Raw genomic sequence first — 57,671 nt, forward strand, 5'->3', positions numbered from 1 at the left:
CCTCCGGATTCCCACCGGAGGGCCGCAGGGCCCCTCTGCGTTGTGGGCGTCCGCCGGGTCTCGGCCGGACAGTGCCGAGCCCAGTGCGAGCTAGCCCAGTTCGAGGTTGCGCAGCACCAGCCCGGTGGCCGGCTTGGGGCCGAAGGAGGTGGACTTGCGCGGCATGGTGACGCCCTGTTCGGCGAGCCGCCGCACCACGCTCTCGCGGACCGGGTGCAGCAGGACGGCGGTGCCGCCGCTGCGGGCCGCCTCGCGCTCGGCCGCGACGGCGGTGTGCAGGTAGCCGATGTCGTCGGGGCCGTCGGGGACGTGCCAGGTGTGGTCGAGCAGGGTGGAGTGCAGGACGGTGGCGTCCAGTCGGCGCCACTCCTCGGGCCTCCCGGCCGGGACGGTGGCGTCGAGCAGCTCCTCGTCGGGCTCGCCGATCAGCCAGTAGACGCCGTCGCCGCCGGTGAGGACGAAGCCGTTGCCGGTGTGGCGCTTCTGCTCGGCGAGGGCTTGCAGGGCGGCGTCCAGCGGTCCGGGGACCTCCTTGACCTGCCATCGGTCGCCCAGCCGGTCCAGCGCCTCGGCGACCGGCAGGCGGTACAGGACGCGGTGGATGGCGCGGACCCGCAGCGGGTAGCGGGCGGTGTCGACGAGCAGGACCAGCCCGCGGTCCCAGGGGCTGCGCGGCAGGTGCCGGTGCTCGCGCTGCAGCCGTAGGTACATCTCCCAGCGGTGGTGGCCGTCGGCGATCAGTGCCCGGCAGGTGGCGAGGTCGCGGCCGACCTCGGCGATCTCGGCGGGGTCCGTGACGGCCCAGAGCCGGTGGTGTGTGCCGTCGGTGGTGGTCGTGGTGAGCAGCGGCTCGCGTTCCACGGCCCGCTCGACGACGCCGGCCGCGCCGCCGTTGCCGCGGTAGGTGAGGAGCAGCGGTTCGAGGTTGGCCCGGGTGGTGCGCATCAGGCCGACCCGGTCGGCGACCGGGCGGGGCATGACGTCCTCGTGGGGGAGCACCACTCCGGCCTCGGGGCCGCTGACGGCGAGGGCGCCGATCAGGCCGCGCTGGAGGACCTCGCCGGTGCCGTCCGCGGCGGCCGGGACGCGCTGCTCGTAGACGTAGAGCGCGGGGACCGGGTCGATCGCGAGGACGCCCTCCTGCTGCCAGTCGCGCAGCAGGCGGGCGGCGTGCCGGTAGCGGGTGTCGCGGTCGGGCCGGTCGCCGGCGTCCTCGGGTTCGGGGCGCGGCAGGATCAGCCGGACCACGTTGTGCGGGTCGGCGGTCTCCAGGTCGAGCCGGCGGCCGGGGTCGACCACGTCGTACGGCGGCGAGGTGACCGCGGCCAGGGTGCCGACCCGGTCGGGGACGTAGCGCAGGCCTCGGAAGGGGGACAGGGACAGGCCTGCGGTGGCGACGTGCCCGGGATCGCCGGGGCCGCCCTGCGGAGTCTCCGCTCCGCTTTCTGCACTGGGTGTGCTCATTCTGGGCATCGTAACCGGGTACGCGTTGTTGAGAGATCGGAACGCCCGACCGGACGGTGGGGCGGTTTTCGGGACCGAGGGCGAGGTACGGCGTGAGCGAGCGTACGGACGGCGGGCAGGAGCGGGTGGGCGGCGGCGCGGGCGCGGAGGTCCCCGGCGGTGCCGGCTCCGGCGGCGGTGTGCCGGAGCAGGGACGCGCCGGTGAGCCGGCGGGGGACGTCTACGACTGGTTCCGCCGGGGCGGGAGACTCCTTGCGCAGGGCCATCCGGCGGCGGCGGTGCAGTTGCTGGCGCGGGCCGCGGAGGCCGAACCGCATTCGCGCAGCATCCGGGAGACGCTGGCCCGGGCGCAGTTCGCGGTCGGCTCGTACGCGGCGGCGCTGGAGAACTTCCGGGCCGTGGCGCTGGCCGATCCGTCGGACGACTACGCTCAGTTCGGGTGGGGCGTGGCGGCGGCCCGGCTGGGCGACTTCGAGACCTCGGCCGAGCACCTGGCGCTGGCCGTGGCGATGCGGCCGGAGAACGACCACTACCGGGCGGCGCTGCGGCAGACCCGGGCGACCCTGGCGGCCCGCGCGGGGGCGTTCGGGCCGCTGCTGCCCGGGGCGCCGGGCTACCTGGAGCCCCCGCGGCCGTCCGGCGAGGTGCCGGGCGGTACGGACGACGAGGAAGATCAGCCATGACCGAGACCGCTGCCACGACCGCGAACGCCGCCCGACGCACCGCGCCGGGCGGCAGCGCGCTGCCGCTGACCGGGGCGTACGACACGGCGCTGCTGGACCTCGACGGCGTGGTCTACGCGGGCCCGGACGCGATCGCGCACGCGGTGGAGTCGCTGGCGGCGGCGGGCGGGGCCGGGATGCGGCTGGCGTACGTGACCAACAACGCCTCCCGTCCGCCGCGGGTGGTGGCGGAGCACCTGACCGAGCTGGGGGTGCCGGCCGAGGCCGGTGACGTGATCAACTCGGCGCAGGCGGCGGCCCGGCTGGTCGCCGAGAAGGTCCCGGCCGGGGCGAAGGTGCTGGTGGTCGGCGGTGCGGGCCTGGAGGAGGCGCTCGCCGAGCGCGGCCTGGTGGCCGTCCGCACGCTGGCCGAGGAGCCGCAGGCGGTGGTGCAGGGCTACGACCCGACGGTGGGCTGGCAGCACCTGGCGGAGGCCTCGTACGCGGTGCAGCGCGGGCTGCCGTGGGTGGCGTCCAACACGGACCTGACGGTGCCGACGGCGCGCGGCATCGCGCCGGGCAACGGCACGCTGGTCGCGGCGGTGCGGGCGGCGACCGGGGTGGAGCCGGAGGTCGCGGGCAAGCCGCTGCCGCCGATGCACCGGGAGACGGTGCTGCGGACGGGCGCGCGGCGTCCGCTGGTGGTCGGCGACCGGCTGGACACCGACATCGAGGGCGCCTTCAACGGCGGGGTGGACAGCCTGCTGGTGTTCACCGGGGTGACGACGCCGGCGCAGCTGCTGGCGGCGCCGACGGAGCACCGGCCCACCTATCTGGCGGAGGACCTGCGGGGTCTTCTGGTCGCGCACCCGGAGGTGGTGCGGCTGCCCGGCGGCGGGTTCGGCTGCGGTGGTTGGACCGCGGTGGCCGAGGGCGGGTCGCTGCGGCTGGACGGCACCGGTGCGGACCGCTGGGACGGGCTGCGGGCGCTGTGCGCGGCGGCCTGGTCGGCGCTCGACGCGGACGGCGTACCGGTGGACGGCGGGAAGGCGCTGGCCGGTCTGGGCTTCTGAGACCCGCCCGGCCCGCCCGGTTCGCTCGGCCTGCCCGGCCCGGCGGTCAGAACAGGCTGCGCAGCCGGAGCAGGTCGCGGAAACCGGCCTCCAGTCGAACCCGGCCGCCGGCCCAGGCGGAGGCGAAGTTGAGCCGGCCGTCCACCAGGGCGACCAGGTCGTCGCTGCTCATGGTGAGGCGGATCTCGGCCTTGGAGGCGGGCGGGCCGGGGGTCTGGACGACGTCGTGGATGGTGCCGCCGCGCAGTCGCCCGGTGAAGGTCAGGTCGAGGTCGGTGATCCGGCAGGTCAGCGAGCGGTCGAGGGCGGCGGCCTTGCGGACGTCGCCGGTGGACGCGGAGAGGTTCCGGCTGAGCTGCTCCAGTGCCGCACGGCATTCCTCGGCGTTGGCCATGGCGGGGTCCACTTCTCGTACGGCTGTCGGCTGCGGGACTGCGGGGACTGCGGGGCCACGGTACCGCAGGCGGTTTTTGGCGGTAGCGTCGTCAGTGGGACGGGCCCGCGCGGGTGCGTCCCGGCCTTGTGGAGTGATGGCAGAGCGAAGCACTGAGGGCTGAGGAGGCACCCGGATGCTGCCCAGGACGGTACGGGGCGTGGTGGCGGTCGCCGCCGAGCTCGTGGAGGAGGTCGGCAAGCGGGTCGTCGGGACGGCGGCCGGATTGCTGGAGCGCGGCGGGGTCGACCTCGCAGAGGTCGAGCGGAAGCTGGGCGGGCCGTTCCCGCCGTCCGCCAAGCAGTTGCAGACGCTCGCGGAGGAGGCGGTCACCGCCGGGCGGGCCGGGGTGGACCTGGCCGTCGGGGTGGCGCGCAGCGAGGTGGAGAAGGCGTTCGAGAAGGTCGGCGACCAGGTCACCAAGGTCGGCGTGGTGCTCTCCTTCCTGGAGAGCAAGCTGCGCGAGGTCGAGGAGGAGCCGGTGCCGGTGGCCGACGGTCCGGCGCCGCGGGCCGACGGGCTGTTCGGGCACGGCTGGGACGGCGCTCCTGCGGAGCCCGGGCCGGTGGCGGCCGAGCGGGTGGTCGTGGACGAGCCGGTCGAGCGGCCGGTGAACGGGGCCGCGGGCGGGGCTGCGCCCCGGACGGCCGAGGAGGCTCCGACGGCCGGTGAGGCGCCGGCGGCCGGGGATGCCGGTGGCGCGGCGGGCGGCGGCGGGTCGGCCCCGGCCGGTACGGCGGGGAAGGCTGCGGCTGTCGGGAAGGCCCCGGCTGCCGGGAAGGCTGCGGCGAAGAAGGCGGCCGCCAAGAAGGCCGCCGCGGAGAAGACCGTCGCCGCGGAGAAGCCTGCCGGCGGGACGACGGCCGCGAAGCCGGGTGCCAAGAAGGCGGCCGCCAAGAAGACCACGACCAAGACGGCCGTCGCGAAGAAGACGGCGGAGAAGAAGGCCGCGGCGAAGAAGACCGCCGCCGAGCCGGAGGCGCCCGCGAAGCGGACCGCCACCCGGAAGACCACCGTCCGCCGGGCCAGTACGGCGAAGAAGTCCGACGATGCCTGAGCCGGCGCCCGTCCCGGAGGACCCCGGGACCCGGTCGGCCGCGGGCGTGCCGCCCGTTCCGGCGGCCGGGCAGCCGCAGCCGCTGGGGGTGGAGCCGGCCCCGACCGGCCACCCCGGCGTCGATGCGGGCCTGGCCCGGCTGGAGGCGTTGGACGGGGTGCCGACCGAGGCGCACGCCGCGGTGTACGAAGATGTTCACCAGCGGCTCACGGACATCCTGGCCGCGCTCGACCCCGCCCAGGGCCCACCCGGCCCCGGCGGGAACCCGTAGGGCCCGTAGGACCCCGCACGACCCCGCACGCCCCGTAGGACCCCGAGCCCCCGCAGCGGCTCGCACGAACCCGTAGCAGGAGAAGCACCAGTGGCAGTGGCACGACGCCGTCTCGACGCGGAGCTGGTCCGCCGCAAGCTGGCCCGGTCGCGGGAGCACGCGTCCGAGCTGATCGCGGCCGGCCGGGTGACCGTCGGCGGCACCACCGCGACCAAGCCGGCCACCCAGGTGGAGACCGCGGCGGCGGTCGTGGTGGCCGAGGACGAGAACGACCCCGACTACGTCTCGCGCGGCGGGCACAAGCTCGCCGGGGCGTTCGCCGCCTTCGTGCCGCAGGGCCTGGTGGTGGAGGGCCGGCGGGCGCTGGACGCCGGTGCCTCCACCGGTGGCTTCACCGACGTGCTGCTGCGCGCCGGGGCCGCGCACGTGCTGGCCGTGGACGTCGGCTACGGGCAGCTCGCCTGGTCGCTGCAGAGCGACGAGCGGGTGACCGTGATGGACCGCACCAACGTGCGTGAGCTGACCACGGAGCTGATCGGCGGCACGCCGGTCGACCTGGTGGTGGGCGACCTGTCGTTCATCTCGCTGGGGCTGGTGCTGCCGGCCCTGGCCTCCTGCGCGGCCGAGGACGCCGACCTGGTGCTGATGGTCAAGCCGCAGTTCGAGATCGGCAAGGAGCGGCTGGGCAGCGGCGGGGTGGTGCGCAGCCCCGAGCTGCGCGCCGAGATGGTGCGGCAGGTGGCGGGGCAGGCGTGGCGGCTCGGGCTGGGGGTCCGGGCGGTGACCGCGAGCCCGCTGCCGGGGCCGTCGGGGAACGTCGAGTACTTCCTCTGGCTGCGCCGTGACGCCCCGGAGCTGGACCCGGCGGAGGCGGACCGGGCCGTGGCGGAGGGCCCCCGATAGGGTGCTCTGCGGACGTCCGTTCCGTCATGCTGAGTGGCGGCGACCGCACCGGGCAGGGACGCCCGGCAAGGCGTAGGGAGAGGGCAGCGGCATGAGCGAGGAACGTACGGTCTTCCTGATCGCGCACACCGGCCGGGAGGCGGCGCTGCGCAGCGTCGAGGGCCTGGTGCACGGCCTGCTGAAGGCGGGGATCCGGATCCGGCTGCTGGCTGCGGAGGCGGTCGACCTCGACCTGCCGGACGGGGTCGAGCGGGTGGCCGGGGGGCCGCGCGCGGCGGACGGCTGCGAGCTGATCCTGGTCGCGGGCGGGGACGGCACGCTGCTGCGCGGGGCGGAGCTGGCGCGTGAGCACGGGCTGCCGATGCTGGGGATCAACCTGGGCCGGGTGGGGTTCCTCGCCGAGGCGGAGCGGGACGACCTGGCGGTGGTGGTCGAGCGGGTGGTGGACGCCGACTACGAGGTCGAGGAGCGGATGACGCTCGACGTGATCGTGCGGACCAACGGCGACGTGGTGCACCACGACTGGGCGCTGAACGAGGCGTCGATCGAGAAGGCGTCCCGGGAACGGATGCTGGAGGTCGTCACCGAGGTGGACGGCCGCCCGGTGTCCAACTTCGGCTGCGACGGCGTGGTGTGCGCGACGCCGACCGGTTCGACGGCGTACGCGTTCTCGGGCGGCGGGCCGGTGGTGTGGCCGGAGGTGGAGGCGCTGCTGATGGTGCCGATCAGTGCGCACGCGCTGTTCGCCCGGCCGCTGGTGACCTCGCCGGACTCGGTGCTGGCGGTGGAGGTGCAGCCGAAGACGCCGCACGGGGTGCTCTGGTGCGACGGTCGGCGTTCGGTCGAACTCCCGGCCGGGGCGCGGGTGGAGGTGCGCCGCGGGCAGACGCCGGTCCGGCTGGCGCGGCTGCACCGGGCGCCGTTCACGGACCGGCTGGTCGCCAAGTTCGCGCTGCCGGTGACGGGTTGGCGCGGCCGGGCGGACACCCACTGAGCCTGCGCCCGGTGGAGACCCGGCACGCCGTCACCTCGCGCCCGGCACGCCCGGCCTGACGGGGTGTCGGGTCTCACACGGCCAGCGGCCTGCTGTCGTCGGCGCCCGGCCAGCTCCCGCCGGCCGCCGCGCGGGCGACCTCGGCCAGCCGCGCCACCGCGGCGGGGACGGCCGGGGCGGGCACGGTGAGCGGGATGCGGATGTGGTGTTCGAAGGCGCCGTCCGCGCCGAAGCGGTTGCCGGCCGCGATGCGCACGCCGCTGCGCTCGCCGGCCAGCGAGAGGGCGGCGCCCGAGACGTCCCCGGTGGAGACCCAGAACGTGAGGCCGCCGGCCGGGGCCGGGAAGCGCCAGGCGGGCAGCTGTTCGGCGAGGGCGGCGGCGAGGGCGGTGCCGGTGGCCCGCAGCCGCTCCAGCTGGTGGGCGCGGACCTGCGGCAGCACCTCGCCCATCAGCTCGGCGGCGATCAGCTGTTCCAGCACCGGGGTGGCGACGTCGCTGAACACCCGGTCGGTGGCCAGTCGGCGGACCAGCGCGGGCGCCGCCCGGACCCAGCCGATCCGCAGGCCGCCCCAGAGCAGCTTGCCGGCCGAGCCGACGGTGACCACCTGGGCGGACCGGTCCAGGGCGGCCGTGGGGCGGGGGAGCGGGGTGTCGCCGGGGACGGCCCAGCCGAGTTCGGCGGTGGTCTCGTCGCAGATCACCAGGGTGCCGGCGGCGCGGGCGGCGGCGAGCAGGTCGCGCCGCTGCTCCTCGTCGACCAGGGTGCCGGTCGGGTTGTGGAAGTCGGGGATGGTGTAGGCGGCCTTAGGGGCGGCGCCGCGCAGCACCCGGGCCCATTCGGCGAGGTCCCAGCGCGGGGGCTGCCAGGGGCCGCCGGGCCAGGCGTACGGGACGGGCACCAGGCGGGCGCCGCCGAGCCGCAGCGCCTGCAGGGTGTGGGCGTAGCTGGGGGCCTCGACGGCGACCCGGTCGCCGCGGTTGACGAGGGCGCGCTGCAGCAGGTGGAGGGCGCCCATCGCGCCGGTGGTGATCAGGATCTGGTCGGGGGTGGTGGGCAGGCCGCGTTCGGTGAAGCGGCGGGCCACCGCCTCGCGCAGGACGGGCAGGCCGGTGGGGTAGTGGCCGTGGCCGGCGGCGTATGCGGGCAGCTGGTCGAGGGCGCGGGCGGCGGCCTCGCCGAGGTACGGCTGCGGGGCGGGCAGGGCGGCGACGCCGAGGTCGAGGGTGCGGCCCTGTTCGTGCGGGGGGACGGGGTGCAGGGCGTCGCCGGGCGGTTCGGCGCCCTCGGGCAGGGCGGTCCAGCTGCCGGAGCCGCGGCGGCTGTGCAGGTAGCCCTCGGCCCGCAGGGTCTCGTAGGCGGTGGCCACGGTGGTGCGGCTGAGGGCGAGGGCGAGGGCCAGTTCGCGTTCGGCGGGCAGCCGGGCGCCGACCGGCAGGCGGCCCTCGGAGACCAGCAGGCGGATCTGCCCGGCCAGGGTGCGGTAGGCGGGGCGGCGGGTGCCGGGGGGCTCGGGGAGCCGGGCCGTGCCGAGCAGCCGGGCGAGGGCGACGGGAGTGACGGTGCTCTGCCATTCGGCCATGCGATCAGTCCACTTGCTCGGGATTGGCCCTGGAGCGGGTGCCTTTGGACTCCCCATGATGGCAGAGCGGCCACTCGACCGCACGCACTCGCACCGTTCAACAGGAGTACCGATGGCCACCGCGACCCCGTCCGCCCGGCCCCCGCTCGCCGTCCGCCTGGTCGGCGACACCCACGCCCTGGGCCGCCGGCTGCCGCAGCTCGCCGTCGGCCTGGTGCTGTACGGCGCGAGCATGGGGCTGATGATGCGGGCCTCGCTCGGACTGGACCCCTGGGACGTCCTCCACCAGGGCCTGCAGCGGGCCTTCGGCCTCTCGGTGGGCGCCTGGGTCACCATCGCGGGCGCGGCCGTCCTGCTGCTGTGGATCCCGCTGCGCCAGCTGCCCGGCCTCGGCACGGTCGCCAACGTCCTGGTGATCGGGGCGGCGATGGACCTCACCGCCGGCGCCGTGGCGACCCCGGACGGCCTGCCGGCCCGGCTGGTGCTGCTGGTCGGGGCGATCGTCCTCAACGGCCTCGCCACCGGCCTCTACATCGGCGCCCGGCTCGGCCCGGGCCCGCGCGACGGCCTGATGACCGGCCTGCACCGGCGCACCGGCCGCTCGCTGCGGTTGATCCGCACCGGCATCGAACTGGCCGTCCTGGGCGCCGGCGTCCTGCTCGGCGGCACCGCCGGGCTCGGCACCGTCGCGTACGCGCTGACGATCGGCCCGCTGGCGCAGCTCTTCCTGCGCTGGTGCACCGTGCCCGAAGGACCGGGGAACCCCGCCCTGTCAAGCTCCCGGAACGGATGAACCTGCGGGCGCGGGGTTGCCGCTCGTCGCGCGGCGGGGGTGGAACCTCGTAAGGTCGTCTCCGTGTTGGACGAGATGCGGATACGGGATCTTGGGGTCATCGACGACGCGGTGGTCGAGCTCGCCCCCGGCTTCACCGCCGTGACCGGTGAGACCGGCGCCGGCAAGACCATGGTGGTCACCAGCCTCGGCCTGCTGCTCGGCGGCCGGGCCGATCCGGGGCTGGTGCGCAACGGCACCGGCCGGGCGGTCGTCGAGGGCCGCCTGCAGCTGCCCGCCGGCTCGCCGGTGGCCGCCCGCGCCGTGGAGGCCGGGGCCGAGCTGGACGACGGCGCGCTGCTGATCAGCCGGACGGTCTCCGCCGAGGGGCGCTCGCGGGCGCACGTCGGCGGCCGGGCCGTCCCGGTCGGGCTGCTCACCGAACTCGGCGAGGACCTCGTCGCGGTGCACGGCCAGACCGACCAGCAGCGGCTGCTGCGCCCGGCCCGCCAGCGCGGCGCCCTCGACCGGTACGCCGGGGACGCCGTCGCCGAGCCGCTGGCCCGCTACCGCGAGGTCTACCGGCGGCTGCGCGAGGTCTCGGCGACCCTGGAGGAGCTGACCACCCGGGCCCGCGAGCGCGCCCAGGAGGCGGACCTGCTCCGGTTCGGCCTGGACGAGGTCGCCGCCGCCGAGCCGGTCGCCGGGGAGGACACCGAGCTGGCCGCCGAGGCCGAGCGGCTCGGCCACGCCGACGCGCTCTCCTCCGCCGCCACCCTCGCCCACGCCGCCCTGGCCGGCGACCCGGCCGACCCGGAGGCCCTGGACGCCGGCACCCTGCTCGCCCAGGCCCGCCGCGCCCTGGACGCGGTGCGCCACCACGACGAGCGCCTCGCCGGCCTCGCCGACCGCCTCAACGAGGTCGGCTACCTGCTCGCCGACGTGGCCGGCGACCTGGCCGGCTACGCGGACGACCTGGACGCCGATCCGGTCCGGCTGGCCGCCGTGGAGGACCGCCGTTCCGTCCTCGCCCAGCTGCTGCGCAAGTACGGCGGACCGGACAACACCCTCGCCGAGGTCCTGGCCTGGGCCGACGCCGGCTCCGCCCGGCTCGCCGAGCTCGACGGCGACGACGAGCGGATCGACGAGCTCGGCGCCCGGGAGACCGAGCTGCGCACCGAGCTGGCCGAGCTGGCCGCCGAGGTGTCCGCCGCCCGGCACGCCGCGGCCGGCCGCTTCGCCGAGGCGGTCTCCGCCGAGCTCGCCGAGCTGGCCATGCCGCACGCCCGGGTGACCTTCTCGATCAGCCGCGTCGACGACCTGTCCGGCATCGAGCTGGACGGCCGCACCGTCGCGTACGGGCCGCACGGCGTCGACGAGGTCGAGGTGCTGCTCGCCCCGCACCCCGGGGCGCAGCCGCGGCCGATCGCCAAGGGCGCCTCCGGCGGTGAGCTGTCGCGGGTGATGCTGGCGGTCGAGGTGGTCTTCGCCGGGGCCGACCCGGTGCCCACCTACCTCTTCGACGAGGTCGACGCGGGCGTCGGCGGCAAGGCGGCGGTCGAGATCGGCCGGCGCCTGGCCAAGCTCGCCGAGAGCGCGCAGGTCGTGGTCGTCACCCACCTGCCCCAGGTCGCCGCGTTCGCCGACCGGCACCTGGTGGTGGAGAAGACCCACGACGGCACCGTCACCCGCAGTGGTGTCAAGGTGCTGAACGACGAGGAGCGGGTGCGCGAACTCTCCCGGATGCTGGCCGGCCTGGAGGACTCCGAGCTGGGCCGTGCCCACGCCGAGGAGCTGCTCGCCGCGGCCAGCGCGGCCCGCCGCCGGTAGCGCCGCAGGGGCGGCGGCCCCCGCGGACGGTCGGCGACGCGCCCCAGGGGGTGCCGACTGTCCAAGAGGGCCGCCGACCTGGCAAGGTGGCGGACGGACACTGGCTTTCCAGTCCCGAGCGCCGCTCGCGGGCAATCCTCGCGGCGCGGCGTGAGTACTTGATCGAGTCGGATGCGAGACGACGTGGACCATTCCGCCGCCCGGGCCACCGCGGCCACCCCCGAACCGGGCCAGCTGCACGCGGTGCTCGTCCTGTCCGCCGGCAGCGGCGGCATCGGTGCGCACGTGCGCTCGCTGGCGCAGGGCCTGGTCGCACACGGAGTGACCGTCACGGTGTGCGCCCCCGCGGGCACCGACGCGCTGTTCGGCTTCTCCCGGACGGGCGCCCGGTTCCACCTGGTCGACATCACCCCCACGGCCGGCGCCCGCAGCGACGCCACCGCGATCGGCGAGCTGCGCCGCGCCTTCACCGGCGCCGACGTGGTGCACGCCCACGGCCTGCGCGCCGGGCTCCTCTCCGACCTGGCGCTGCGCACCGCGGGCCGCTTCCCCGGGCTGCGGCCGGAGACCCCGCTGGTGGTCACCTCGCACCACGCGCTGCTCGCCACCGGCATGGAGCGCCGGCTGCAGCGGCTGATGGAGCGCCGGGTGGCCCGCGCCGCCGACCTGGTGCTCGGCGCCTCCTCCGACCTGGTGGCCCGGGCCCGTGAGCTGGGTGCCACCGACGCCCGGCTCGGCCCGGTGGCCGCCCCGCCGATGCCCGAGGGGCGGCTGGCGCGGCCGGCGGCCCGGGCGGCGCTGCTTGGCGCGCAGGGCGGTCCTGCGGGCGGCTCCGCGGACGGCGCTGCCGGGGGCGAGGGCCGCCCGGTGGTGCTGGCGATCGGCCGGCTCGTCCCGCAGAAGGCGTTCGGGCTGCTGCTGGACGCCGCCCGGCAGTGGGCCGTCCTGGACCGGCCGCCGCTGGTGGCGATCGCCGGGGACGGCCCCGAGGGGCCCGCGCTGCGCGAGCGGGTGGCGGCCGAGAAGCTGCCGGTCGAGCTGCTCGGCCACCGCACCGACGTGCCCGACCTGCTCGCCGCCGCCGACGTGCTGGTGGTCAGCAGCCGCTGGGAGGCCCGCTCGCTGGTTGTCCAGGAGGCGATGCGGGCCGGCGTGCCGGTGGTCGCGACCGCCGTCGGCGGGATCCCCGAACTGGTCGGCGACGCGGCCCTGCTGGTGCCGCCCGGCGACGCCGCCGCCCTCGGCATCGCGGTGCGGGAGCTGCTGGACGACCCCGCGCGCCGCGTGCGGCTGGGCGCCGCCGGGCGGCAGCAGGCCGACACCTGGCCGGACGAGGCCGCGACGGTGGCCCAGGTGCTCTCGACCTACGACGAACTGGTGCAGCGCGGCTGACACCCCGACAGCGTCCCCGCGCCGCCCGGCGTCCTGCGGGCCGACGCTCCCTCAGCTTCCCTCCCGCGCGCCCGGAGCACTCCGCTCCGGGCGCGTTCGCATGCCGTCCGGATCCGCCGAACGCCGAGCCGGCGCCGCTCCTGACTGCCCGAACGGGCATCGCCCGGGCCGAGGGTTGACACATTAGTTGGTCTAGTCCAAGTTAGTGGAACGTCGCGTTCGACGAGCCGCAGACCCGGGTACGGGTCCTCGCCGGACGGTCCAACCAGCCTGCTGCCGAAGTGAGTTCAGTGTCCATTCGGTATGCGGCCCGTGAAGGGCGCCGGGCCGCGTGCCGCCCTCGAAGCCGGCCGGCCGTCGCCGCGCCGCCGAGGAGCGGTCCATCCCCCCGGCCTCCGTCCGTCCGAGCCTTGGAGTGATTGCATGCCGACGCCCGACCGCCATCTGTACCGGGCCGCCACCGACCGCCCGTACTTCAGCGCCGACGGCGAGAGCTACCTGGCGCAGACGCCCCTGAAGGACATCGAGAAGACCCGCCCGCTGCGGGTGCTCTCCGCGGAGGACTTCGCGCACTGGCGGACCTACGGCTACGTGGTCGTCCGGGAGGCGATCACCCCGCGGGCGGCCGGCCGGCTGCTGGACTTCGCCTGGGAGTTCCAGGGCCTGGACCGGGACCGCCCGGAGACCTGGTACGAGGACCGCGCGTACCGCTCCGAACTCGACCGGCACCTGCACATCTACGGCTTCGTCGAGGCGTACCAGCACCAGCTGATCTGGGACAGCCGCCAGGCCCGGCGGGTCTACGACGCCTTCGTCGACGTCTGGGACTGCGAGGAGCTGTGGGTCACCCTCGACCGGCTCAACCTCAACCCGCCCAACACCGGCAACCGCGACCGCGCGCTGATCGAACCCACCGACACCGGCTTCGACATCGAACTGCACTGGGACGTCGACTCCACGCTCGGCGTCATCCCGCAGCGCGTCCAGGGCATCATCGCGCTCAACGACACCGAGCCCGACCACGGCGGCTTCCAGTGCAACCCGGAGCTGTTCCGCCGCTTCGACCGCTGGAAGCTCGACCAGCCCGCCGACCGCGACCCGGTCCGGCCCGCCGTGGACCGCACCGAGTACCCCGTCGTCCGTCCTGAGCTCAAGGCCGGCGACCTGCTGATCTGGAACGGCATGCTGGCGCACGGCGTGGCCGCCAACACCTCGGCGCGCGGCGTGCGTTCGGTCCAGTACCTGTCGATGATGCCGGCCCTGGAGGAGCACGCGCAGATGCGCCGCTCGCGCATCGGCTCCTGGCGCGACCTCAGCACGCCGGACTGGAACGCGACCCTGCTCGGCGACGCGGTGCAGCCCGAGGCGCTGCGCTACGGCCCGGCCGAACTCACCGGCCTCGGCCGCCGACTGCTCGGGCTGGACTCCTGGCGGGGGACGGCGAGCGCCGATGCGTAGGATCTGCCTCGTCCTGCCCACCAACCGGGCCTGCACCCCCGTGATCGCCGTCGTCCACGCGGAGGCCCGCTACGCCGCCCGGCGCTTCGGCGCCGAGGTGCACTTCTTGCTCCTGGACTCCGCCGACGCCCCGGTGCGCGCCGAACACGCCGCCGCCGTAAGGGCGTTGCCCGACACGCCCGGGGTGGTGGCCCACCACCTCGACGAGGACGCGCAGCGGGCGTTCCTGCGAGCGGCGGTCGAACGCTCCGGCGCACCCGACCCGCAGCGCCTGCTCGACCTGATGCTGCCCGCCGCCCTCTCCTACGGCGCGTGCACCAACCGGGCGTTCCTGCTCGCCGCGGCGCTCGGCTGCACCTCGGTGCACCGGCGCGACTCCGACGGTGGCTACCAACTGCTGGACGGCGAACCGGTCTTCCCGATCCACCACGAACTGCTCTCGCTCGGGCGGCGCGCCGCCGACGCGGCACCCGGGGTGACCGACCGGCGGCTCGACCCGGCGCACGCCCGGAAGCCGGTGGCGCTGGTCGGCGGCTCCTTCGTGGGCGAGCCCTCCGTCGACCTCGGCGGGATCAAGGAGCTCGACCCGGCGGTCCACGAGGAGGTGGTCGGCCTCTGGGCGCCCACCGGGGCCTCCGAGGAGGAGCGCCGGGAACTGGTCGAGGAGTCGTTCACCGGGGCCGGCACCGAGCCGTTCCGCGCCGACCGGTCGGTGCTGGACATCCCCGACATCTGGCGCATCGACATGTGCAACATCGCCCTCGACCACGAGGTGTACGAGCGGGTGCCGCTGCCGCCCGCCACCGACACCATCGGCAGCGACTACTTCCTGCTGCACCTGGTGCGCGACGCCGGCCTGCCCGGGGTGGTGCACAACCGGCACATCGTGAACTCCTACACGCCCGAGCGGCGCACCGATGCCGGATTCACCGCCTACCAGCTGCGGTTCACCAAGTTCCTGCTGTCGATGCTCTACCTCTACCCGGTGTACCACGCCATGGAGGAGGCCGGCGGAGCGCTGCTGGACGGCCGGTACCGGGTGCGCCCGGAGCCGGTCGCGGAGTACGCCCGGGCCGCCGCCGGCACCGACCGCGCGGAGAACCTGCGCCGGCTGGACGTCCTGGATGTCTGCTACCGCAAACTCGGCGGCCGGTACGCGGAGTTCGCCGACCGCCTGGCGCCGCTGCGGGAGCGGCTGCTCGACGAGGCGCAGGCCGACATCGAGGACTTCGCGCTGCTGGTCGACGCCTGGGCGGCACTGGTGCGGGCGAGCCGGGCCGTCGGCGCCGAGCGGCCGGTCGGGTAGCCGGGCCGACGATGCACCAGAACCCCCTGCACGACCGCGCCCCCCTGCGCGACGGCATCGCTCTGCATGACAGCGCAGCCCTGCGGGCCGCCCTCGCGGCGGCCGACGACGACCGGATCGTCTTCGACCTCGACGGGATCGCCGGCCAGTACGCCGCGCTGCTGCGCGAACTGCCCGGCCTGGACGTCCGGTTCGCCATGAAGGCGTGCCCGGTGGACGAGGTGCTCGCCCTGCTGGCCGGGCTCGGCGCGGGCTTCGACGCGGCGAGCCCGCAGGAGATCGCCCAGGCCCTGGCCACCGGCGTGCCGGCCGGCCGGGTCCACTACGGCAACACCGTGAAGTCCGACCGGCAGATCGCCGAGGCGTACCGGCTCGGCATCCGGGACTTCGCCACCGACAGCCTGGAGGACGTCGCGGCGATCGCCGTGCACGCCTCCGGGGCCCGGGTCTTCTGCCGGCTCGCCACCAGCGGCGAGGGCGCGCTCTGGGGCCTGAGCCGGAAGTTCGGCTGCTCGGCCGAGGACGCGGTGCTGGTCATGGCGGCGGCCCGGTCGGCGGGCCTCGTCCCGGCCGGACTGTCGGTGCATGTCGGCTCGCAGCAGATGACGGCCGGGGCCTGGCAGGAGGCGTTCGACCAGCTGGCGGACGTGCTCGTCGAACTGGCCCGCCGCGGCATCCGGCCCGACCACGTGAACCTCGGCGGCGGGCTGCCCGCGCTGGGCTGCCTCGACCGGTACGGCCGGCCGCTGGACCCGCCGATGGACAAGATCTTCACGGTGCTCCGGGAGGGCGTCCACCGGCTGCGGGAGCTCTCCGCCGGGCCGCTGGACATCGTGCTGGAGCCCGGCCGGCACCTGGTCGCCGACCACGGCGCGATCCGCGCGCACGTGGCGCGGCTCTCCTCGCGCCGCCAGCTCGACGGCGGGCGGGAGAACTGGCTCTACCTGAGCTGCGGCAAGTTCAACGGGCTGTACGAGACGGACGAACTGCGCTACCGGCTGCAGTTCCCCACCCACCCGGGCGCGCCGACCCTGCCCGCCGCGGTGGCCGGCCCGACCTGCGACAGCGACGACGCCTTCCCGCAGGACGGCGCCCCGGTCCGGGTACCCGCGGCGGCGGCCTCCGGCGACCCGGTCTGGGTGCTCTCCTGCGGCGCGTACGCGGTCGGCTACACGACCCGGGGGTTCAACGGCTTCGAGCCGCTGCCGTACAGCTGCGTCGGCGGGCCCGGGGCCGCCGGGGAAGGACACGGGTAGAGCGATGGACGACGACGTCCGGATCCGGCCGCTGGCCGACGGCGACTGGGCGGAGGTGGCGGCGCTGGAGGCCGCCGCGTACACCGCGAGCGGGCTCTCCGAGGGCCGGGAGGCGCTGGAGTCCCGCGGCCGGGCCTCGCCCGGCAGCTGCTTCGCGCTGGAGCACCGCGGCCGGCTCGGCGGCTACCTGCTGGCGCTGCCGTACCCGCTCTACCGCTGCCCGGACCTCGCGCTCGCCGAGGCGGACGGCTTCCGCTCGCGCAACATGCACGCGCACGACCTGGTGATCGCGCCCCGGCTGCGCGGCCGGGGCCTGGGCCCGCGGCTGCTGGGGCACCTCGCCGGGACGGCGCGTGGTCTCGGGTACGAGCGGCTCTCCCTGGTGGCCGTCGGCGGCAGCCACGTCCTGTGGTCGCCGCTGGGCTACCGCGCGCACCCCGAGGTGGGGCTGCCGGGGAGCTACGGCACCGACGCGGTGTACATGTCCCGGCCGCTGGGCGGACCGGAAGGCGAAAGGTGATGCAGGTGTGGGGCGTACGCGACGGGTACCGGAGGGCGCAGCTGGCCATCTCGGCGCTGTTCCTCTTCCTCGGGTTCCAGTACGGCACCTGGGTGTCGCGGCTGCCGATGCTCAAGTCGGAGCTGGGCCTCGGCGAGTCGCAGCTCGGCCTGCTGCTGATGGCGTGCGGTGCGGGCGCGGCGGCGTCCTTCCCGCTGGTGGCGGTGCTGATGAAGCGGCTGGGCTCGAAGCTGCTCTCCGCGCTCTCCGCGCTGGCCCTGGCCGGGCTGCTGCTCGCGCTGGCGGTGGTGCCGAACTACCCGGTGGCGCTGGTGGTGGTCTGCCTCGACGGCCTGGCCGTCGGCTGTCTGAACGTGGCGATGAACGCCCAGGGCGCGGCGCTGGAGGAGCGCTACCGGCGGACGGCGATGGCGCGGTTCCACGCCACCTTCAGCGCGGGCACGCTGCTCGCCGCGCTGCTGGCCTCCGGGATGCACGCGCTGACGCCGGCCCTGCTCGCGCACTTCGGGGTCGCGGCCCTCGTGCTGGTGCTGATGGTCGCCCTGGCCCACGGCTCGCTCCTGGACGAGCCGGCGCCGGCCGGAGCGGAGGGGGCCGCGGCGGAGGGGGCGCCCGCGGGGGGCCGCTCCCGGCGCCGGCTGTCGCTGCCCGCCCGGGCGGTGCTCTGGATGGGCCTGGCGATGGCCTTCGGGACGGTCACCGAGGGCGCCATGAACGACTGGTCGGCGCTGTACCTGGAGGACGTGGTCGGGGCGTCCGAGGAGCTCGCGCCGCTGGGCATCGCGGTGGTGGCCGGGATGATGGTGCTGGCCCGGATCTTCGCCGACGGATGGCGCAGCCGCTGGGGCGACGCGCTGATCGTGCGGGCCGGCAGCGCGCTGGCCGGGCTCGGGTTGGCGCTGGCGCTGCTGGTCGGGGGCGTGGTGCCGACGCTGCTCGGCTTCGCCTGCGTGGGCCTGGGTGTCGCGGCGGTGACGCCGTGCGTGTACGTGGCCGCGGCGGGCCGGGGTCCGGCCGCGCTGTCGCTGGTCGCCTCGATGGGCACGGTGGGCCTGCTGGCGGGACCGGCGGTGATCGGCTTCGTCGCGGACGCCACCGGTCTGGTGTGGGGGATGGGCGCGGTGGCCGCCTCGGCGCTGCTGGTGTCGCTCTGCGCGACCCGGATCCGCTTCCCCGCCCCGGCCGGAGCGACGGCCGGCGCCGGGGCCCCGGCGGACGGGGACGCCCCGGCCGCCCCGGTGGACGCGGAGGCCGCCTGAGCCCCCGCCCGTCCGAGCCCGCGCCCGGCGCCGCTGCGCCACGGCCCCGCCCCGCCGTCCGTCCGCGGCGGGGCGGGGCCGTCGGCGTCAGACGGTGGCCTGCTCGGTGCGGTCGGCGGTGCGGGCGTCCGGCTGGGCGGACAGGTAGGCCCCGCCGCAGGCGGTGAGGCGCAGCGCGGTGTCGATCAGCGGGACGTGGCTGAACGCCTGCGGGAAGTTGCCGACCTGGCGCTTCTCGCGCGGGTCCCACTCCTCGGCGAGCAGGCCGAGGTCGTTGCGCAGCGACAGCAGCTTGTCGAACAGCTCGCGGGCCTCCTGGACCCGGCCGATCATCGCGAGGTCGTCGGCGAGCCAGAACGAGCAGGCGAGGAAGGCGCCCTCGTGGCCGGAGAGGCCGTCGACGTTCTGGCCGCTCTCGTCGTGGGTGGGGTAGCGCAGGACGAAGCCGTCCTCGGTGGCGAGTTCGCGCTGGATGGCCTCGATGGTGCCGATCACTCGCTTGTCGTCCGGCGGGAGGAAGCCGACCTGGGGGATGAGCAGCAGCGAGGCGTCGAGCTCCCGGCCGCCGTAGTACTGGGTGAAGGTGTTGCGCTCCAGGTCGTAGCCCCGCTCGCAGACGTCCCGGTGGATGGTGTCGCGCAGCTCGCGCCAGCGCTCCAGGTGGCCGTCGCCGGGCGCGTCCTCCGGGGTCTGCTCCAGCAGCTTGATGGTGCGGTCGACGGCGACCCAGGCCATCACCTTGGAGTGGACGAAGTGCCGGCGCGGGCCGCGGACCTCCCAGATGCCCTCGTCCGGCTCCTGCCAGTGGGACTCCAGGTACTCGATGAGGCGCAGCTGGAGGTGGTGGGCGTGGTCGTTGCGGACCAGGCCGGTCATGTGGGCGAGGTGCAGGGCCTCGACGACCTCGCCGTAGACGTCCAGCTGGAGCTGGCCGGCGGCGCCGTTGCCGACCCGGACGGGCTGGGAGCCCTCGTAGCCGGGCAGCCAGTCGAGGGAGGACTCGGTGAGCTCGCGCTCGCCGGCGATGCCGTACATGATCTGCAGGTTCTCGGGGTCGCCGGCGACGGCGCGCAGCAGCCACTCGCGCCAGGCGCGGGCCTCGTCGCGGTAGCCGGTGCGCAGCAGCGAGGAGAGGGTGATGGCGGCGTCGCGGAGCCAGGTGTAGCGGTAGTCCCAGTTCCGTTCGCCGCCGATGTCCTCGGGCAGCGAGGTGGTGGGGGCGGCGACGATGCCGCCGGTGGGGGCGTAGGTGAGGCCCTTGAGGGTGATCAGCGAGCGGATCACGGCCTCGCGGTAGGGGCCCTGGTAGGTGCACTGGCCGGCCCAGTCGTCCCAGAAGTCGGCGGTGGCGTCGAGCATCGCCTCGGCGTCGGGGGCATTGGGGGCGTCCAGGTGGGAGGCCTGCCAGGTGAGGGCGAAGGCGATCCGCTCGCCGGCGGCGACGGTGAAGTCGGCGTAGGTGGTGAGGTCGCGGCCGTAGGTCTCGGCCTCGCCGTCCAGCCAGACGGAGTCGGGGCCGGCCACGGCGACGGTGCGGTGGCCGCCGTCGGCCTGCTCGACGCGGTGCACCCAGGGCACGATCCGGCCGTAGCTGAAGCGCATGCGCAGGGCCGAGCGCATCCGGACGGTGCCGGAGACGCCCTCGACGATGCGGATCATCTGGGGGACGGCGTCGCGGCCGGCCAGCGGGCGGGGCGGCATGAAGTCGATCACCCGGACGGTGCCGCCCCGGGAGTCCCACTCCTGTTCGAGGATCAGCGAGTCGCCCCGGTAGCGGCGCCGGTCGGCGGGCACGGCGGGGGCGGCGGCGGTGGGCGGCGGGACCCGGAGTTCGCCCGTGTCGGTGAGGCGGACCGGCCGGGCGGGCGGGGCGGGGGCGGGCGAGGGCAGTTCGGCGGCGGCCACCTCGGCGGGGCCGATCCGCCAGAAGCCGTGCTCGTCGGTGCCCAGCAGGCCGGCGAAGACGGCCGGCGAGTCGAAGCGGGGCAGGCACAGCCAGTCGACCGCCCCGTCCCTGCTGACGAGGGCGGCGGTCTGCATGTCCCCGATGAGTGCGTAGTCCTCGATACGGCCGGCCACGTGATCTCCAAGTTGGCAAATGCGGTCACGACGCATCGGCGAGCCGTCCGAGCGAGCGGGCAGCGGGGCCGGTCCCGGGGCGCGCCGCTCCGGGACGCCCGGACCGCCGAGGGGTGGTGGCGGGCCTTGCCGGGGTGTCCGCGCGGGGCTGGGTCGAGCCCCTGGATCGGGCGGGGAGGAGCTGGATGTACGGGGAGGTCCGGTCGCGCATCGGGGACCGGGAGACGTCCTGACCTCCCTCGCCCTCCGCGTGCTCATTCGTCGGCGATGCGTCCGTGCAGCTTACGACGGACGAAAGGGGCGAAGCACGCGGACGCCGCCCGGGGCGGCCCCACAATTCGGGGGAAATGCCGTGCTTCCGGGGGGTGGCGCGCAGGATGGCTCGGAAGGATCAGCTCCGGATGGCCCGCCGGGAGGGCCTGCGGGCCTGCAGGGATGGCCCGATCGTGTACCCCGGAGTGGCCCGAGCCGGGGGGCGTACGGGAGTGGTGAGGCTCCTGTGACGAACGCGCCCGGTGGTGCGCCGGTCGTACGCCGGTCGTGTGGCGCCGGTCGGCGGGGGCGTCCCGGAACGCGCCCCGGCCGGGTCACTGATACCCTGGTATCCCGTGGACCGGTGGGATCAAACGCCCCGGACCAGCCGAACCGACGACCCTCCGAGCGCCGTGCCCCGCACCGCACTCCCGTCGCCAGGCGAGCCGAGAGCATCCCGCCCACGTCACCTTCGACACGCGACCCACGGGAGCCCCCTCTTGGCACAGCCCCATTCCGGCAAGGCAGCGAACGGCCGCGCCGTGACGACCAAGCACCTCTTCGTCACCGGGGGTGTCGCCTCTTCGCTCGGCAAGGGCCTCACCGCCTCCAGCCTCGGCGCCCTGCTCAAGGCCCGCGGCCTGCGCGTGACGATGCAGAAGCTCGACCCGTACCTCAACGTGGACCCGGGCACGATGAACCCGTTCCAGCACGGCGAGGTCTTCGTCACCGACGACGGCGCCGAGACCGACCTCGACATCGGCCACTACGAGCGGTTCCTCGACACCAACCTGCACGGCTCGGCCAACGTCACCACCGGCCAGGTCTACTCCACGGTCATCGCCAAGGAGCGCCGCGGCGAGTACCTGGGCGACACCGTCCAGGTCATCCCGCACATCACCAACGAGATCAAGTCCCGGATCCGCCGGATGGCGGCCGACGACGTCGACGTGGTGATCACCGAGGTCGGCGGCACCGTCGGCGACATCGAGTCGCTGCCCTTCCTGGAGGCCGTCCGCCAGGTCCGCCACGAGGTCGGCCGGGACAACGTGTTCTTCGTGCACGTCTCCCTGCTGCCGTACATCGGCCCCTCCGGCGAGCTGAAGACCAAGCCCACCCAGCACTCCGTCGCCGCGCTGCGCAACATCGGCATCCAGCCCGACGCGATCGTGCTGCGCGCCGACCGCGAGGTCCCGCAGGCCATCAAGCGCAAGATCTCGCTGATGTGCGACGTGGACGAGGAGGCCGTGGTCGCGGCCATCGACGCCAAGTCGATCTACGACATCCCGAAGGTGCTGCACGGCGAGGGCCTGGACGCCTACGCGGTGCGCCGCCTCGACCTGCCGTTCCGCGACGTCGACTGGACCACCTGGGACGACCTGCTGCGCCGCGTCCACGAGCCGCAGCACATCGTCAAGGTCGCCCTGGTCGGCAAGTACATCGACCTGCCCGACGCCTACCTGTCGGTGACCGAGGCGCTGCGCGCCGGCGGCTTCGCCAACAACGCCCGGGTCGAGATCAAGTGGGTCACCTCGGACGACTGCACCACGCCCGAGGGCGCCCGGGAGCAGCTCGGCGACGTCGACGCGGTCTGCATCCCCGGCGGCTTCGGCGACCGAGGCGTGGACGGCAAGGTCTCCGCCATCACCTACGCCCGCGAGAACCGCATCCCGCTGCTGGGCCTGTGCCTGGGCCTGCAGTGCGTGGTCATCGAGGCCGCCCGCAACCTGGCCGGCCTGCCCGAGGCGAACTCCACCGAGTTCGACCCGGCCGCCAAGTACCCGGTCGTCTCCACCATGGCCGAGCAGCTGGCCATCGTCGACGGCAAGGGCGACCTGGGCGGCACCATGCGCCTGGGCCTCTACCCGGCCAAGCTCGCCGAGGGCTCGATCGTCCGTGAGGTCTACGGCGGCGAGCAGTACGTCGAGGAGCGCCACCGCCACCGCTACGAGGTCAACAACGCCTACCGCGCGGACCTGGAGAAGACCGGCCTGCAGTTCTCCGGCCTCTCCCCGAAGGGCGACCTGGTCGAGTACGTCGAGTACCCGCGCGAGGTCCACCCCTACCTGGTGGCCACCCAGGCCCACCCGGAGCTGAAGTCGCGTCCGACCCGCCCGCACCCGCTCTTCGCGGGCCTGGTCAAGGCGGCCATCGAGATCAAGACGTCCGGCGAGTAGTCCGCCCCGTCCAGCCGAACGGCGGCCCCGCGATTCCCGCGGGGCCGCCGTTCGGCGTTAGATTGTGTCGTACTGACGAAAAGGGGAGAACAGTGGACGACCGGAAGATCTTCGACGTGGCCGAGGAGTGGGAGGTCCGGGAGAGCTCGACGCCCTTCCGGGGCAGGGTCACCGGGGTGCGCACCGACGAGGTCCGGATGCCCGACGGCAGCTGGGCCCGCCGCGACTACCAGACCCACCCCGGCTCCGTCGCCGTCCTCGCCCTCGACGACCGGCAGCGCGTCCTCGTCCTGCGCCAGTACCGCCACCCGGTCCGCCAGCGCCTCTGGGAGATCCCGGCGGGCCTGCTCGACGTCCCCGGCGAGAACCCGCTGCACGCCGCCCAGCGGGAGCTGTACGAGGAGGCGCACTGCAAGGCCGGCACCTGGCGGGTGCTGGTCGACTTCTACTCCTCCCCGGGCGGCACCGACGAGGCACTGCGCCTCTTCCTCGCCACCGACCTCGCCGACGCCGAGGGCGAGCGCTACGCCGCCCACGGCGAGGAGCTGGAGATCGAGACCGACCGGGTGCCGATCGACGACCTCGTGCGGCTCATCCACGCCGGCGAACTGCACAACCCCGCCCTGATCACCGGAACCCTGGCCGTCCACGCCGCCCTGCACGGCCCAGGCGGCCTCGACGCGCTGCGCCCCGCCGACGCCCCCTGGCCGGCCCGGCCCTACCCGGCCTGACCGGCCCCTCCGGTTGATCCGCGGGGGTGATTTGCCGGTTCGTACGACCGGATGTCACCCCCGCTCTCCCGGACGGTCGAACTACGCTTCGCAGGACAGGCCGCCCGCCCCGGGCCGGCTCCGCTGAGCGCCGAACGACAGGTCGGGAGTGGCACGGGTGGCGAGGAAGACGGCGACGATGGACGCGCGGCCGGCAGCGGTCGGGCCGGTACCGGACCGGCTGCCCCCCGCACCCGCCCCCTTCGTCGGGCGGCGCACCGAACTCGCTGCCCTGCGGGCCGCCGCGGCCCGCCCCGCCGAGGGCCGCTCCACCGTCCTCGTGCTGGCCGGCCGCCCCGGCTCCGGGCGGACCGCGCTCGCCGTCCGGTTCGCCGCCGAGATCGCCGCCGACTACCCCGACGGCGTGCTCTTCGCCCGCTTCTCCACCCCCGACGGCACCCGGCTGGAACCCTCCCGGGCCGCCCGCCGCCTGCTCGAACAGCTCGGCGCCGACACCGCCGCCGTCCCGCTGCCCGGCGCCGCCGGCGAGGACCGCGACGACCCCGCCTGCACCGCCCTGCGCACCGCGCTGGCCGGCCGGCGGGTGCTGCTGGTGCTCGACGACGTCCGGGACGCCGGGCAGCTGTGGCCGCTGCTCGCCGACGAACCCGGCTGCCTGGTGGTCGCCACCACCGCAGGACCGCTCACCGGCATCGAGGACATCGACCCCTGCATCCTCGGCGGCCTCGACCGGCCCGCCGCCGGGCACCTGCTCGCCGACCTGGTCGGCGCCACCCGGATCGCCGCCGACCCGGTCGGCGGCGCCGACCTCGCCGAGGCCTGCGCCGCCGGGCCCGCCGCGCTGCGCCTGATGGCGGGCTGGCTGCGCGGCAACGCCAAGGCGGCCGTCACCGACGCCGCCCGGGAGCTCGCCCGGGTCACCGGGTCGGCCCCGGAGCCCGCCGACGGCCCCGGGCGCAAGGCCGCCGCCGACCCGGCCCGGAAGCCCGGTACGGAGACCGGCCCGGCCGAGCCCGCCCGGAAGCCCGGCGCAAAAACCGACCCGGCCGACCCCGACGGGGCCGCCGACCCCGGGAGCACCGGGCCCCTCCCGGCCGGGGACGGGCAGCCGCCGCAGCCCCCCGCCGACCGGCAGCGCCGCTCCCGGCCCGGCCGGCACCCCGCACCGCCCGCCGAGGAGGCCGGCGACCCGGAGACCTGGGTGAAGCCCGACCCGGAGCCCGCCGAGCCCGTCCCGGTACCCGACAGCGACCCGCTGGTCGGGGCCTTCACCCTGCTGTACGCCACCCTGCCCGCCGCCCAGGCGCGCCTGCTGCGCACCCTCACCCTGGCCCCCGCGCAGACCGCCGACCTGCGCACCGCCTCCGCCCTGGTGGGCTGCCCCGCCCCCGAGGCGGCGACCATGCTGGCGGCGCTCGCCGAGCGCGAACTCCTGGGGGAGGAGCCGCCCGCCGCCGACGGCACCCCCCGCTACCGGGTGCCCGGACGGCTGCACCCCCGGCTGGTCCGGCTGCGCGAGAGCGAGGACCGGCCGGCCGAGACCGAACTGGCCCGGGCCCGGCTGCTGGAGCGGCTGGTCCGGCTGACCGACGCGGCGCGCGCCCTGCTCGACCCGGCCGGCGGCCCGGGCCCCGAACCGCTGCCCGGTCCGCTGCGGCTGCGCTCCGCCGCCCAGGCCCGGCAGTGGCTGCTCGGCGAGCGCGACCTGCTGCTCGGCGCGGTCGCCGACGCCATCGGCCAGGGCGACCTGGACGGTTCGGCGGGCCGGCTGGTCACCGCCCTGCTGCGGGCGCTGCCGCTGACCGGCGCCGCCGCGCCCGCCGACCTCTACCGGCTGCACGAGCTGGTGCTGACCGTGGCCGAGCGGCACGGCGCCTCCCGCCGGGCCGCCGCCGCGCTGCTCAACCTGGGCGACCTGCAGGCCGCCGCGGACCGCTGGGACCGGGCCGTCGCGCACTACCGGGCGGCCCTGGACCACGCCCGGGCTGCGGGTGACGAGGCCGCCTGCGCCCGCGCCCTGGAGGGCGCGGCGGGCTGCCACCGGGCGCTCGGCGACGCGGTTCGCGCCGCGGATTCCTACGGCCGGGCCCTGGGGCTGCGGCAGGCAGCCGACGACCGGCCCGCGGAGGCCCGGCTACTGGCCCGGCTGGCCGAGGCGCACACCGCGCAGCGCCGCTTCGACGAGGCCGAGCGGGAGTACCGCGCGTCGCTCGCGGTGCTGCGCCGGCTGGGGGACGAACAGGGCCACCGGGCGGTCGGCGCCGCCCTCGCGGAGCTGCGGGAACGCCTCGGATCGGGCTGGTAGACGGTGACCGCTCCGGAGTGCCGAGAGGTGGTTTCGGAGTATTGTCGGACTTGCCCGGAAGAGGCCACTTTGGCAGGAAGATCGTCAGGGAAGCCTACGAACCTGCCAATGTGTCCGGCAGATTTATTCACTTTGGAAGGCTGACACGCCGCCTGGGCTTCATTACACTCGAACTCAGTCGCGCAGCGAACCGTGCCCCGGCGTACCCGGAGGCTTCCCCACGTGCGCGTCGCCCGCCGGTCTTCTCCGGTAGGGACCCCCATGGCAAGAGGACGTGTTTAGCCGTGAAGGTCGGCATCCCCCGCGAGGTCAAGAACCACGAGTACCGCGTGGCCATCACGCCCGCCGGCGTGCATGAGCTCGTCCGCAACGGACACGAGGTCTACATCGAGGACAACGCCGGTGTCGGCTCCTCGATCCCCAACGAGGAGTACGTGGCCGCCGGCGCCACCATCCTCCCCACCGCCGACGAGGTGTGGGCCACCGCCGACCTGCTGCTGAAGGTCAAGGAGCCCATCGCCCAGGAGTACCACCGTCTGCGCAAGGGCCAGACCGTCTTCACGTACCTGCACCTCGCGGCCGACCGCGCCGGCACCGACGCGCTGGTCGCCTCCGGCACCACCGCCATCGCGTACGAGACCGTGCAGCTCGCCAACGGCGCCCTGCCGCTGCTCGCCCCGATGTCCGAGGTCGCGGGCCGGCTCGCCCCGCAGGTCGGCTCCTACCACCTGATGCGCCCGGCCGGCGGCCGCGGCGTGCTGCCCGGCGGCGTGCCCGGCACCCACCCGGCCAAGGCCGTCGTCATCGGCGGCGGCGTCTCCGGCTGGCACGCGGCCACCATCGCCATCGGCATGGGCTACGACGTGACCCTGCTGGACCGCGACATCAACAAGCTGCGCGAGGCCGACAAGATCTTCGGCACGAAGATCAAGGCGATCGCCTCCAACTCCCTGGAGCTGGAGAAGGCCGTCCTGGAGGCCGACCTCGTCATCGGCGCGGTGCTGATCCCCGGCGCCAAGGCCCCCAAGCTGGTCACCAACGAGCTGGTCTCCCGGATGAAGCCGGGCTCCGTGCTCGTCGACATCGCCATCGACCAGGGCGGCTGCTTCGAGGACTCCCGCGCCACCACGCACGCCGAGCCGACCTTCCAGGTCCACAACTCGGTCTTCTACTGCGTGGCGAACATGCCGGGCGCCGTCCCGAACACCTCCACCTACGCGCTGACCAACGCGACGCTGCCGTACGTCGTCGAGCTGGCCAACCGCGGCTGGAAGGACGCGCTGCGCCGCGACCCGGCGCTGGCCAAGGGCCTCAACGTGCACGAGGGCCAGATCACCTACGCCGCCGTCGCCGAGGCGTTCGGCCTGGAGTCCGTCTCCCTGGAGAGCGTCCTCGCCTGAGGCTCTCCCCCCGGACGGCGCACCGCCGTCCCACCGGAGCTGCGGCCGTGACGCCGCAGCTCCGGTGCCGGGCCGTCCCCTGCGGGCGGCCCGGCCGGCCCCCGACCCTCCCTCCTGCCCGCCGCCGGGCCGGAGCGGCCCCGGTCGGGGGCTTCGGCATGCCCGGACACCGCCGTTCAACAGCGCCTTGAGCCGTTGCGTCGCTGTGTCGTCAAATATCTGTGGGTCGCGTCACCCCACCGCAGAAACGTTAGGGTCAAGGGCCCTTTCATCCCTTGACAGAGGGTGGGCCGACAGTCGACACATCAGGCCCACTACCGTGGATTGTGTTGCTGCGAACGCCTTGAACGGCCTAGAGTCGCAAACCGTCGGCATGCTGCCACGCTGACGAATCGACATAGAGTCCTGGATGGCCAAGGAGGTAAGACGACTTGTGAATGAGTCGACATTTGCTCCCGGGGGTGGTCAGCCAGGACTGGCGGAGCTTTCCGCCGGACAGCCGAGTGAGGAGCCCGGGGCCCGGCAGGCCACCGTCGGCTCGGCCGAGGTCGGCTCGGTCGCGCTCCGTACCTTCGAAGCACGCCAGAACACAGCACAGGTGACCACGGTGACCGACTACGACGCCGACCTGCAGGCCTACGGCCTGGCCTACGGCGAGTTCGCCTACGGCGCCTACGACGACCCGGACGCCGAGTACGAGCCGGACCCGGAGTACGCCGCCACGCTGGCCCCCGACGCCGCGCGCCAGCGCCGCGAGCGGGTCGGCCCCACCGGCCGTCCGCTGCCGTACTTCCCGATCCCCGCGCCGGTGGCCGAGCACGGCCCCGCGCAGATCATCGCGATGTGCAACCAGAAGGGCGGCGTCGGCAAGACCACGTCGACCATCAACCTGGGCGCCGCGCTGGCCGAGTACGGCCGCCGGGTGCTGCTCGTCGACTTCGACCCGCAGGGCGCGCTCTCGGTCGGCCTCGGCGTCAACCCGATGGAACTCGACGTCACCGTCTACAACCTGCTGATGGAGCGCGGGCTGACGGCCGATGAGGTGCTGCTGAAGACCGCCGTCCCCGGCATGGACCTGCTGCCCTCCAACATCGACCTGTCCGCCGCCGAGGTGCAGCTGGTCAGCGAGGTCGCCCGGGAGTCCGCGCTCGCGCGCGCCCTGAAGCCGCTGCTGCCCGACTACGACTACGTCATCATCGACTGCCAGCCCTCGCTGGGCCTGCTGACGGTCAATGCACTGACGGCCGCTCACAGCGTCATCGTGCCGCTGGAGTGCGAGTTCTTCGCGCTGCGCGGGGTCGCACTGCTCACCGAGACCATCGAGAAGGTCTGCGAGCGGCTCAACCCCGAACTGCGCCTGGACGGCATCCTGGCCACCATGTACGACTCCCGGACGGTGCACAGCCGCGAGGTCCTGGCCCGCGTCGTCGAGGCCTTCGGGGACCACGTCTTCCACACCGTCATCGGGCGCACCGTCAGGTTCCCGGAGACCACCGTGGCCGGTGAGCCCATCACCACGTACGCGACCAACTCGGTCGGTGCCGCCGCCTATCGCCAGCTCGCCAGGGAGGTGCTCGACCGGTGCCGCCCCGCCGAGTGAGTCTCCCGGGTGCCGACGAGCTGTTCCGGACCACCGGCGGGATGGCGCTGTCGCCCTCCCTTGCGCCGCGTCCGGCCGCCGAGGCGCCCAGACCGGAGACCGCACGGGCCGTCGACGGCACGGACGGTGCCGAGGCCGCCGACGGCGCCGAGGGCGCCCCGGGGCACGCCGCGACCGGACAGCCGCAGGAGCAGGACCGGACGGCGCAGCCGTACGGCGGGCGGGGTGCGCAGCCGGGCTCGGTGCCCGGGCCGGCGCAGCCCGCACAGGTGCCGCCCGCCGCACAGCCGCCCGCCCGGCAGCAGGCCGGGCGAACCGCCGGCGCAGCCGCCCCCGGGGCGGCCGTCCCGGCCGGTCGCGCCGTCCCGCCGGCGGGTGCCGCCGCCCGGCACGCCGCCCCCGAGGAGCCGACCGGCACCCGGGCCCGCCCGCGCGGCCGCGCCGCGCGCCGCCCGAGCGGCCGGGAACGGCACGACGAGAAGATCACCGTGTACGTCTCCGCCGAGGAACTCATGGACCTCGAACACACCCGGCTGGTGCTGCGCGGCGAGCACGGCCTGGCCGTGGACCGCGGCCGGATCGTCCGCGAGGCCATCGCGGTCGTGCTGGCCGACCTGGAGCAGCGCGGCGAGGCGAGCATCCTGGTGCGGCGGCTGCGCGGCCGCTGACCGGCTGGCCCGGGGCGCGGCGTGTCGGCAGCCCCCGTGCGGGGGGTGCCGCGGCGCCGGGTGAAGATGGACCGCCATGCCGAACGACCCCCGCCCGCCCGTCGGCCCCGGTGCCGCGTCCCCCGAGGCCGCGTTCCCCGAGGCTGCCGCCCACGACGCCGTCGGCCGCGACGCCGGCCGGCGCGCTGCCGACCGCCGGGCCGCCGACCGCCGGGCCGCCGTGCCCGCTTCCGCTCCCGCTTCCGTTCCCGCTTCCGTTCCCGGGGCCGGGGAGGGGCCGCGGGGCGGCTTCCGGGTGCGGCTGGAGAACTTCGAGGGGCCCTTCGACCTGCTGCTCGGCCTGATCGCCAAGCACCGGATGGACGTCACCGAGGTCGCGCTGGCCACCGTCACCGACGAGTTCCTGGCGTACATCCGCGCCATGGGCCCGGACTGGGACCTCGACGCCGCCACCGAGTTCCTGGTGGTCGCCGCGACCCTCCTCGACCTCAAGGCCGCCCGGCTGCTGCCCGCCGCCGAGGTCGACGACGAGGAGGACCTCGCCCTACTGGAGGCGCGCGACCTGCTCTTCGCCCGGCTGCTGCAGTACCGCGCCTACAAGCGGGCCGCCGCGCTCTTCGGCGAGCGCTGGGCCGCGGAACTGCTGCGGCAGCCCCGCCCGGGCGGGCCGGAGCCCCGGCACGCCGGACTGCTGCCCGAGGTGGTCATCACCGTCGGCGCGGAGCGGCTGGCCGAACTCGCGGCGCGGGCTATGGCGCCCAAGCCCCGGCCGGTGGTCTACGTCGACCACATCCACACCCCGCCGGTGAGCGTGCGCGAGCAGGCCGGGCTGGTCGTCGGGCTGCTCACCGAGCTGGGCGAGGCAACCTTCCGGCAGCTGGTCGCCGACGCCCCGGACGACCTGGTCGTGGTCGCCCGCTTCCTGGCGCTGCTGGAGCTGTACCGCGAGCGGGTGCTGGCCTTCGACCAGCCCGAGGCGCTCGGCGAGCTGCTGGTCCGCTGGGTCGCCGAGGAGGGGCACGGGCCGGTCGAGGTGACCGACGAGTTCGATGCGCCGGGTCCCGGCGACATGAAGGGTTCTCGTGCCGAGGGTTCCGGAGCGGCGGCTTCCGGGGCGGCGGTTTCCGGTGCGACTGGTGAGGGTGAGGTGGCGGGACGATGAGCGCCGACACGGGGAGCGGCGGACGGCCACTGCGCCGCCCGCTGGGGCTGCCGGGGCAGCCGCGGGCCGAGGAGTGGCTGGAGCCCGCGGTGGCGCCCGTGGAGCCCCCGCAGGCGGCTCCACGGGCCCCGCGGACGGCCGCAGGGTCGACCGCCGCCCGGACGGCCGCCCAGACGCCCGCCCAGGCCCCCAGGGAGGTCGCCGGGGAGGCAGCCGGCCCGGTGCTGCCCGCGACCGGTCGGCAGGTGGTGCACCAGAAGTCGGCCCCGCCGGCCCCCGATGTGCGGCCGGCGCCCACCGCGGACCCCGGGCCCACCGCGGACCCCGGGCCCGCCGGGGAGGCCGCCGGGTACGGGCTGCGGGCCGAACTGGAGGCGATCCTGATGGTCGTCGACGACCCGGCCGCCGAGGAGCACCTGGCCGCCGTCCTGGAGCGCCCCCGGGCCGAGGTGGCCGCCGCGCTGCGCGAACTGTCCGCCGAGTACACCGCCCAGGGCCGCGGCTTCGACCTGCGGCTGGTCGCCGGCGGCTGGCGGTTCTACAGCCGTGCGGACTGCTCGGCGGCCGTCGACCGCTACCTCCTGGACGGCCGGCAGGCCCGGCTCACCCAGGCCGCGCTGGAGACGCTGGCGGTCGTCGCGTACCGGCAGCCGGTGTCCAGATCACGGGTGTCCGCCGTCCGTGGTGTGAACTGCGACGGCGTGATGCGTACCCTGGTACAGCGAGGACTGGTGGAAGAGGCCGGATCCGAGCCCGAAACAGGTGCGATCCTGTATCGGACGACGAACTACTTCCTGGAACGGATGGGGCTCCGCGGCCTGGACGAGCTGCCGGAGCTCGCCCCGTTCCTGCCCGAGGTCGACGACGTGGAAGCGGAGTCCCTGGAGGGCACGATGATCGCGGAGGCGGTCGCCGCCGCTGCCGCGCAGGCCGCAGGCGGCAGTGGCGATGCCGATCGGGCAGCGCCCTGATCGGCAGGGGGTTGTGAGGTCGGCCGAAACGACCGCACATCCCAGACGGAACGACGTACGGACACTTTGATGCGCAGCAGTGGCAACGGCAGGAACAGCGGCGGCGGCAGCGGCCGGGGCGGACAGGGCGGCAGCCGGGGCGGCGGCTCCTACGGCGGCGGCCGGGGGGGTGCGGGCCCGCGCGGCGGGTCCGGTTCGCGGGGCGGCTCCTCGTCGCGCGGCGGCTCTGGCGGCGGCTCGTACGGCAGCAGCGGCTCCGGCGGCGGCTCGTACGGCAGCAGCGGCTCCGGCGGCGGCTCGTACGGGCGCGACGACCGGCGGGATGGCCGGCGCGACGACCGCCGGAACGACCGGCGCTTCCCCGACCGCCCGCTGCGGCCCGAGGAGCGGCGCTACGACCGCCCCGAGTACGGCGGCGGCCCCAACGCCACCCCCGCCCGCGGCGGCTTCGCCGGACGCCGTCCGGGCCCGGCCCCGCGTCCGCGCAAGGAGGGCCAGGGCGCCCCGGGCGACCCGCGCCGCCAGCCGCAGCGCTCCCGCGAGCTCCAGGCGAAGATCGAGGACGCCGTCCTCGCCCGCCACGACAAGCCGGGCGTCAAGCTGCCCAAGACCTTCGGGGAGCCCGAGGGCGAGCGCCTGCAGAAGGTGCTGGCCCGCGCCGGTATCGGCAGCCGCCGCGCCTGCGAGGAGCTGATCGAGCAGGGCCGCGTCGAGGTCAACGGCCGGCGGGTCACCGAGCAGGGCAAGCGCGTCGACCCGGAGAAGGACGAGATCAAGGTCGACGGCCTGACCGTCGCGACCCAGTCCTACCTGTTCTTCGCGCTGAACAAGCCGGCCGGCGTGGTCTCCACCATGGAGGACCCGGACGGCCGCCAGTGCCTCGGCGACTACGTCACCAACCGCGAGACCCGGCTCTTCCACGTCGGCCGCCTCGACACCGAGACCGAGGGCATCATCCTGCTCACCAACCACGGCGAGCTGGCCCACCGCCTCACCCACCCCAAGTACGGGGTGACCAAGACCTACCTGGCCGCCATCCAGGGCCCGATCCCGCGCGACCTGGGCAAGCAGCTCGCCAAGGGCATCGAGCTGGAGGACGGCTACGCCCGCGCCGACAGCTTCAAGGTCATCTCCAACGTCGGCAAGAACTACCTGGTCGAGGTGACCCTGCACGAGGGCCGCAAGCACATCGTCCGCCGGATGCTCTCCGAGGTGGGCTTCCCGGTCGAGAAGCTGGTCCGCACCCACTTCGGCCCGATCGCCCTCGGCGACCAGAAGTCCGGCTGGCTGCGCCGGCTGACCAACCCCGAGGTCGGTCAGCTGATGCGCGAGGTCGGCCTGTAGGCCGCTGCCGCGACACCCGGGAGGGCCTCCCCGCCGAACGGCGGGGAGGCCCTCCGGCCGTTCGGCGGGGGGTCGCCCCGGCGGTCGGCGGATTTCATTGTGAAACGGGACGCACCGCCACGTCATGCCTTGTCAGCGCCATGATCCTTGGCGCAGGATTGCCACCTGCCCACGAGCCGCCGGGTGGCGGAACCGCGCCACTGCGGCGCCGCGGGCACGAGGCGAAGGGGAGCGGCGCCGTGTCCGACGCACCACTCAGTACGCTCGGACTGGCCGAGCCGGACGGGCAGGTCTACGCCGCCCTGGTGGCCAATCCGCAGTCCACCGCCGAGGACCTGGCCGAGCAGTGCGCACTGACGCTCCAGCAGAGCGCCCGCGCCCTGGACCGGTTGGCGCAGCAGGGGATGGCCACCCGCGCGCCGGTCGACCGGCGGCGCTTCCTGCCGGTCGCCCCCGACGTGGCGATCGGCACCCTGATAGGGCACCGCGAGTCCGAGCTGCGCCACGCCCGCGCCGAGATGCACCGCCTGATGGACGCCTTCCGGGAGGCCTCCCGCTACACCGACCCCGCGCACTCGGTGGAGGTGCTCACCGGCGGCGAGGCGATCGCCCAGCGGCTGGAGCACATCACCGAGACCAGCCAGTACCAGGTGCGCGGCTTCGACTGCCCGCCGTACATCCAGGACCCGGTGGCCAACAGCCCGCTGCAGAGCAAGCGGATGAAGGAGGGCGTGCGGTTCCGGACGATCTACGACCGGGAGGCCGTCGCCTGGCCGGGCCGGCTGGAGCGGAACATCCTGGTCGGCGTCGCGGACGGCGAGGAGGCCCGGGTCCGCCCCGCTCTGCCGATGAAGATGATGATGTCCGACGACCGGATGGCGGTCATCCCGATCAGCTCCGGCGACAGCGTGCTGGACGCCGCGTACGTCATCCACCCCTCCGCGCTGCTCCAGGCCCTGGACACGCTGTTCGAGGCGGAGTGGGAGCGGGCGGTGCAGCTGCAGGCCGCGATCGGCGCGGCCGAGGACGCCCCGGAGCCGGAGGCCGACCACCGCAAGCTGCTGGGCCTGCTGGCGGCCGGCCTGACCGACGAGTCGATCGCCCGCTCGCTCGGCTGGAGCGCCCGCACCACCCAGCGGCGGCTGCAGGGCCTGATGCGCGAACTGGGCGCCACCACCCGCTTCCAGGCCGGCATGGCGGCCCGGGAGCGGGGCTGGCTGTAGCGCGGGGACCGGCCGGGCGAGGGGGCGGTCGGCGGTCGGCTCAGCTCCAGGGCGACAGGGTCGTCCAGGTGCCGTCCGGCCCGCGCTCGACCTTCTCCAGACCGACGACGGCGTTGCGGTTCAGCCGCCCGTAGATGTGCGGGAACAGCACGCCGGGGGTGGAGCCGGGCGGCGGTGCGCCGTTCGGGGCCTCCCACTTGACCATCGGCTCCACCATCGCCTCCTCGATCAGCAGCACCATCAGCGGACCGCGGGTGTCGGCGAAGAAGGCGTTGGCCACGGCCAGCGCCGTCGGTTCGTCCGCCGAGCAGTGGATGAAGCCGTCGGTGAGCAGTGAGGCGGTGGCGTACGGGCGGCCCGGGTCGGCCAGCCAGTCGTCCAGGGGTGCGAGGTGCAGGATCATGTTCCTGTTGTACCTGAACGGCCCGCGCCGCAACGGCCGGTGGCGGCGCGGGCCGACGGGAGTGTCACGGCCGGGCGGGTGCGACGGACCCGGGCGGCACGGGCCGTGCGGGCCCGGGTGGCACAGGCCGCACGGGTCCGCACGGCGCAGGCCGCACGGGCCCGGGTGTCACAGGCCCGGGTGTCACAGGCCCGCCACCTTCGAGGACGCCGACACCTCGTACACCAGGGTCACGGTGCGCCGGGCGCCCGGCCCGAGCGGGAGGTCCCAGCGGACGATGCCCTCGGCGTCGAAGGCGTCCGGCGCCGGCGAGCACTCCTCCTTGCGCAGCCGCACCTCGACCGCCGACACCTCGGAGACCGGCACCCGCTCGCGGACGGTCACCAGCTGCTCGTCGTGCTCCTCCGGCCCGGAGAAGCGCGACACGTGCAGCCGCACCGTACGGGTCGTCACCTGGCGCTGCGAGAGCCCCGAGGTGGACTGCCGCTCCTCCGTCTCGCGCACCACCCGGTACCCGTCCGAACTGCCGAACGCCAGCTCGGCGTCGGCGCCCGCCGCGGTGAACGCCAGCTCGCCGCGCCCGGTGAAACCGCTGCCGCGCACCAGCTCCACCGGCCCGGCCAGCAGCGCGTGCCCGGCCCCGTTGCGGAACCGCACCACCTGGGTGACCAGCGGCGACAGCTCCGGCGCGCATGCGTACTCGCTGCCCGCCGACGCCGTGAAGGCGCCCAGCGGCACCCGGTGCGCCCGTCCGTCCGAGGGCACGGTGGCCGGGGCGGGCGCGGACAGCACCCGGACCTCGCCGCCGTCGTCCACGCCCGGCACCGCCTCCGACGGGCCCAGCGTGCTGATCGCCTCCTCGCGCAGCTCGACCTCGACCGTGCGGCGCTCCTCGGAGGTGCGCTCGCGCAGCGTCAGCAGGTCCTCGGTGAGCGAGGGCGGGTCGGTGGCCAGCGCCGTCCGGGCGGTGGAGAGGGTCAGCCGCACGCCCGTCCAGTCCTCGCCGGTGCGCTGCCAGACCACGGCCTCGGACTCCAGCCGCAGCGAGCCCTCGACCAGCGAGGCCCGGTAGGAGGGGCGCCACAGCGCGCACGGCACCAGGTGGGCCACCGTCAGCCCGGCTGGCCCGGCCCGCTCCGCGTCCACGGTCAGGTCCAGGTGGGCGACCAGTTCGACGGGCTGCTCCTCGGCCTGGTCGAGGGCCGCCCGGGCGTCGCCGAGCTCCGTCTCCAGGCGGCCCACCCGGGAGCGGGCGGCGCGCAGCTCCTCGCCGTACCGCTCGCGCTCGGTGTCGACCCGGTCCAGCTCGCGGCTCCAGCGGGCCCGTTCGAGCTCGCCGCGGCCGGCGCCCTCGCCGATCTCGCGCAGCAGGTCCGCGCCCAGCCTGGCCAGCAGCGCCAGCCGGGCCTCCAGCCGCTCGCAGCGGGCCTCCTCGTCGCGCCGCAGCCCGTCGAGCTCGTGGACGCGGTGGCGCAGCGCAGAGTCCTGCGGGCCGGGCGGCTGCGGGTCGCGCGGCGTCCAGGTGCGCACGACCCGGGAGTCCAGGACCCGGACGCCGGGGGTGACGGAGTGCGCCTGCACGGTGCGGTCGACGGCGAGCGCCGTGATCGGCCCGAGCCGCAGCCGCTGCACGCCGGCGGCGAGGACGACCTCCGCCGTGCGCTCCAGGTGGCTGCGGTCCTCCAGGCAGGTGACGGCGGTGACCGGGAGGGGGGTGGTGGTGCTGGTCATGGGTCAGTTCCTCCGGTTTCCGCCGACGATGGCCTTTCCGGCCGGGATACGGATCTCGAAGCCGCCGTGCAGTTCGGCCCGGCCGCCCGGCGGCAGCTCGACCCGCCAGAGCCGGGTGGACGCCGGGACCTCCGACGACGGTTCGTCCGGCGCCCGCCAGTCGGCCCGCTCCTCGATCCTGATGTCCGCCTCGGACGCGACCGGCACCCGCTCGCGGACCTCCACGGTGACCGGACGGGCGAGCCGGTTCGCCAGCTCCACGTGGACCTTGTGGTCCAGCACGGTGCTGCTGCTCAGCATGCCTGCCGTCGACTCGCGCAGCTCGGTGCGGCGCGCCACCTCGACCGCCTCGGTGACGCCGAGGCCCAGACGGCGGACACCGCCGGGCGCGAGCGTGGGCAGTGCGGCGGTGAGCAGGAACTCCCCGTCCACCGTCACCTCGACCGGACCGGCGAGGACCGCCTGAGCGGTGCGGTTGGCGATCACCAGCGTCCCGTACACCTTCTCCTCGACGGACGGCACGGTGACGTACTCCGGGCTCAGCGACACCGGGATCTCGGCGACCGTCACCGTGTGCCAACCGGCGTCGGAGGGGATGTCGGCGGGCGCGGCGGCGTCGAAGCGGTGGTCGAACGAGCCGGCCGAGACGCGCGGCGGCACGCAGTGGCGCGGCAGCGGCAGGTCCAGCACGGCGTCCGGGCCCGCGGCGCGCGGCGCGGGCGGCTGCAGCCTGCCGCGGCGGGCCGCCGACTGCTCCGGACCGGCCAGCACCAGCGCCGGGTAGTCCAGCAGGGCGGCGTCCGGCACCGGCGGACCGGCCGGCGGCTGGTGGAACGCGGGAGGGGACGGCTGGTACGGCGCGGGGGCGGGCGCTCCGGCGAACCCCTGCAGCGCCATCCTCGGGGCGGCCGCCGCGACCGGCGCGACCGGGACCTGCATCGGCGGCGGAGGCGGCCCGCCGTAGCCGCCGAAGCCCCCGGGCGCCTGGGGCGCGGAGGGCGCGGCGTACGGCTGGGCGGCCCCGGGCGCGGGCGGCAGCGGCGGTGAGCCCTGCAGGAACGGGGCCGGGGCGGTGTCCGCCTGCTCGGCGAGCGAGCCGCCGCGGCGGGCCCGGGCCGCGGGGGAGGAGGCCCGCTTGGGAGCCGGGCCGCCCGGCCGACCCGGGCGGTCGAGGGAAGCCCGGCCGGTCGTGGCCGCCCGCGGGCGCGGCGCGGGCCGCGAACCCACGGCGTCGAACCCGCCGAACAGGTCGGTCAGACCGCTCGGCGGCTCCCGCCAGCCCGACGGCGCCGGGGCCGGCTGGCTGCGGCCGATCCGCAGCGAGCGCAGCTTCGGCAGGTCGGTGCGGCGCTGCAGGTCGGCGGTGGACAGCGCCAGCCGTACGCCCGTCCAGTCCTCGCCGGTCAGCTGGGCCACCGAGGCCCGCAGCACCAGCCGCCCGGTGTCCTCGCCCTGCCGGTACGCCAGCCGGTAGGCGGGCACCCAGCGCGCGGCCGGGACGCCGTACTCCAGCTCCAGGTCCAGTTCGGCGCCCTCCCCGGCGCCGGTCACGGTGAGCAGGGCGGTCGCGGAGGTCTCCACCGGCTCGCCGCGGTCGGCGGTCGAGGCGCGCCGGTACCGGTCGGCCAGCACGGCGCTCGCGTGCTCGGCCCGCTCCAGCTCCCGGACCAGCTCGCGGTCCCGGGCGTGCAGGGCGGCCAGCCGCTCGTCGACGAACTCGGCCAGCTCCAGCCAGGCGTCCGCCGGGGTGCGGCGGTGCGGGTCGTCCGGCCGGGCCGGCGGCGGGACGGCCTGCAGGGCGGCCGTGTCGGCGATCGCCTCCCGCAGCCGCACCAGGCGCTCGCGCAGCGCCTCCTCGCGCTCCCCGGCCTCCTCCAGCTCACGGCGCAGCTCCGGCAGCTCGGCCGGCGAGCGGAGCACGGCGACCGGCTCCAAGCGGGCCTCGGACACCGCCGCGCCGGCCGGACCGTCCAGTACCCGGGCCCGCAGCGAACGGCCGTCCAGCTGCCGGGGCAGTCCGGTCAGCCGCACCCGCCCGCCCGCCGGCACGGTCACCCGGGCCCGGCGGCAGCAGACCGCGCCGGTGGCGTAGACGACCACCGAGTCGAGGACGGAGGGCGTGCCGGTGCTCCTGGTGTCGGTCCTGGTGGTGCTCTCGGCGTCGGTGGTGCTGTCGGTCCCGCCGGTCCCGTCGTTGCTGTCGTCCACCCCGCGTGTCCCCTTCCCTCGTACCGCACTGCTCGGGCGCTCAGTCTGCCGCCCGCCGGGCGGGGCGTCGCCTGTTTTCGGCGGGTGTCCCGGCCGGCCGCCCGTCGCCCGACCGCTTGCACGGAGGGTCCGGGCGGTGCGGGCGGCCGGGGCGGGAGTGCGGCGTGGGCGCGTGCGGCATCCGTGGTGGGGGACGGGCGCGGGTCGCCGACGGTTGCGGCCCGGGCCGCCGGTTCCGCGGCGGTCCGGGGCAGCGGTCCGGCGCGCGGAACGGTTGCGCGCGGGGTGGCACGGATGGGGGAGGATGAGCGGACACGCACCGCCCGTATCGGACCGTCACAGGAGACCCAGCCCGCCATGCGCACTGCCGCCGTCGTCGGTACCGGACTCATCGGCACCTCCGCCGCACTCGCCCTCACCGGGCGCGGGCTGACCGTCCACCTGGAGGACGCCGACCCCGACGCCGCCCGCACGGCCGCCTCGCTCGGCGCCGGCACCACCGAACCGGCCGACGGCCCGGTCGACCTGGCGATCATCGCGGTGCCCCCGGCCCTGGTCGGCAAGGTGCTCGCCGACTGCCAGCGCCGCGGACTCGCCCGCTGGTACACCGACGTGGCCAGCGTCAAGGCGGGCCCGCGCGCCGAGGTCGCCGCCCTCGGCTGCGACACCGTCCACTACATCGGCAGCCACCCGATGGCCGGCCGCGAGCGCTCCGGCCCGCTGGCCGCCCGCGCCGACCTCTTCGAGGGCCGCCCCTGGGTGCTCACCCCCACCGCCGACACCGACACCGAGACCCTCAACGCGGCCCTGGAACTGGTCGCCCTCTGCGGCGCGATGCCGATCGTCATGGACGCCGCCGCGCACGACCGCGCCGTCGCCCTGGTCTCGCACGCCCCGCAGCTGGTCTCCTCGCTGGTCGCCGCCCGGCTGGAGCACGCCGACGAGACCGCCATAAGGCTCTCCGGCCAGGGTGTGCGCGACGTCACCCGGATCGCGGCCTCCAACCCCGGCATGTGGGTCGACATCCTCTCCGCCAACGCCGGCGCCGTCGCCGACATCCTCGACGAGGTCGCCGCCGACCTCGGCGAGACCGTCACCGCCCTGCGCGCCCTGCAGGCCGCCGAGCAGGGCGAGCGCCGGGCCGGCGCCGTCGGCATCGAGGCCGTCATGCGCCGCGGCAACACCGGCCAGGCCCGCATCCCCGGCAAGCACGGCGCCCCGCCCACCCGCTACGAGACCGTCGCCGTCGTCCTCGGCGACCAGCCCGGCGAACTGGGCCGCCTCTTCGGCGAGGTCGGCGCGGCCGGCGTCAACATCGAGGACGTCGCCATCGAGCACTCCACCGGCCAGCAGGTCGGCTTCGTCCAGCTGTCCGTCGCCCCGGCCGCCGTCAAGCCGCTCACCGCCGCCCTCCGCGCCAGCGGGTGGAGCGTCCGGGACTGACGGCGGGGGTGGTCGGCGGTCGGCGGGGGGGGGGGGGGCGGATCGGGCTCGCGTGAGGCTGCGGTTCGGCCGGGTGCGGGGGCGGTGAGGGCGGGCGCGGGAGGTGGTCGGGGCGGGTGCGGGAGGTGGTCGGGGCGGGGCTGCTCGGTGGTCCATTAACCTTGAGGGGGGACATTCCCGTCTTCCAGGTTTCAGCGCCCCGGGTACCGGGTCGAGAAAGAGGTTCTGCCGTGGACACTGCCGACCGAGCGCACGCCCCGGTCGTCGTCGCCATCGACGGACCCTCCGGCTCCGGGAAGTCGACCGTCTCCCGGGCCGTCGCCGCCCGGCTGGGCCTGAGCTTCCTGGACACCGGCGCCATGTACCGGGCGATGACCTGGTGGATGCAGGCCAACGACGTGGACGTCACGGACGCCGAGGCGGTGGCCGTGGCGTGCGGCAAGCCGGTGATCGTCTCCGGTACCGACGCCGACGGCCCGACCATCACGGTGGACGGCCAGGACGTCTCCGGCCCGATCCGCGGCCCGGAGGTGACCGCCGACGTCAGCGCGGTCGCCGCCGTGCCCGCCGTGCGCTCGCGGCTGGTCGAGCTGCAGCGCGGCTGCGCCGAGGTCGCCGAGCGCGGCATCGTCGCCGAGGGCCGAGACATGGGCAGCGTGGTGTTCCCGAACGCCACCGTCAAGATCTTCCTGACCGCCTCGGAGACCGCCCGCGCCGAGCGCCGCGCCGCCGAGCTGCGGGCCAAGGGCGTGGACGAGGCCACCATCACCGCGATGGCCGCCGACCTCGCCCGCCGGGACGCCGCGGACTCCTCCCGGGAGACCGCCCCGCTGGCGCAGGCCGCCGACGCCGTCCTGGTGGACACCAGCGAGCTGACCCTCGACCAGGTGATCGACCGGATCGCCGCCCTGGTGGAGGAGCGGGCCGCACTGCCGGCCGGCTGATCCGCCCCCGGCGCCGTACGCACCCCGTACGGAGCCGGTCGCATGCACGACCCCCGCCACCCGTACGACTCCCGTACGCGTGCGGACCCCCGTCCCCGTACGACATCCGTGCGCGGGACCCGCGCTGCCCGTTCACCGGGCAGGTACGCACGGCGCGCCCCTGGGAAGGGCCGCGCCGGGAAACGGACGACACGAACATGACCGCAGAGAACGCCACCGCCGGCCACGGCGAGCTGGACGCCACCGAGTACGCCGAGTTCATGGCGCTCGCCGCCGAGGAGGGGTTCGACCCCGACGACATCGACGGCCTCGGCGACGCCGACCACACGCCGCTGCCGGTGCTGGCCGTCGTCGGCCGCCCGAACGTCGGCAAGTCGACCCTGGTCAACCGCATCATCGGCCGCCGCGAGGCCGTCGTCGAGGACAAGCCCGGCGTCACCCGTGACCGGGTGAGCTACGAGGCCGCCTGGAACGGCCGCCGCTTCAAGGTCGTCGACACCGGCGGCTGGGAGATCGACGTCCTCGGCATCGACGCCATGGTCGCCGCCCAGGCCGAGCTCGGCATCGAGACCGCCGACGCGGTGCTCTTCGTCGTCGACGCCACCGTCGGCGCCACCGACACCGACGAAGCCCTCATCAAGATCATCCGCCGGGCCGGCAAGCCGACCGTGCTCTGCGCCAACAAGGTCGACGGCCCCTCCTCCGAGGCCGAGGCCGCCTACCTCTGGTCGCTCGGCCTCGGCGAGCCCTACCCCGTCTCGGCCCTGCACGGCCGCGGCTCCGGCGACCTGCTCGACGCCGTCATGGCGGCCCTCCCCGAGGCCCCGCCGCAGACCTTCGGCGACGCCGCCCCCGGCGGCCCGCGCCGCGTCGCGCTGATCGGCCGTCCGAACGTCGGCAAGTCCAGCCTGCTCAACAAGGTCGCCGGCGAGGAGCGCGTCGTCGTCAACGAGCTGGCCGGCACCACCCGCGACCCGGTCGACGAGATGATCGAACTCGGCGGCAAGACCTGGAAGTTCGTCGACACCGCCGGTATCCGCCGCCGGGTCCACCTCACCGCCGGCGCCGACTTCTACGCCTCGCTGCGCACCTCCGCCGCACTGGAGAAGGCCGAGGTCGCGGTCGTCCTGATCGACGCCAGCGAGACCCTCGCCGAGCAGGACACCCGCATCATCTCGATGGCCGTCGAGGCCGGGCGCGCCGTCGTCGTCGCCTACAACAAGTGGGACCAGCTGGACGAGGAGCGCCGCTACTACCTGGAGCGCGAGATCGAGCGCGACCTCGTCCAGGTGCAGTGGGCCCCCCGGGTCAACGTGTCGGCCAAGACCGGCCGGCACATGGAGAAGCTCGTCCCGGCGATCGAGACCGCACTGGCCGGCTGGGAGACCCGCATCCCCACCGCCCGTCTGAACGCCTTCCTCGGCGAGCTGGTGGCGGCCCACCCGCACCCGATCCGCGGCGGCAAGCAGCCGCGCATCCTGTTCGGCACCCAGGCGGGCACGCGTCCGCCGCGCTTCGTGCTGTTCGCGTCCGGCTTCCTGGAGGCGGGGTACCGGCGGTTCGTCGAGCGCCGGCTGCGCGAGGAGTTCGGCTTCGTCGGCACGCCGATCTCGATCTCGGTGCGGGTGCGAGAGAAGCGCCGCAAGAAGTAGTCACGGTCGCGGCGGTCGGCGCGGCCGCCTTGGTCGCTGACGCGCTGTGACGAGGGCCCCGGTGCACCGGCACCGGGGCCCTCGTACGTCCGCGGGTGGCTGGCGGGGGTGGCTGGCGGGGGTGGTTGGTGCGTGTGGGGGCGGGCGGTGCGGTCGGCGCGGGCCTAGTGGTGGTCGCCGCTGCGGCCCGGGGGGAGGGAGAGCAGGTTGCGGTGCCGGCCGCCGGTGCGGACGGCCACGGCGGGAGCGGGCGGCGCCGGGACGCCCCCCTGCTGCTGCACCGGGCCGAGGTAGCCCGCCGCCACCCAGCCCTGGCCGGACACGAACTGCCCGGTGGTGGAGTGGCCGGCGGTGTGGCCGCCGGAGGGCTGGCCGGTGGCCGTGTGACCGGTGGCCGTGTGGCCGGTGGTGTGGAGGTGGCCGGTACCGAGGTGCCCGGCGGCCGGGTGGTGGCCGGTGCCGTCGCTGGTGGGGTCGGCCGGGCCGCTCCCGCCCGACTGGTTCGGCATGAACTGCGGGGCCCCGAGCAGCTGCCCCCCGTACGACTGGAACGACTGCTGCTGCGGCGGGTACGGACGCGGCTCGGCGAGCACCGGGTAGCCCTCGCGGACGGCGAACCCGGCGAACTTCAGGTTCTCCTCGCCCGACCGGTCGCCCGGCAGCGCCCGGAACAGCCGCCGGTACTCGGAGTACAGCTCGTCGTAGATCGGCGTCGTGGAGTGCGGGTGCTCGGCGTCGTACGACGGGCGCATGCCCGGGATCGCGCGAGGTGGGGCGGGCCGGCGGGGGGCTGCGGAGACGTCGTAGCTGTACACACTGGGGCCAACGAGCGAACCGGTCCGGGGATGCGGGGTGCGGAGCCCCGGCCGGAGGTCGTGCACGCGGTTCCGGACAGGGGATGGGGACGGCGAGGGAGCGGGGAGGGGCGGGTTGGTGTGCCGCGCGGCGCGGGTCCGGGTGGGTGCGCCGGTGCCCCGTCCTCCCGACGCGGCCGGGCCCGCCCGGAGGTGTTCCGGACGGGCCCGGTGCGGGGTGCAGGTGGGTGCAGGGGGGCGGGGCGTACGGGATGGGGGCTCAGGTGCCCGCGAGCGGGAGGGAGGCGGCCACGACCTCGCCCTTGGACACCGCCCGCTCCAGCGCCTGCCGGAGCAGGTCCTCGCGCGGCTGGCGGCCGACCGCCCCCGCCGGCACCGCGTACATGGTGACCTCCGAGAGCTGGGAGGCGGCCATCCGCCAGGCGTCGGTGACCTGGAGCGGCTGGTGCGCCTGCCACCACCCGGTGCTGCCGCCCGCCGCCGCGGGCTGGAGGATCGCGTGCAGCTTGCCCATGGCCACCAGGACGGACCAGCCGGCCAGCGGTTCGGGCGTCCGGTCGAGGTCGGTGACCGGCTGGAAGCCCGCGTCCTGCAGCAGGTCCAGGAACTCGTCGGTGCCGGAGGTGTTGCCCGGCCGCCCGACCGGCCCGGTCGGCTCGACCACCAGGGAGGCGTGCCCGGTGTCACCGTGCAGCACCAGCCCGCAGGTGATGCCGAGGATGGCCGCCTGGCCGGGGGCGCTGGGCTGGGCGGGCGGCGGACCGCTCTGCGCCGGCACCGCGGCGTCCAGCGGCGACGCACCGGACGCCGCGGGGGAGCCGGCCGCGCCGGGCCCGTCGCCCTGGGCCTGGCTGATGCTGCGCACCGCGCCGAGCAGCTGCTCCTCGGAGACCGGGACCACCTGGGAGGGGATGCAGCGGGAGTGGGCGAAGGCGAGCACGGCCGTCTCGTCGCCGACGAAGAGCACGGTGCTCGTGGGGTCCTGGAACGAGTCGCCCGGCGTACGGCAGGACGTGCACTCGTAGCTGTCGGGCGCGTGGGCACCGCCCAGCAGGCGGTCGGCCTCGTCGTCGCCGATCTCGGCGCGGACCTCGTCGCTGACGTCGAGCATGCGCGGCACTGATGACTCCTCGGGGTTGGGGTCGTGGTGGGTGTGGTGGGTGCGGTGGGTCGTTTGTGCGGTGTGCCGGGGGAGTGGCGGGTGCGTCGTGGGTGCGGTGGGTGCGTCGTGGGTGCGGTGGTGCCGGGGTGTTCGGGGCCGGGTGTTCGGAGCGGGTTGTTCGGACGGTCCGTTCGGGTGGTGCGGTGCGCGCCCTTTCCAACGGACCCCTGTGTCAGGGGTCACGGGTGGGCACGAAGGGTGACGGGAATTGCCCCGGATCCGACCGCGGCGCGTGTTCCTGTGGTCGCAATCTGTCGATGTCGGGCCCGCGACTGCCGGAATCAAACTGTGAGGTGAGCCACGGCGGGTCGACGTTTGATCTAGGAAATGGCGGTCAAATCGGACATTTGGGACATGATTACAAGGTCGTTACCACTGGTAACCCTTGGCTGAGCTGGGCAGACGGCCGGGTGTTTGGATCCACGCCGCTCGGCTCGTAGCTTCATTGGCGGTGCAACGAGCACCACCCGGGATCACCCCCGACGTACAGCCCGCCGGCTCACCCCGGCGCGAGCGGTGCCCGCCGTAGGGGCCTGCCGAGGCGCGAATGCCTCGACGTGGGCCGCCGGTGCGAGGAGGGTGGCCGGGGCGGCGCGGCACGTCGGACACGTGCACGGCCGCCCAACGGACGCGGCGAGCGAATCCGGCCCCAGCGAGGGCCTGGTTCCGCCTGCCCGCCCGGGGCTGTCGAGAGGAACCCCATGACCTTCCGTAACGAGACCGCCGCTGCCACCACCAAGGCCACCACCAAGCGCAACCGCGTTCGGGTGGCCCTCGTGGCGGGTGCCGCTGTCGCGGCCCTGCCGGTGGCCGGCCTCGTCACGGCCACCTCGGCCTCCGCCGCGTCCGTCGCCACCTGGGACAAGGTCGCCCAGTGCGAGAGCACCGGCAACTGGGCCATCAACACCGGCAACGGCTTCTACGGCGGCCTGCAGTTCACCTCCAGCACCTGGGCCGCCTTCGGTGGCACCGCGTACGCCCCGCAGGCCCACCTCGCCACCAAGGCGCAGCAGATCGCGACCGCCGAGAAGGTCCTCGCCGTCCAGGGCCCCGGCGCCTGGCCCGTCTGCTCCGTCAAGGCCGGTCTGACCAAGGGCGGCGCCCCCGCCGCCGTGGACACCGCCGCCCCGGCCGCCAAGCCGGCCGCCCCGGCCGCCCCCGCGCCGAAGGCCGCCCCGAAGCCCGCCGAGGCCCCCAAGGCCGCCGCCGCGCCGAAGGCCGCCGAGGCCCCCAAGGCTGCCCCGAAGGCCGCCGCCCCGAAGGCCGTCTCCTCGGACGCCGCCAAGTCCTGGAAGTCCTCCAACGACGCCAAGGGCGCCGCCAAGGGCACCAACGACGCCAAGGGCACCTACACCGTCAAGGCCGGCGACACCCTGAGCAAGATCGCCGCCGCCAAGGGCCTCGACTGGAAGACCGTGTACAACAACAACGTCAAGGTCGTCGGCGACAACCCCGACCTGATCCTCCCGGGCCAGGTCCTCAGCGTCTGAGTCTGACGCCCGGGGTGTGATGTCCGGCGCGTGGTGTCTGACATCCGACAGTCCGACACCTGGTGTGTGGTGTCCGGCTCCTGATCTCGGTCGGGGCTGATGCCGACGCCGTAGTTCCGGCCGCTGCTGTGGGGCGGCTGCCGGAGCGGTTCGGGCGGCGTCCGGTCGGTGGTCGGTGGTCGGTGTCACCGTCCTCGCGATGCGCTCTGTTCGAAGGCCGTTCCTCCGCTGTGCGGGGGAGCGGCCTTCGGCGTGTACGGCGTGTCGGGACGGGCCGGCACACCACCTGCCTAGGGTCGGCTGCTGTGTCCGATGCGTCTCATGGGATCAACCGGGAATCGTTCTTACGGTTTACCGTTCCGGCCGCCGCGGCCGTCGTGCTGCTGGCACCCGTGCCTGCCCCTGCCGTCGCCGCGCCCGTCCTGGCGCCGGTCACGGCGCCCGCCGCCGGCGCGGGAAGGCTCTCACCCGTCGTCGCCGACATGGTCTGGGACGAACTCGCCGAGTGCGAGAGCGGCGGCGACTGGCAGGCCGACACCGGCAACGGCTACTACGGCGGCCTGCAGATCTGGCCCCCCACCTGGGAGGAAGCCGGCGGACTGGACTACGCCGGCCGCCCCGACCGCGCCAGCCGCCGCGAGCAGACCACGGTCGCCGAGCAGATCCTCCGCATGCAGGGCTGGGAGGCCTGGCCGGACTGCGCACGGCAGATCGGGATGATCGGGCCGGGGTGACCGGGGCCGGTGGTGGGTCGGCGGTGGCCGGGCCGGGTGACGGACCGGCCGCGGCGGCCGCGCTGCGCGAGGATGGACGCGTGGAGCGGAACGGTGCGGGTTCGGGTTCGGGTTCGGGTCGTACGGGGTCGGGGTCGGGGTCGGCGGGGTCGGACGGTGCCGCCGCGGGCGCGCCTCCGGGCCGTGCGGGCGACCACGAGCAGGGGGCCCTGTTCGGTGAGGACCTCGGCGACGACGTCGGTGAGGCCCCGCGCGAGCGCCTCGACCCCGCACCCGGTGCGGTGCTGCTGCCCGGCTGGCTCGACCGCGAGGCCCAGCTGCGTCTGGTCTCCGAGTGCCGCGCGTGGGCCCGTCCGCCGGCCGGGATGCACGCCGTCCGGATGCCCACCGGCGGCATGATGTCGGTCCGGATGGTGAGCCTCGGCCTCCACTGGTACCCCTACGGCTACCGCCGGACCGCCGAGGACGGTGCACCCGTCAAGCCGTTCCCCGCCGGACTGGGCAGTCTCGCCCGTCGCGCCGTCGCCGAGGCGTACGGGGAGTACCGCCGCACGATTACCGGCGCCGACGGCTACGCCCCGGACATCGCGATCGTCAACCACTACCCGCACGGCGCGAAGATGGGCCTCCACCAGGACCGCGACGAACGGGCCGACGCCCCCGTGGTCTCGCTCTCGCTGGGCGACACCTGTGTGTTCCGCCTGGGCAACACCGAGACCCGCACCCGCCCGTGGACCGATCTGGAACTGCGCAGCGGCGACCTGCTGGTCTTCGGCGGCCCCTCGCGCTTCGCCTACCACGGGGTGGTCCGCACCCTGCCCGGCACGGCCGATCCGGCGCTCGGCCTGACCGGGCGGCTCAACATCACCGTCCGGCAATCGGGGATCCCGGCGGAGTGACCGCTGTGGGCGTCGGCTGCGGGGGCGGTGGGTGGCCCGGTTTCCCCCGGGTCCTCGACTCCCGGCCTGCGACTCGGTTCCCGGTCCCCGCCTCGGCTCCGGTCCCCGGTCTGCGGCTCGGTCGCTCGTTCGAGTGAACCGGGGGAGGTGGCCTGGTGTGCGGGAATTCCGGGGGGCGCTGGAGAATTCGATTGGCTGAAGGTTGTTTGCCGTTGGCTGAAGACGGTCGGGACAGTCGGAGCGGCTGGCAGCGGCCGAAGAAGGCCGTCCGGGCGGGAGTGGCTTCCGGCGGGCGGCGACCGGAGAGGAAACGCACATGGGTAGCCCCGTCGACGATCTCGTCGCACTGCTGGATCTGGAGCAGATCGAGCTGAACATATTCCGCGGGCGCAGCCCCGAGGAGGCGCTGCAGCGCACGTTCGGCGGGCAGGTCGCCGGGCAGGCGCTGGTCGCGGCCGGGCGCACGGTCGACGGCGACCGGCCCGTCCACTCGCTGCACGCCTACTTCCTGCGCCCCGGTGTGCCCGGCGTGCCGATCGTCTACCAGGTCGACCGGATCCGCGACGGCCGTTCGTTCACCACCCGACGGGTGCTGGCGATCCAGGGCGGCCGGTCGATCTTCGCCCTGACCGCCGACTTCCACGTCGACGAGCAGGGCGGTATCGAGCACCAGCACACCGTCCCCAAGGCGCCCGCCCCCGAGGAGCTGCCCAGCGCCCTGGAGGAGGTCGGGTCCAGACTCGGCGAGCTGCCCCCGTTCATCAGCCGCCGCCAGCCCTTCGACATCCGCTACGTCGACCGGCTCCGGTGGACGAAGGAGGAGCTGGAGGGCGTGGAGCCGCGCAGCGGCGTCTGGCTGCGTACCAACGGCTCCCTCCCCGACGACCCGCTGATCCACGTCTGCGCTCTGACGTACGCGAGCGACATGACGCTGCTGGACGCCGTGCGCGCCCCCGTCGAGCCGCTCTGGGGCGAGCGGAACTTCGACATGGCCTCGCTGGACCACGCGATGTGGTTCCACCGCCCGTTCCGCACCGACGACTGGCTGCTCTACCAGCAGGAGTCGCCGATCGCCCACGGAGCCCGCGGCCTCGCCCGCGGACAGATCTACGACCGGAGCGGCCGGCTGGTGGTTTCGGTGGTGCAGGAGGGCCTGTTCCGTCCGCTGAGTGGGTGAGCCGGTCCGGGCGGCGGCCCGGGCGAGGCGGCTCGGCGGACCGGCCGGGGAATGATCGACCCCCTCGGTGAGTGTTGAGGTGGGTAGTGGTGGTGGCACGGGCCGTACGGCTGTACGCGTCCCAGGCGTTCCGGGCGTCGCAGTCGTCCTGGGCCTCCTGGGCGTCGTACGGGCCGCGCGGGTCGTTCCACCGGCACGGCCCGTGCACCTCGGACACTGACGGCACCTTCGGACACTTCGGAACCTCGGACACCTACGGACCGACCGGGAGGGACTTTCGATGACGGCGACAGCCGCAGAGGAATGGAAGCACTGGAGCGACGGGCGGGCGGCCACCGTCAGCTCGCCGCACGGCCAGCTGGCCCTCACCGGCACGCACTGGCTGGAGCCCGAGCCCGGCGCAATCCCCGGCCTGCCCGGCCAGTGGTGGACGGACGCCGAGGGTGTCCGGCTCAGGGCCGCCGCGTCCGACGGCATCACCCTGGCGGGCGGCGACGCCCCCGTCGACGGCGAGGTGCTGCTCCGCCCGGACTCCGACCCGGCCGCCGACACCGCCGCCGTCGGCGAGCTGCTGCTCGTCCCGATCGAGCGGGAGGGCGAACTGGCGCTGCGCGTCTTCGACCCCGACGCCCCCGCCCGGGCCGCCTTCGCCGGGATCTCCGCCTACACGTACTCGCCCGAGTGGGCCGTCCCCGCGGTCTTCACCCCCTTCGAGACGGACGCGGCGCAGTCGGTCGTCGTCCCGAACGCCGACGGCAAGGAGCGCCCGCTCGCCGTCGCCGGGACGATCGCGTTCACGGTCGCCGGCGAGCACCACACCCTGACGGTCAGCCTCTCCGGCAACAAGCTCAGCGGCGTCATCGCCGACGCCACCAGCGGCCACGACACCTACCGCTTCCGCTTCATCACCCTCCCGGCCCCCGACCCGACCGGCCGCACCGTCGTCGACTTCAACCGCGCCTACCTGCCGCCCTGCGCCTTCGCGGACCACTTCATCTGCCCGTTCCCGCCGCCCGGCAACCGGCTGCCGATGGCGGTCGAAGCGGGGGAGAAGCAGGTCCTGACCCGGTAGGTGGCACGGGAACGGTCGTCCGCCACGATAGGGGCCGTGTCGACCAATCATCCTGCCAATTCGACCGCCGCCGGTTCTGGTGCCGGTTCCGCCACCGACTCCGCCACCGACTCCGCCGCCGCTTCTGCCGTCGGCGCCGCCGCTCGACGCGCTGCCGCTGCGCCCCCCGGGGTTGCGGCCGGCCCCGACGCCGGTTCCGTTGCCGATCAGCCCGCCGGCCCGGTACGCAAGCCCGTACCGGGCCAGGCCGCCCCCGATGCCGCCGCTCCGGACGCCGCCGTGCCCCCGTCCGCCGTCGCCCCGTCCGTCACCGCGTCTGCCGCAGACATCCCCGCCGTCCACGCCCCCTGGTACCGCCGGGCCTTCGCCGACCTCAGCCCGCTCCGCGACAACCCGGACTACCGCCGGGTCTGGTTCGGCCAGGCCGTCTCCGCCATCGGCCAGCAGATGACCGCCGTCGCGGTCGCCGTCGAGGTCTACCACCTCACCGGCTCCAGCTTCGCCAGCGGACTCGTCGGCCTCTTCTCCCTCGTCCCGCTGATCGCCTTCGGCCTGTACGGCGGCGCCATCGCCGACACCGTCGACCGCCGCCGCCTCGGCGTCATCGGCGCCGCCGGACTCGCCCTCGTCTCCGCCGTCCTGGCCGCCCAGGCCATGGCCGGCCTCGGCCTGGTCGCTCTCCTCTACGCGGCAGTCGCCCTCCAGGCCGGGTTCTTCGCCCTCAGCTCCCCCGCCCGCTCGGCGATGATCCCCCGCCTGGTCCCCGCCCACCAGCTCCCCGCCGCCAATGCCCTCAACACCGTCAGCATGAACCTCGGCCTCACCGTCGGCCCCATGCTCGGCGGCCTCCTCATCGGCGCTTTCGGCACCCAGGCCGCCTACCTGGTCGACACCGTCGCCTTCTCCGCCACGCTCTACGCCATGTGGCGGCTCCCCGCCATGCGTCCGCTCGGCGACCGCAAGGGCCGCGCCTCCGTCCTCGACGGCCTGCGCTTCCTCCGCGAGCAGCCCAACCTGCGCACCAGCTTCCTCGCCGACCTCGCCGCCATGGTCTTCGGCATGCCGCGGGCCCTCTTCCCCGCCATCGCGGTCGCCTTCTACGGCGGCGACGCCGCCACCGTCGGCCTCCTCAGCGCCGCACCCGCCGTCGGCGCCCTCATCGGGGCTCTCTTCTCCGGCTGGGTCGGCCGCATCCACCGCCAGGGCACCGCCGTCCTCGCCGCCGTCGCCGCCTGGGGCCTGGCCATCGCCGCCTTCGGCCTCGCCCGCAACCTCTGGCTCGGCCTCCTCCTGCTCGCCGTCGCCGGCTGCGCCGACACCATCAGCATGATCTTCCGCAACACGATGATGCAGGTCGCCGCCCCCGACGAGATGCGCGGCCGCCTCCAGGGCATCTTCATCGTCGTCGTCGCCGGAGGCCCCCGCCTCGGCGACTTCGAGTCCGGCGCCGTCGCCTCCCTCACCACCCTCACCGTCTCCGTCGTCACCGGCGGCCTCGCCTGCGTCGCCGCCGTCCTCCTCCTCGCCGCCCGCCGCCCCGCATTCCTCCGCTACGACTCCCGCCACCCCACCCCCTGACCCCCGCGACCCCCTGACCACCCGCGACCCGAACCCCAAACCCGGCAGCGAGCACCCCCCGACGTGCTGTATTGTTTTCCACGTCGCCGGGACACCGGAGACAAGGTCGAGAAGCCAACCCGCCCCAGCCCCCCAGGCCACGGCGCAAGGCCACGAGACCACGGGACGTGGCGCAGCTTGGTAGCGCACTTGACTGGGGGTCAAGGGGTCGCAGGTTCAAATCCTGTCGTCCCGACAGTGATGTCGGAGGCCGTTGGCCGGGAGGAATCCCAGGTCAGCGGCCTTTTGTCTTGCCCGCTGCCAGGGCCCGGGTGCCAGTGGCGCCGTCAATAGATGATCTTGCGGGGACCGCGTAGGGACCAGGAGCCCGTGTTTCCATAGGTCGAGGCGACGCTGTGGTGCCGCACCGGCTGGGCAGTGGCAGTGTCAGCTCACGCGCAATCAGCCCGGCTTGGGCAACCGCCAGCTTCCGAAGGCCGTTGGGAAGAGCGCGTGGGCTGACCGGGTTCGTCGCCTCTGCCTGTCACCCCTTGGCTCGGCCTCTCGCACGGGGGAAGATTCCCAGCAGCCGTACCCATACGTGGATGAAAGAGAGAGCATGGGCGATCGCTGGCACCTTCTGCTGGCAGGCCAGCAGATCAGGATGGGGAAGAACGAGACGCCCGCCAAGCTGATGACGGTCTTCCAGGAGGAAGACAAGTACATGGACGTCGAATGGGCCAGCCGAGTCGACGAACTCTATGCGCTGCCGGCGGACCAAGTGAGCGAGGGCAGTGTTGAGTTCGACGACACTGGTGAGGAGGATGACTGGGGTGACGAGGGTGACCAGGGCGAGGAGGAATTCGCCTATGTCTGGGAGAGGTTCGGTTACCGCACGACAGTTGAGGTGATCGTTACACGTCTTAACCTGATGGGCTTCTCTCCGGAGCGATGTCGTCGGGAGATGGCGAGAGACATCGCAGAGCTGAGAGAAGAGGACCTCGAGGACGGTCTGTTGGTTCTCGCCACGTCTGGCGGGCTGGGTAGCGCGGGAGCCAGCCACAGGGTGTCGGCCGAGCAGGTGGTTGATATAGGCCTCGAGGCGTACCTCAAGCGAGCAGATGCGCCCTGGTGGGCGTCGTCGGTGAGGGATGGACAACCCCAGCTGACAGAGCTGGAAGCCTGCTGCCTCCGGGAGCTCGAGTTCTTCTTCGACGAGCTTGATGCCGACCCGCGGATGTTCCTTGGACTGGTCCTACGCAATCAGGAACCGCAGACGGTGCTGCAGCTCGACCTGAGCGACCTGCTCTCAGCTGGCTACTTCAAGAGCACTGAGGCCGTGTCCACCGAGGCCCTTCAGCAGCTGCGGGATGAAACGGCAAGTAGTGGCCCGATCATTGTCATCACCGAAGGAAAGTTCGACTCCCGGGTCCTGGCGCGTGCTCTTCGTATCGTCCGGCCTGACATAGCCGGCTATTTCAAGTTCTGGGATCTCGGAGAAACCAAGGCTCCTGGTGGGACAGACCGAGTTGTTGCGAACCTGAGGAGCTTTGCGGCCGCAGGTGTCATGAACCGAGTCATTGGGCTTGTTGACAATGACGCGGCGGGTCTCGCGGCGGAGAAGGTGGCCGCCAAACCTGCGCTTCCCAGGAACTACAGCATTCGTCGGCTGCCTGATCTCGACTATGCGCGCAGCTATCCGATAGCCGGAGGCGACGAGACGGACGACATTAATGGCCGAGCCTGCTCGATTGAGCTCTACTTTGGCTTGGACTGCCTGCGAGGACCTGACGGGAGTCCGGTTGAGGTGCGATGGAAGGCACTGAATGGGTCCGTTGGGCAGCTGCAGGGCGAACTCACCCGTAAGGCCTACGTCCAGACTAGGATCGATGACCTGCTGGCAGCTGCCGAGGTTGGACAAGTGCCGTTGGATGACCGATGGGATCCCATGCGCGAGATTGCGGCGATCCTAGTCGATGCCGCCCAGGGCGTCTGACGTGCGGCGTTGATGTCGTCTGCGGTACCAAAGAGGGGGAGCTATAGGCGGCGTTGGTGGTGAGCGGGGGTTGGATGGAGAGATCTTGGGGCCTGGGCATCCCTTGGTCTCGTCAGTCGTGCCACTGCCCCCTGCGTTGACGACAACAGCTCCGGTGCTGCTCAACACTGGTGATCTTTCGTGGGAGGCAGTGGAGCACCTGGTTGTTGCACTGGCGCGGGAGGTCGACCAGGCACGGGAAGCCAGGCTGTATGGGCGGCGGGGACAGGACCAGCAGGGCATTGATGTCGTGGCATTCTTCGACGCGAAGCCCGCCTCCGTGTATCAGGCTAAGCGTTATGCGACCTTTACGGCAGCTAATCTGCGGAGCGCCGTCAAGGCCTATACCGAAGGTCGCCGTCCATTCTCGGCCGGTCGTCTAGTGGTGGTTACCACTGCCGACGCCTCCGACACCAAGGTCCTCACAGAGCTGGCGAAGCTGCGCGAGCAGCACAGAGATCTTGAAATCGAGCTGTGGGATCAACAGCAGCTGTCTGGCATCCTGCGGGAGTTGCCGGATTTGGTGTGCAGGTTCTTCGGCGAGGCGACTGCGGAAGTGTTCTGCCGCTCTCTGAGGCCGGCCGTGGGGGCTGGAGACGGATGCGCGGCGGACAGCACGCTGGGGGAGTATCGGGCGGAGCTAGCCGACTACCTAGCTTCTGGCCTGCATGAACTCGTTCCGGCGTGGCTTAAATTGGAGGGGTCGGAGGAGGTCGTCTCGTCAGCCGATCTGGCTTCTTGGCTGCGGGTGGGGCGCCACGTGCAGCTGACTGGTCCGTCAGGGGCGGGAAAAAGTCACACACTCGCGCATGTCGCCATCGATCTGGCTCATTCAGGCTGGTTGCCACTATTTGTCCACGCCGGTACGTATGGCAAGGGCCGACACTTCGAAGAGTTGCTGGAGGAGGCGGCTAAACCCTTCACCAGCCATTCAGCGGGCGAGCTGATCGCAGCTGCCCGACGGCAGGAGTGGCCGGTAGTGGTGGTGCTGGATGCGATCAATGAGTGCCCGGAACCACTGCGGAAGCAGCTGGTACAGCAAGTGAGCGGGTGGTGCCGCCGCGCGGAGGCGACTCTGGTGGGAAGCAGCCAGGAATCTGTGTCGATGCCGAGCGCATTGATAGGGGTTCAGTTGTCCATCGCTACCCCGAACGTCGATGAGCGTGTGGCACTCCTGCAGTCGTACGGTGCCCAGCGCATCGACGAGGGCTACGAGGCATTCGTGACCGCCTTTGAGCTCTCATTGGCGGCACAGTTGGCGAATCAGCTGCCGGTCGGCACGGGCCGGGGTGGGCTATTGGATGCGTTCATTCGCGACAGGCTGCGTGCAGCGGAGGCACCTCCTGCGGTGGTGCGGCAGATCTTGCGGCAATGGGCGCTGTTGATGGATGAGCGGATGGTTGGGTGGCTCGATCTGGGGGAAGCTGAGCGACTTGCCGTGCGAGTGCTGACTGCACAGGATGTTGCGGTCAGGTTATTGGACGAGGTGCTGGGCTCGCCGCTGATTCAGGTGCGCCAGCAGCGTGTGGCGTTTCAGCATGAACTGTTCGGCCGGCTTCTGGCAGCGGAGGAACTGCTGTGGAGGGCGGAGACAGTCGAGGACCTTGTGTCCGCATTGAGGGCACCGCAGCGTGAGGACTTGGGGTCGCTGGTTGTTCCACTTATGTGCGATCCCAGCATGGTGCGGGATCTTTTGCGAGGTCTTTCGGACAGTGGCTTGGCCGGTGAGGCGCTTGCTGGCCGCTTGAGTGCGTTGGCCTTCGAGGTGGCGATGATGGATGCCTCACAGTTGTTGGACCGGGCCACAGCGGCAACGGCTGGCGTTCAGGTGACGTTCGTTGACGAGTTCCGCTACAGAGTGGTGCCGCCGCAGGAATGGAGTCCTGCGGATCTTTCACTGCTGGGCGGTATCGGTCTGGCCGTGCGAGGTGGCCATCTTCTAGACCAGCTTGCCGCCCTTCTAAGAGAGAGCGAAGCTGCGTGCTGGCGAGGAGCCGAGAACACCTCGTTGCGCCACCAGAGCATCCTGCCTTCGCTGATCGCGGCGACCATGTATGGGCCGGTTACTGCCGACGGAGACAGGTTGCCTGCCGACGTCATCCTGTACTCGGTTCAAGCATCGTGGCCGCGCCGTGAGCTGGGACAACAGACGCAGGAGCGTCTTGTGCGGGGCGTGAGCAAGCTGGTACGCGAGTCCTGCTTCCAGGACATCGGCGTGCTGATGCTGGCATGCATGCTGCTGCGGTTCACCGACGACCCGGAAGCCGCTCGGCTCGCCCCTCAGGTGATGAGCCAGTCATGGGCCAGCGGCGCTGGGCACTTGCAGATGGCGGCAATGGACCTCGCCATCGGTGTCAGGGCAGCAGCAGACGCGAATACGACAGCAGCAATCACCACCTTGCTTGGGGAGCTGCAGACGGACAACGTATGGGTGTCGACAGTCCTTGTCGACGCCTTGAATATCTATGGCCTGATCGAGTCCCCGTATTCCCCCACGGAGGTCGCGGATGAGGTCGCCGGTATCCTCTCGTGCCCGCAGGCTCTTGACGCTGGCGAGAAGGCTCGTTGGATCCTGTACAGCCAGTTCGAGGACACCGTCGCAGCGCCGTTCTCCGAAGTCCTCGCAGCTCTCGGCGAAGATCAGCTCATTGCCCTGCACGTGCTCGCCCTCGTCGGCAGCGACGTGGACTTGTACACCGATGTCCTCCTCCAGGAGCTGATCAAACGGGGCAGTGCCGCAGCGCTGCCCGCCTTCGAGTATTGGGCCGGGAAGCTCGACCTGCGTGGCCCGTTCATCCAAGACGCGGTGCGCTGCTACCTTCTAGGCATTCGCGGGTGCGCCGCCCATCTCACCACTCCTCCGCCCCTCCTGGAGGGCCATGATGGCCTGGACGCAGACGCATGGCGCTGCTATGGGCAGATTGCCTTCTGGATGTCCCGCCCAGGTCTCACCGAGGAGGAGCTATCGCAACGGTGCCAGCCACTTTGGGCGCAACTCACAGGCCCCTTGCGGGAAGCTGCCGTAGACCCTCTCCACCATTTCCACCACGCGACGTATTTCACCCGGCAACTGGATCAGACTCTTCTCGGCCGTATCCTGGACTGCTTCGCAGAGGAGGTGCGCGACATCCTCCACCATGGTCTGCAATCCCCAGAGAAAACCACCACGCTTGCCCCTTACCCGCTAATTCGTGAGGCCGTCGAATCTGTCATCCAGCTCCTGGCCCGTGTAGGTGACCAGCACAGCCTCGAGCTGCTATCTTCCTACCTCACCCACCCAAAGCACGCGGCCACCGTGGTCAGCACCATCCGTCGCCTCAAGGACAAGACATAGTGGGGCGGGGTGGCGTCGCTCCCGGGCGAGTGGTTGGGTGCTGTCATCCGGCCGCCAGGCTCCCTTGAGTTCCCATGGTCAGTTCGGTCGCGGATTTCATTGGGTTCAACATGGATTCCAGCTGCCCGTAGGCTCCCCTGGATGTTGCATGCCGTTTGCTCGCGGCCGAGCATGCGTACCCACGCCGCGTCGAGAGGTCGTTGTCTGTCCTTCTTCTCACACCGCGCTGCCGCGCCCCTGACGATAATTCAACCTTCTGTGTGAAGCCCGCGAGCCGATGGCGCTACTGAACCAGTCGTAGATGGCGGACCCGAGCCTCGGCTGTGTTCGGGCTCGTGATAGCGGTTTCGCGGAGGTCAGATACGAGTTGACGGTCCATTGCCAGGTGCTTGCTGAGGGTCCGGCCAGCGTTTTCGATGGCGCTCTTGTCTGGGTGAAGGTAGCGCTGGGTCGTGGTGATGTGGCCGTGGCCTGCGATCTTCTGGAGGACGTGGATGGGGACCCCGGCGTCGGCGAACCAGGTGAGGCCGGTGTGGCGGAGGTCGTGCCGACGTAGGTACTCGTAGCCGAGGCTGACGACGACTTCGTCCCAGTGGGTTGCGTCGCGGAGGATGGCTGTGGTGATGCGGCCGCCGCGCGGGCCGGTGAAGAGGCGGGCCATGGGGTCGTTGCCGACCACGTTCATGCGCCAGTTCACGAGGCCGCGGATCTCTTCGATGATGGGGACGGTGCGTCGTCGCTTGCCTTTGGTGCCTTTGTCGATGAGGCCACCGGGGGCGGTGGTGGTCTGGCGGCACAGGTCCCAGGTCCAGTCGAAGCGGTTGATGTCCTTGACGCGAACGCCGGAGACTTCGCCGATGCGGGCGGCGGT

The 57,671-nt window shown here is 73.9% G+C and carries 45 protein-coding genes and 1 tRNA gene (1 of these 46 running past the window's edge); 36 read left to right on the top strand and 10 right to left on the bottom strand.

Annotated features, from left to right (window positions below; all coding sequences use genetic code 11):
- Positions 1-90 precede the first annotated feature (90 nt).
- Positions 91-1,464, bottom strand: coding sequence for a DUF1015 family protein (locus tag ACWGB8_RS13305; protein WP_452213158.1), 1,374 nt, complete (start codon positions 1,462-1,464; stop codon positions 91-93).
- A gap of 92 nt (positions 1,465-1,556) precedes the next feature.
- Between ACWGB8_RS13305 and ACWGB8_RS13310 the strand changes: the two genes are divergently transcribed.
- Both ACWGB8_RS13310 and ACWGB8_RS13315 read left to right on the top strand, forming a co-directional pair.
- Positions 1,557-2,147: a tetratricopeptide repeat protein gene (locus ACWGB8_RS13310; protein ID WP_452213160.1), complete on the top strand. Its 591-nt coding sequence runs from the start codon at positions 1,557-1,559 to the stop codon at positions 2,145-2,147.
- Positions 2,144-3,199: an HAD-IIA family hydrolase gene (locus ACWGB8_RS13315; protein WP_452213161.1), complete on the top strand. Its 1,056-nt coding sequence runs from the start codon at positions 2,144-2,146 to the stop codon at positions 3,197-3,199. Before ACWGB8_RS13310 ends, ACWGB8_RS13315 begins: the two co-directional genes overlap by 4 nt.
- A gap of 46 nt (positions 3,200-3,245) precedes the next feature.
- Here the strand turns inward: ACWGB8_RS13315 and ACWGB8_RS13320 are convergent, their stop codons facing one another.
- Positions 3,246-3,593 carry an SCP2 sterol-binding domain-containing protein gene (locus ACWGB8_RS13320; RefSeq protein ID WP_452213163.1) on the bottom strand — a complete coding sequence of 116 codons (348 nt, stop codon included), beginning with the start codon at positions 3,591-3,593 and terminating at the stop codon, positions 3,246-3,248.
- A 175-nt stretch (positions 3,594-3,768) separates the two neighbouring features.
- On the opposite strand from ACWGB8_RS13320, the gene ACWGB8_RS13325 reads away from it, so the two are divergent.
- From ACWGB8_RS13325 to ACWGB8_RS13340, 4 genes are all read left to right on the top strand, one after another.
- Entirely contained in the window at positions 3,769-4,689 is a 921-nt protein-coding gene (locus tag ACWGB8_RS13325; RefSeq protein ID WP_452213164.1) for a hypothetical protein, read from the top strand.
- Positions 4,682-4,960, top strand: coding sequence for a hypothetical protein (locus ACWGB8_RS13330; RefSeq protein ID WP_452213166.1), 279 nt, complete (start codon positions 4,682-4,684; stop codon positions 4,958-4,960). Before ACWGB8_RS13325 ends, ACWGB8_RS13330 begins: the two co-directional genes overlap by 8 nt.
- 96 nt (positions 4,961-5,056) lie before the next feature.
- Entirely contained in the window at positions 5,057-5,863 is an 807-nt protein-coding gene (locus ACWGB8_RS13335; RefSeq protein ID WP_452213231.1) for a TlyA family RNA methyltransferase, read from the top strand.
- Between the two features lie 91 nt (positions 5,864-5,954).
- Positions 5,955-6,857 carry an NAD kinase gene (locus tag ACWGB8_RS13340; RefSeq protein WP_452213168.1) on the top strand — a complete coding sequence of 301 codons (903 nt, stop codon included), beginning with the start codon at positions 5,955-5,957 and terminating at the stop codon, positions 6,855-6,857.
- A 73-nt stretch (positions 6,858-6,930) separates the two neighbouring features.
- Here the strand turns inward: ACWGB8_RS13340 and yczR are convergent, their stop codons facing one another.
- Positions 6,931-8,439, bottom strand: coding sequence for a MocR-like transcription factor YczR (gene yczR, locus ACWGB8_RS13345; protein ID WP_452213169.1), 1,509 nt, complete (start codon positions 8,437-8,439; stop codon positions 6,931-6,933).
- Positions 8,440-8,551: 112 nt separating this feature from the next.
- On the opposite strand from yczR, the gene yczE reads away from it, so the two are divergent.
- From yczE to ACWGB8_RS13385, 8 genes are all read left to right on the top strand, one after another.
- Positions 8,552-9,232, top strand: coding sequence for a membrane protein YczE (gene yczE / locus ACWGB8_RS13350; protein ID WP_452213170.1), 681 nt, complete (start codon positions 8,552-8,554; stop codon positions 9,230-9,232).
- Between the two features lie 75 nt (positions 9,233-9,307).
- Positions 9,308-11,041 carry a DNA repair protein RecN gene (recN, locus tag ACWGB8_RS13355; protein WP_452213233.1) on the top strand — a complete coding sequence of 578 codons (1,734 nt, stop codon included), beginning with the start codon at positions 9,308-9,310 and terminating at the stop codon, positions 11,039-11,041.
- 171 nt (positions 11,042-11,212) lie between these two features.
- Complete coding sequence (locus tag ACWGB8_RS13360) at positions 11,213-12,433, top strand: glycosyltransferase family 4 protein (protein ID WP_452213171.1); 1,221 nt, start codon at positions 11,213-11,215, stop codon at positions 12,431-12,433.
- A gap of 423 nt (positions 12,434-12,856) precedes the next feature.
- Positions 12,857-13,891 carry a phytanoyl-CoA dioxygenase family protein gene (locus tag ACWGB8_RS13365; protein WP_452213173.1) on the top strand — a complete coding sequence of 345 codons (1,035 nt, stop codon included), beginning with the start codon at positions 12,857-12,859 and terminating at the stop codon, positions 13,889-13,891.
- Positions 13,884-15,197 carry a DUF6271 family protein gene (locus tag ACWGB8_RS13370; protein WP_452213175.1) on the top strand — a complete coding sequence of 438 codons (1,314 nt, stop codon included), beginning with the start codon at positions 13,884-13,886 and terminating at the stop codon, positions 15,195-15,197. Before ACWGB8_RS13365 ends, ACWGB8_RS13370 begins: the two co-directional genes overlap by 8 nt.
- An 11-nt stretch (positions 15,198-15,208) precedes the next feature.
- Positions 15,209-16,453: a type III PLP-dependent enzyme gene (locus ACWGB8_RS13375; protein ID WP_452213177.1), complete on the top strand. Its 1,245-nt coding sequence runs from the start codon at positions 15,209-15,211 to the stop codon at positions 16,451-16,453.
- Between the two features lie 4 nt (positions 16,454-16,457).
- Complete coding sequence (locus ACWGB8_RS13380) at positions 16,458-16,973, top strand: GNAT family N-acetyltransferase (protein ID WP_452213178.1); 516 nt, start codon at positions 16,458-16,460, stop codon at positions 16,971-16,973.
- Positions 16,973-18,232 carry an MFS transporter gene (locus ACWGB8_RS13385; protein WP_452213180.1) on the top strand — a complete coding sequence of 420 codons (1,260 nt, stop codon included), beginning with the start codon at positions 16,973-16,975 and terminating at the stop codon, positions 18,230-18,232. The genes ACWGB8_RS13380 and ACWGB8_RS13385 overlap by 1 nt, the downstream gene beginning before the upstream one ends.
- Positions 18,233-18,319: 87 nt before the next feature.
- On the opposite strand, the gene ACWGB8_RS13390 is transcribed toward ACWGB8_RS13385, so the two are convergent.
- Positions 18,320-20,311: a glycoside hydrolase family 15 protein gene (locus ACWGB8_RS13390; protein WP_452213181.1), complete on the bottom strand. Its 1,992-nt coding sequence runs from the start codon at positions 20,309-20,311 to the stop codon at positions 18,320-18,322.
- A 752-nt stretch (positions 20,312-21,063) separates the two neighbouring features.
- Between ACWGB8_RS13390 and ACWGB8_RS13395 the strand changes: the two genes are divergently transcribed.
- The 10 genes from ACWGB8_RS13395 to ACWGB8_RS13440 all read left to right on the top strand — a co-directional run bounded on the left by ACWGB8_RS13395 (position 21,064) and on the right by ACWGB8_RS13440 (position 34,144).
- Positions 21,064-22,740 carry a CTP synthase gene (locus ACWGB8_RS13395; RefSeq protein WP_452213183.1) on the top strand — a complete coding sequence of 559 codons (1,677 nt, stop codon included), beginning with the start codon at positions 21,064-21,066 and terminating at the stop codon, positions 22,738-22,740.
- A gap of 92 nt (positions 22,741-22,832) precedes the next feature.
- Entirely contained in the window at positions 22,833-23,471 is a 639-nt protein-coding gene (locus ACWGB8_RS13400) for an NUDIX domain-containing protein (protein WP_452213185.1), read from the top strand.
- Between the two features lie 178 nt (positions 23,472-23,649).
- A complete protein-coding gene (locus tag ACWGB8_RS13405; protein WP_452213187.1) occupies positions 23,650-25,776 on the top strand; it encodes an AAA family ATPase in 2,127 nt (708 codons plus the stop codon).
- Between the two features lie 284 nt (positions 25,777-26,060).
- Positions 26,061-27,176 (top strand): alanine dehydrogenase, encoded by a 1,116-nt coding sequence (gene ald / locus ACWGB8_RS13410; RefSeq protein ID WP_452213188.1) that lies wholly within the window; start codon positions 26,061-26,063, stop codon positions 27,174-27,176.
- Positions 27,177-27,609: 433 nt separating this feature from the next.
- The gene (locus ACWGB8_RS13415; protein WP_452213190.1) at positions 27,610-28,776 is read left to right on the top strand and encodes a ParA family protein; all 1,167 of its coding nucleotides are present in this window, start codon (positions 27,610-27,612) and stop codon (positions 28,774-28,776) included.
- The gene (locus ACWGB8_RS13420) at positions 28,773-29,444 is read left to right on the top strand and encodes a hypothetical protein (RefSeq protein ID WP_452213192.1); all 672 of its coding nucleotides are present in this window, start codon (positions 28,773-28,775) and stop codon (positions 29,442-29,444) included. Before ACWGB8_RS13415 ends, ACWGB8_RS13420 begins: the two co-directional genes overlap by 4 nt.
- 76 nt (positions 29,445-29,520) lie before the next feature.
- The gene (locus tag ACWGB8_RS13425; protein WP_452213194.1) at positions 29,521-30,606 is read left to right on the top strand and encodes a segregation and condensation protein A; all 1,086 of its coding nucleotides are present in this window, start codon (positions 29,521-29,523) and stop codon (positions 30,604-30,606) included.
- A 383-nt stretch (positions 30,607-30,989) separates the two neighbouring features.
- Positions 30,990-31,577, top strand: coding sequence for an SMC-Scp complex subunit ScpB (scpB, locus tag ACWGB8_RS13430; RefSeq protein WP_452213235.1), 588 nt, complete (start codon positions 30,990-30,992; stop codon positions 31,575-31,577).
- Positions 31,578-31,646: 69 nt separating this feature from the next.
- Positions 31,647-32,921, top strand: coding sequence for a pseudouridine synthase (locus ACWGB8_RS13435; RefSeq protein WP_452213196.1), 1,275 nt, complete (start codon positions 31,647-31,649; stop codon positions 32,919-32,921).
- A gap of 239 nt (positions 32,922-33,160) precedes the next feature.
- A complete protein-coding gene (locus tag ACWGB8_RS13440) occupies positions 33,161-34,144 on the top strand; it encodes a helix-turn-helix domain-containing protein (RefSeq protein ID WP_452213198.1) in 984 nt (327 codons plus the stop codon).
- A gap of 40 nt (positions 34,145-34,184) precedes the next feature.
- On the opposite strand, the gene ACWGB8_RS13445 is transcribed toward ACWGB8_RS13440, so the two are convergent.
- The 3 genes from ACWGB8_RS13445 to ACWGB8_RS13455 form a co-directional block, all read right to left on the bottom strand.
- On the bottom strand, positions 34,185-34,547 hold the full coding sequence (locus ACWGB8_RS13445; RefSeq protein WP_452213200.1) for a DUF952 domain-containing protein: 363 nt from the start codon (positions 34,545-34,547) through the stop codon (positions 34,185-34,187).
- A 183-nt stretch (positions 34,548-34,730) separates the two neighbouring features.
- Positions 34,731-36,278, bottom strand: a complete 1,548-nt coding sequence (locus ACWGB8_RS13450; protein WP_452213202.1) for a mucoidy inhibitor MuiA family protein — start codon at positions 36,276-36,278, stop codon at positions 34,731-34,733.
- A gap of 3 nt (positions 36,279-36,281) precedes the next feature.
- Positions 36,282-38,486 (bottom strand): DUF4139 domain-containing protein, encoded by a 2,205-nt coding sequence (locus ACWGB8_RS13455; protein WP_452213204.1) that lies wholly within the window; start codon positions 38,484-38,486, stop codon positions 36,282-36,284.
- A gap of 357 nt (positions 38,487-38,843) precedes the next feature.
- On the opposite strand from ACWGB8_RS13455, the gene ACWGB8_RS13460 reads away from it, so the two are divergent.
- From ACWGB8_RS13460 to der, 3 genes are all read left to right on the top strand, one after another.
- Positions 38,844-39,929, top strand: a complete 1,086-nt coding sequence (locus ACWGB8_RS13460) for a prephenate dehydrogenase (RefSeq protein WP_452213205.1) — start codon at positions 38,844-38,846, stop codon at positions 39,927-39,929.
- A gap of 230 nt (positions 39,930-40,159) precedes the next feature.
- Complete coding sequence (gene cmk, locus ACWGB8_RS13465) at positions 40,160-40,873, top strand: (d)CMP kinase (protein ID WP_452213207.1); 714 nt, start codon at positions 40,160-40,162, stop codon at positions 40,871-40,873.
- A gap of 197 nt (positions 40,874-41,070) precedes the next feature.
- Positions 41,071-42,525: a ribosome biogenesis GTPase Der gene (gene der / locus ACWGB8_RS13470; RefSeq protein ID WP_452213209.1), complete on the top strand. Its 1,455-nt coding sequence runs from the start codon at positions 41,071-41,073 to the stop codon at positions 42,523-42,525.
- A 164-nt stretch (positions 42,526-42,689) separates the two neighbouring features.
- Here der and ACWGB8_RS13475 read toward each other — a convergent pair whose 3' ends face one another.
- The gene (locus ACWGB8_RS13475) at positions 42,690-43,277 is read right to left on the bottom strand and encodes a hypothetical protein (RefSeq protein WP_452213211.1); all 588 of its coding nucleotides are present in this window, start codon (positions 43,275-43,277) and stop codon (positions 42,690-42,692) included.
- A 322-nt stretch (positions 43,278-43,599) separates the two neighbouring features.
- Positions 43,600-44,451, bottom strand: a complete 852-nt coding sequence (locus ACWGB8_RS13480; RefSeq protein ID WP_452213237.1) for a hypothetical protein — start codon at positions 44,449-44,451, stop codon at positions 43,600-43,602.
- Positions 44,452-45,203: 752 nt separating this feature from the next.
- On the opposite strand from ACWGB8_RS13480, the gene ACWGB8_RS13485 reads away from it, so the two are divergent.
- The 9 genes from ACWGB8_RS13485 to ACWGB8_RS13525 all read left to right on the top strand — a co-directional run bounded on the left by ACWGB8_RS13485 (position 45,204) and on the right by ACWGB8_RS13525 (position 56,800).
- A complete protein-coding gene (locus tag ACWGB8_RS13485) occupies positions 45,204-45,992 on the top strand; it encodes a transglycosylase family protein (RefSeq protein ID WP_452213213.1) in 789 nt (262 codons plus the stop codon).
- A gap of 392 nt (positions 45,993-46,384) precedes the next feature.
- The gene (locus ACWGB8_RS13490) at positions 46,385-46,726 is read left to right on the top strand and encodes a transglycosylase family protein (protein WP_452213215.1); all 342 of its coding nucleotides are present in this window, start codon (positions 46,385-46,387) and stop codon (positions 46,724-46,726) included.
- A gap of 209 nt (positions 46,727-46,935) precedes the next feature.
- A complete protein-coding gene (locus ACWGB8_RS13495; protein WP_452213239.1) occupies positions 46,936-47,625 on the top strand; it encodes an alpha-ketoglutarate-dependent dioxygenase AlkB family protein in 690 nt (229 codons plus the stop codon).
- A 316-nt stretch (positions 47,626-47,941) separates the two neighbouring features.
- Positions 47,942-48,802: an acyl-CoA thioesterase gene (locus tag ACWGB8_RS13500; RefSeq protein WP_452213217.1), complete on the top strand. Its 861-nt coding sequence runs from the start codon at positions 47,942-47,944 to the stop codon at positions 48,800-48,802.
- 280 nt (positions 48,803-49,082) lie between these two features.
- Positions 49,083-49,874, top strand: a complete 792-nt coding sequence (locus ACWGB8_RS13505) for a DUF1684 domain-containing protein (protein WP_452213219.1) — start codon at positions 49,083-49,085, stop codon at positions 49,872-49,874.
- Positions 49,875-50,153: 279 nt separating this feature from the next.
- A complete protein-coding gene (locus ACWGB8_RS13510; protein ID WP_452213221.1) occupies positions 50,154-51,452 on the top strand; it encodes an MFS transporter in 1,299 nt (432 codons plus the stop codon).
- A gap of 161 nt (positions 51,453-51,613) precedes the next feature.
- A tRNA-Pro gene (locus ACWGB8_RS13515) sits at positions 51,614-51,687 on the top strand.
- 363 nt (positions 51,688-52,050) lie between these two features.
- Entirely contained in the window at positions 52,051-53,427 is a 1,377-nt protein-coding gene (locus ACWGB8_RS13520; protein ID WP_452213223.1) for a HEPN/Toprim-associated domain-containing protein, read from the top strand.
- Between the two features lie 154 nt (positions 53,428-53,581).
- A complete protein-coding gene (locus tag ACWGB8_RS13525) occupies positions 53,582-56,800 on the top strand; it encodes an NACHT domain-containing protein (RefSeq protein WP_452213225.1) in 3,219 nt (1,072 codons plus the stop codon).
- A gap of 283 nt (positions 56,801-57,083) precedes the next feature.
- Here the strand turns inward: ACWGB8_RS13525 and ACWGB8_RS13530 are convergent, their stop codons facing one another.
- A protein-coding gene (locus tag ACWGB8_RS13530) for a tyrosine-type recombinase/integrase (RefSeq protein ID WP_452213227.1) crosses the window boundary here: on the bottom strand, positions 57,084-57,671 show its 3' end. It continues 684 nt past the right edge of the window; the window shows 588 of its 1,272 coding nt (coding positions 685-1,272); the start codon falls outside the window, past its right edge; it ends in the stop codon at positions 57,084-57,086.

The organism is Kitasatospora sp. NPDC054939 (assembly GCF_053610105.1).

Coding starts and splice junctions, on each gene's coding strand:
- ACWGB8_RS13500 (WP_452213217.1), top strand. CDS start 47,942: ATGGGTAGCCCCGTCGACGATCTCGTCGCACTGCTGGATCTGGAGCAG.
- ACWGB8_RS13460 (WP_452213205.1), top strand. CDS start 38,844: ATGCGCACTGCCGCCGTCGTCGGTACCGGACTCATCGGCACCTCCGCC.
- ACWGB8_RS13385 (WP_452213180.1), top strand. CDS start 16,973: ATGCAGGTGTGGGGCGTACGCGACGGGTACCGGAGGGCGCAGCTGGCC.
- ACWGB8_RS13315 (WP_452213161.1), top strand. CDS start 2,144: ATGACCGAGACCGCTGCCACGACCGCGAACGCCGCCCGACGCACCGCG.
- ACWGB8_RS13370 (WP_452213175.1), top strand. CDS start 13,884: ATGCGTAGGATCTGCCTCGTCCTGCCCACCAACCGGGCCTGCACCCCC.
- yczE (WP_452213170.1), top strand. CDS start 8,552: ATGGCCACCGCGACCCCGTCCGCCCGGCCCCCGCTCGCCGTCCGCCTG.
- ACWGB8_RS13330 (WP_452213166.1), top strand. CDS start 4,682: ATGCCTGAGCCGGCGCCCGTCCCGGAGGACCCCGGGACCCGGTCGGCC.
- ACWGB8_RS13375 (WP_452213177.1), top strand. CDS start 15,209: ATGCACCAGAACCCCCTGCACGACCGCGCCCCCCTGCGCGACGGCATC.
- ACWGB8_RS13380 (WP_452213178.1), top strand. CDS start 16,458: ATGGACGACGACGTCCGGATCCGGCCGCTGGCCGACGGCGACTGGGCG.
- ACWGB8_RS13405 (WP_452213187.1), top strand. CDS start 23,650: ATGGACGCGCGGCCGGCAGCGGTCGGGCCGGTACCGGACCGGCTGCCC.
- recN (WP_452213233.1), top strand. CDS start 9,308: ATGCGGATACGGGATCTTGGGGTCATCGACGACGCGGTGGTCGAGCTC.
- ACWGB8_RS13505 (WP_452213219.1), top strand. CDS start 49,083: ATGACGGCGACAGCCGCAGAGGAATGGAAGCACTGGAGCGACGGGCGG.
- ACWGB8_RS13450 (WP_452213202.1), bottom strand. CDS start 36,278: ATGACCAGCACCACCACCCCCCTCCCGGTCACCGCCGTCACCTGCCTG.
- yczR (WP_452213169.1), bottom strand. CDS start 8,439: ATGGCCGAATGGCAGAGCACCGTCACTCCCGTCGCCCTCGCCCGGCTG.
- ACWGB8_RS13320 (WP_452213163.1), bottom strand. CDS start 3,593: ATGGCCAACGCCGAGGAATGCCGTGCGGCACTGGAGCAGCTCAGCCGG.
- ACWGB8_RS13360 (WP_452213171.1), top strand. CDS start 11,213: ATGCGAGACGACGTGGACCATTCCGCCGCCCGGGCCACCGCGGCCACC.
- ACWGB8_RS13520 (WP_452213223.1), top strand. CDS start 52,051: ATGGGCGATCGCTGGCACCTTCTGCTGGCAGGCCAGCAGATCAGGATG.
- ACWGB8_RS13325 (WP_452213164.1), top strand. CDS start 3,769: ATGCTGCCCAGGACGGTACGGGGCGTGGTGGCGGTCGCCGCCGAGCTC.
- scpB (WP_452213235.1), top strand. CDS start 30,990: ATGGTCGTCGACGACCCGGCCGCCGAGGAGCACCTGGCCGCCGTCCTG.
- ACWGB8_RS13305 (WP_452213158.1), bottom strand. CDS start 1,464: ATGAGCACACCCAGTGCAGAAAGCGGAGCGGAGACTCCGCAGGGCGGC.
- ACWGB8_RS13435 (WP_452213196.1), top strand. CDS start 31,647: ATGCGCAGCAGTGGCAACGGCAGGAACAGCGGCGGCGGCAGCGGCCGG.
- ACWGB8_RS13475 (WP_452213211.1), bottom strand. CDS start 43,277: ATGCGCCCGTCGTACGACGCCGAGCACCCGCACTCCACGACGCCGATC.
- ACWGB8_RS13365 (WP_452213173.1), top strand. CDS start 12,857: ATGCCGACGCCCGACCGCCATCTGTACCGGGCCGCCACCGACCGCCCG.
- der (WP_452213209.1), top strand. CDS start 41,071: ATGACCGCAGAGAACGCCACCGCCGGCCACGGCGAGCTGGACGCCACC.
- ACWGB8_RS13480 (WP_452213237.1), bottom strand. CDS start 44,451: ATGCTCGACGTCAGCGACGAGGTCCGCGCCGAGATCGGCGACGACGAG.
- ACWGB8_RS13445 (WP_452213200.1), bottom strand. CDS start 34,547: ATGATCCTGCACCTCGCACCCCTGGACGACTGGCTGGCCGACCCGGGC.
- ACWGB8_RS13485 (WP_452213213.1), top strand. CDS start 45,204: ATGACCTTCCGTAACGAGACCGCCGCTGCCACCACCAAGGCCACCACC.
- ACWGB8_RS13340 (WP_452213168.1), top strand. CDS start 5,955: ATGAGCGAGGAACGTACGGTCTTCCTGATCGCGCACACCGGCCGGGAG.
- ACWGB8_RS13425 (WP_452213194.1), top strand. CDS start 29,521: ATGCCGAACGACCCCCGCCCGCCCGTCGGCCCCGGTGCCGCGTCCCCC.